The organism is Thalassolituus sp. ST750PaO-4 (genome assembly GCF_020320405.1).
Lineage (GTDB): Bacteria > Pseudomonadota > Gammaproteobacteria > Pseudomonadales > Oceanobacteraceae > Venatoribacter > Venatoribacter alkanivorans.
Genome location: NZ_JABVCB010000013.1, coordinates 187,120 through 244,790 on the forward strand (window position 1 = coordinate 187,120; position 57,671 = coordinate 244,790).

The window sequence follows — 57,671 nt, forward strand, 5'->3', positions numbered from 1 at the left end:
CTCCTCATCCAGCGTTGCTGTTCGTTCGCTTAACCCGTTAGGCCACACTCTCAGCGCCTTGTTTGAGAAATTTTTAGCCAATAACAGGCCTGTTTAATTAGTGTTAACAGGCCCTAAGAGATACCGCACAAATGTCAGCGGTAACAGGAGGTCAGAATGCGCGATTCAGGTCTGGCAGCTCAGGCGGCGTTTAACCGTCGTAATCTTGTTCGTGGTTCTGGCCCGCAGCAGCTGGTGGAAAACCGCACGGTCTTTGCCAGTCATGGCGCTGAACTGTCAATCTACGACACTTTTGCCTCTGCAGAAAAAGTCCGCCTCGATGCGGAAGAAATTCTTTACTGCGGCATGATCAGCGGCAAAAAAGTACTGCACGGTAAAAATCATTTTAATTCGGCTTTTTTACCCCATGAATCTTTTGTCATGGCGCCAGGTGAAACCGTTGCCATTGATTTCCCCGAGGCCACTCTCGATAACCCAACCAGCTGTTTAACCCTGGGTATCAGCCGTGAGCGGTTGCGTGATGTCTGTGATCAGCTCAACCAGAAGAACCCGTTACCGAAAGAGCTGGGTTGCTGGCGCCCGCATGATGATCATGTGCTGCATCTGTTTCATACCGAGGCAACGCAACAATTGCTGGAACGTATCGTCGGCAGTTTTGTGCATAACGATGATGACCGTGATCTGGTACTGAACCTGGGCGTTACTGAATTACTAACCCGTATGCTGCGCCAGCAGGGACGCAGCTTTTTACTGAATTGCGCGCGCCATGACCCGACCTTAAATGGTCTGACGGAAACGGTTCGTTATATTGATGATCATCTGGCGGAAACCGTCGATATTGAGCAACTGTGCCGTGTTGCCTGCATGTCACGCAGTAAGTTTTATCAGCAGTTCCGGCATGTGATGGGCACCGGGCCGATGGAATATATCCAGCAGCGCCGCCTTGAGCGGGCGCGGGAATTACTGCAGAGCGGCCGTTCTGTTACCGAAGTCTGCTATGACGTCGGCTATGTGAATGCCAGCCACTTTACCCGCCGTTTTCATCAGCAGTATGGTGTGTCGCCCAGAGATTATTTAAAACAACATCAGATTAAAATGATCTCCGCCTGAAATCTTTTATCTAGGGTCTGGCAGCCACTTTACGGAAAATCACCACCCTCGGACTGTCGCGCCAGACAATCTCAAGATCATAATGCCGGGCAATCCAGTCCGGCGTTTTTTCCTGCATAAACACCACATGAGTCGGGTCGCGAGTGTAATGCCAGCGCGAAAAATATTCTGCATCTGCCCAGCGGCTGGTCATTAAACAGAGATAACCACCTTCGCGCAGTAAACCACTCAGCCTGCTCAGTTCGGCGTGCGGATTATGAAAATGTTCAAAGCATTCGGTGGCGGTAATAACATCGTACTGACTGCGTAACTGGGCAGGAAAGAAAAACGGATCGTAGTCATCGCAGGCAATACCTGCAGCCGCCAGCAGTTTTGATAATGTTGGCCCCGGCCCGCAGCCGTAATCGAGTGCCTGCATGCCCGGTGTTAATAATGGCAGCAGAGGTGTCAGCAGGTGCTGCAGAAACTGCACATAACCGGCATCTTCAATGCTGTTTTCATGGGTGGCGTAATAGGCTTTTTCGTCCGCCGCACTCAGCCATTGCTGTGGGTCGGCAAAAGCCAGTGAGCATTGGCTGCAGCTGAAGTAACGGCGTTTATCTGCACCCTGAAGCTGCTGGTGCGGACCCTGATCAGAGCACAGGGGGCAGGGCTGGGTGCAGGGTTGATTCATGCGGATTCCTTCGGTTTGAGAGAGCGCTTTGGCAGGGAGGCGGGCGGCAATATAACACTGCGCCAAGAGTGCGGCGATGGCGAAGCGCTGTGATGACTAAGTGCATTAATGGCGAAGCGCAGGGAACAATATAAACCCCGGCCAGGGCATTCTGGCCGGGGGTGTGTTACCTCTCAGGCGCTGCGCAGTTGCTGGTTGCTGTGCAGTAACCGGCTCAGTGCGGCGATCAGGATACTGATTTCTTCCGGACTGATCGTCAGTGCCGGTAACAGGCGGATAACTTTCTGCCGTGTGACATTAATCAGCAGGCGCTCTTCCAAAAGCGCACGTCTGGTCAGATCCGGAATCGCTTCTTTCAGCTCAATACCCACCATCAGTCCGCGTCCGCGGATGGCGGCGACCTGAGGATGGCCGGCCAGCGCCTGGGTTAATCCTTCCAGCAGTTGCCTGCCCAGCTCTGCCGCCCGTTCGGCCAGCCGGTCACGCTGCATGATACTTATCACGGTATGACCGACGCGGCAGGCCAGCGGATTGCCACCAAAGGTTGAACCGTGCTGCCCCGGCGCAAACAGGTTTGCTGCCGCACCACGGGCGAGGCAGGCACCAATCGGCAGACCATTACCCAGACCTTTGGCAAGGGTGATCACATCCGGTTGGATATCGGCATGCTGATAACCGAAGTGGCGCCCTGTGCGGCCCATGCCGGTCTGCACCTCGTCGATCATCAGCAGCCAGTTATTGGCCCGGCACAGGCGCGCCAGCGCCTGTAAATAATGACTGTCTGCCAGTCGCACGCCGCCTTCGCCCTGCACGGTTTCCAGCAGTACTGCACAGATCTGAGGGTTGCCATCCAGTGCATTCAGGGCCGTGCTGTCATTCAGTGGCAGACGCAGAAAGCCCGGCACTAAAGGCTCAAAACCCTGCTGCGCTGCCGGATTTCCGCTGGCGGTCAGGGTGGCCAGGGTGCGGCCATGAAATGCACCGTCCATAACCACAATCTGCGGTGCTGTAATCTGTCGCTGGCGGGCATGCAGGCGTGCCAGCTTGATGGCGGTTTCGTTGGCTTCGGCACCGGAATTACAGAAAAACGCTTTCTCCATACCCGTCAGGCTGCACAGTGTGGCGGCGAGGGTTTCCTGCCAGGTTACGCCGTACAGGTTGGAGCTGTGCATCAGGGTGGCGGCCTGAGCGCTGATGGCTGCGGTAATTTCCGGGTGAGAGTGCCCCAGATTGGTTACCGCGACACCGGCCAGACTGTCGAGATACTGATTGCCCTGATCGTCCCACAGGCAGCTGCCTTCGCCGCGCACAAAATGAACCGGCAGGCGCTCATACACCGGCATTAAACAGGCTGAACTCATACTTTCTGATCCGTTTCGTCTTCATTGTAAGGTTGATAAATCACTTCCCGGCTGATCAGGCGGATGCCCTGACGCGAGGATTCAATAATGCGTTTTTCGTCGCTGGCGACCATCACTTCGGTGCGGAAACCGGCCTCCTGTGGAAAGCGGCTGCGAATCTGCTGTATCAGTTCATGCCCGGCATTGGCTGCCGATTCAAACTGGCCCAGCAGGCTCTGGTTCTGCCAGAGCAGGATCTTAAACTGGCTCATGGGTGTAATGTCTGTGTTGATCAAAGGCTTCGGCCTGGCCCAGCCAGGTATGAAAAATACGTACCCCCAGCATCTGCAGGCGCGGCCCGTGCTGGCGTGCCTGCTGGCGGATATCGGCCAGCGCAATGCCGGCCTGCTGCAGCTCACAGCAATGGCCAATCAGCCACTGCTCAATGCGGCGGTAATCGGTTTCCAGATGAAACTGCAGCGCCAGACCATAGTCGCCGAGGGCAAATGCCTGCTGTGGGCACAGCGCCGAAGAGGCCAGTAGCCGGGCTTCGGCAGGCAGCGAATATTGCTCACCGTGCCAGTGCAGCACCGGGCACTCCTTAAGCACAGCCAGTGCCGACTCCAGTCCCTCTGTACTGAGCTGAATATCGCCATAACCGATTTCTTTGTGCCCCATCGGCTGTACGGTGCCGCCCAGCGCTTTGACCATCAGCTGGGCGCCAAGACAGATGCCCAGCGTTGGCCGTTGCAGGGTCAGACGTTGCTGCAGCAACTCTGTCTCATGCGCCAGAAAGGGGTAATCCTGGCCGTCATTGGCGCTGATTGGCCCGCCGAGTACGACCAGCAGATGCGCCTGCAACAGGGCATCGTCATCAAGAAAATCAACGCCGGCATCGTAGTAGTCAATCAGATAGCCGCGCTCAATCAGCACGCTTTCCAGAATACCCAGCCCTTCAAAGGCCAGGTGGCGGATAACACAGGCTCGTTTCATCATGTCAGGCTCCTGTTTGTTCAGGCCAGTAGTAGCTGTCGGGAAGCGCCCGCGGACCAAAGATGGCCTGACCAACCCGGACGGTGGTCGCGCCTTCGTGGATCGCCAGTTCAAAATCGGACGACATTCCCATGGATAATTCATACAGCTGATCGCCATAGCTCAGCTGTTGCTGCATCTGCTGCAGCTGTTGGCGCAGCAAAACAAAGCAGCGGCGGATACGTTGCTGATCGGTGGTCAGCGCGGCCAGCGTCATCAGACCTTTTACCCGCAGGGTAGGAAAGGCGCTGAGCTGGCGCATAAAGGCTTCCAGCTGTGCCGGCTCCAGGCCGTATTTGCTGGCTTCGCCGGAGGTATTAACCTGCACCAGCACATCCAGACAGCGTTCTTCACGGCTCAGGCGCTTATCCAGTTCGGCGGCCAGACGCAGGCTGTCGAGAGCCTGAAATTCGCTGGCAAAGCGGGCAACGATACGGGCCTTATTGGTCTGCAGATGACCGATGACTGCCCAGCGCAGATCCGTCAGATCGGTGGTGCTCTGCGCTTTGCTCCAGGCTTCCTGCACCTTGTTTTCGCCCAGCAGAGTGCAGCCAGCGGCGTGGGCCATACGGATACGTGCCAGATCCACGGTCTTGCTGACCGGCAGCAGACGGACGCTGTCGGCCTGGCGTCCGCTGTGTTCACAGGCCTGCCGGATACGGGCGTTTACGGCCGCCAGATTGCGCTGCAGATCGTCACTGCTGAAAACCGGGCGGAAACCCTGGCTGGTGGTCACGGTATGGTTCAAGCCTTTGCTCCTGCTGTCTGATATTCTTGCCGGCGGTGGATAACTGACCGGGTAACCAGTATGCTTTCGGTTTTTGTCCTATGTCAAAAATAATTTTGTCCTATTTATGAATATTACCGGCAAGAGCATTGCAGATATCGTCGCCAGCATCCGGCAGTTGGTGCAGAGCGGACAGCTGGAAGAAGGCGCGTTATTGCCGCCTATCCGCGAGCTGGCAGAACAACTTGGGGTAAACCGCAATACCGTCGCGGCTGCCTATCAGCGGCTGGTCAGCGCTGGCCTGGCGGTCAGTCAGGGGCGGCGTGGCACGATGATCCGTACCCAGGCGGAAGGTGGGTTTCAGGAAGGCGCGATGCCGGATTCGCCGCTGACTGATCTGGCCAGTGGTAATCCGGCACTGCACTGGCTGCCCGATATCAGCCGTTATTTAGCGCAGCTGCCTGCCCGTACTCCGCGCTTATATGGTGAGCCGCTGCTGAATCCGGAGCTTGCTGCGCTGGCACAGAGCCGGCTGTTTGCCGATCAGGCGGAAGCGGATGCGCTGGTGCTCAGCCATGGTGCGGTGGACGCGGTTGAGCGTCTGTTACTGGCGCATCTGAAGCCCGGTGACAAAGTCATCGTCGAAGATCCCTGTTTTCTGGGAACCATCAACACCCTGAATCAGGCCGGGCTGGAAGCCGTTGCCGTCAGTGTTGATGCTGAAGGTCTGCAGACAGAGGCTTTGGCGGCGGCGCTGGCAACCGGCGTGCAGGCCCTGATCTGTACACCCCGTGGTCATAACCCGACCGGTTGCAGTCTGAGCCAGACCCGGGCGACAGAGATCCGCAGCTTGTTGGCGCAATACCCGGATGTATTGCTGATCGAGGATGACCATTTCGCCACCGTTGCCAGCTCGGCGTATTACAGCATCATGCCCGCAGGCCATCGTTATCACGCGCTGGTGCGTTCGGTCTCGAAAGGTTATAGCCCGGACCTGCGCTGTGCCTTTATCCACAGCGATGCCCAGACCCGTGAGCGTCTGTTGCTGCGTCTCACACCGGGCAGCAACTGGGTCAGCCATCTGCTGCAGGATCTGCTCAGCCTGCTGCTGGCCAGCGATGAGGTACAGCAACAGCTGACACAGGCGGCGGACTATTACCGTACGCAGCGCACTGCACTGGCAGCGGCGCTGAATGCGGCAGAATTACCCGGACTGCCAGTGCTCAGCGCACCGGCGGATGGTCTTAATTTCTGGCTGCCATTGCCGGGGCTGGATGCAGAACAAATCAGCCATCGTCTTGCCCGCTACGGCTGGCTGGTACGCGATGCGGCGGTGTTCAGTGTGCGTCAGCCACAGAGTGCGTTGCGCATAACCATCAGTGAGCTGGACGGCGAACAGCAACAGAAGCTGATTGCTGATCTGCGCAAATGCCTGTGACAAAAACGGTGCGGCTTTGCCAGCACCGGTTAAATCCGCGAGAATAACGATCTGATTTTTCTGGCCCGGAGGCCGGGTATTTTATGACCACCCGTATTGCTATCAATGGTTTCGGCCGTATCGGCCGCTGTGTACTGCGTGCTCTGTACGAAAATGGCTATCGCGGGCAGTTGCAGGTGGTGGCCATTAACGAGCTGGCCGATATTGAAACCATCAGCTACATGTTGCGCTACGACAGTACCCACGGGCGCTTTCCGGGGCAGGTTGAGGTGGTGGATGAACGTCATCTGAGTGTTAATGGCGACCGTATCTGTATCCGCCACGAAGCGGATGCCGCCGCCCTCGACTGGGCTGCGCTGAATATTGATCTGGTGCTGGAATGCAGCGGCCAGATAAAAACCCGCGAAGAGTGCGAGCAGCATCTGGCTGGTGGCGCGCATAAAGTGCTGATCTCTAACCCTGCCGACAGCGCGGTGGATAACACCATTATTTTTGGTCTTAATCAGCACACGCTGAGTGACGATCAGCACATCGTTTCCAACGGTTCCTGCTCAACCAATTGTCTGCTGCCGATTCTGACTTTGCTGGATGACGCCTTCGGCATCGAAGCCGGGGTAACCACCACCATTCACTCGGCGATGAACGATCAGCCGGTAATCGACGCCTACCATTCCGATTTACGCCGCACCCGCGCTGCAGGGCAAAGTATTATTCCGGTCGATACCGGATTGCCGCTGGGCATTGCGCGTTTAATGCCGAAACTCGCCGGTAAAATCGAAAGCCTGCATGTGCGTGTGCCAACCATTAATGTCTCGGCACTGGATATCAGTCTGCAATTACAGCAGCCAACCACAGCGGATGCGGTTAATGCACTGCTGGCAGAAGCCAGTAGCGGTGCATTAAAGGGGATTATCGGTATCACCCATGATGCGCATGCCTCAATCGATTTTAATCACGATCCGCGTTCAGGAATCGTCGATGCCACCCAGACACGTGTCAGCGGTGGGCAGCTGCTGAAGTTGTTGGTGTGGTTTGATAACGAATGGGGTTTTGCCAACCGTATGCTGGATACTGCTTGCGCCATGAGTGCAGAGAATCGTCGCTAATGTTTTTGCTTATGCCCTGGATATTCTTTCAGGGCCAGATGGACTGCTCCCAGTGCTGCCTCTGATAAATTATTGTGTTGCTGGTTTTATTTATCGGGTGCTGGGGCAAAAACATACTGATTGCGGCCGTTATGTTTCGCGTTATAAAGGGCTTCATCGGCCCGGATACAAACGGAATCGATGGTATCGCTGGCCAGAACCGGTGTAATCCCAAAACTGCATGTGACCGGCTGCTCCAGCTCTTCAACACCAAGGGCGCCTGAATTAAGCAGCTGCATTATTTTTTCTGTTCTTTTAATGGCCGTATCCATACTGCATTCCTGCAGTAAAATCATAAATTCTTCACCGCCAAAGCGGTATACCTTATCGACAGGACGGATATTGGCTTCAACCAGCTTCACAAAAGCCAGCAATACCTTGTCACCAATATCATGACCAAAGTTGTCGTTAATCTTTTTAAAGTGATCAATGTCGGCGGCGATCAGGAATAAGCTTTTATCGCTCTTCTCAAGCCTTAACGCCATTTTTTCAATATCCCTGAAATGATCCTGAAAAGATCTCCGGTTTAACGCATTGGTTAACGAATCACGATATGCCAGGTGCTTAAGCTGAAGTGTTTTCTCGCGTAAATACTGCTGCAATAAATACTGTTGCCTGGTGTTTTTATGGTGAGTGATCGATAGCAGTATGCCGGCACCATTACTGAAGCTATAACCAATGATCATCATTATCTGAGCATGTAAGTTAAGATCTTTTAGGGTCAGAATAATCAGGATGGCCACTGAAGAATGATACAGGCATATTATTGTTGACAGTTTTACGGTCAGAATTCCGGAAGCATACAGGCACAGCATGATAATAAGATCAAACAGGGCATACAGGGCGTAGTCGTCCAGAAAGGTAAACGAGCCCAGTTCCAGAAGTACAAAAAATAGCAATAACGTGCTGAATACCAGTACATCGTAAGAGGAATAACGCCGGATGCGGGGTATGGTTAATAAAAAAATAATACACGCCGCAATATGAACCAGCCTCTGTGCCAGCAGAAAAGAACCCCATGGCCCGGGTTTGACGACCATGGCATCAGAAAGCATAAAAACAGGCATTGAAATTATTACAAACGCACAAAGCCCGAAGACTAAGCGACGCTGTCTGGGAAGTTCCTCCTGGCGGAAAAGGCTTTCCATTTCCGGGTCCCGGAAAACAGCCAGGGCATGGTGGATATAGGGTGATCCGGACTCCATAGCAATTGCCTGAGCTGCCCCCCCATTTAATTTATGAACGGATGTTTACTTGGAGCCTAGTTCAACTTACTTATCCTTCCACCCTCTGCGGTTGTCGTAAAGGTCTCTGGGTATTGATCTGGCAGCAGTACCCGTGCCCGGCCAGCACCTGCGCGCACGCCGGGACGGTACACCCGGCGTACGCAGGCCTGGCGCTGTAATGTTTGTTATTAACAAAAGTGTTGATCAAAAAACGGGCTAAGCTGCAAATAAGACTGTCGTTTACCTACGCCGGAGTCATTGCATGCTTATCCGTACCCGCCTGACCGTTGCACTGTTGTCAGCTGTCATTATCCCTTTGCTGATCATTACCGTTCTGGTTGTTATGGAGTTGCGCAGCAGCGCCCTGAACAGCTTTGAAACCCGCAGCAGTGCTGAAATCCGTCATATTGATACCGCATTCAGTCTCTACCTTAATGGCCTGGCAGAAGATGCCGCTTTTCTGGCTTCGACCCAGGCGCTGAAAGCTCTGGATGAGTCGGTGTCGGATTATCGTGGTGCAGCAAAACCGACCTTTGCTCAGCGCAGTGGCAGTGTTGAGGCTGATGCCTATGCACTGATGGACGATTTCGGTAAAGCGCGGCCGGATCTGGCCTATGTTTTTCTGGGGCTCAGCAGTGGTGGTTATATTCAGTGGCCGGGCAGTGATCTGGGGAAGTATGACCCGCGTCAGCGCCCCTGGTATATCGCCGCTCAGGCTGACCCCGGCAAGTCGGTACGTGCCGCCGCCTATGAAGACGTAAACACCGGAGCCCCGCTGCTTGATTATCTGCATACATTCACCACCGACAGTGGTCTGCAGGGCGTGGTCGGGGTGGATGTTACCCTGAGTAAGCTGACCGATATGGTGAAACAAGTGCAGTTCGGCAAAGCCGGCTATCTGATTCTGGTGGAAGAAACCGGCACGGTGCTGGCCGATAGTGGCAATAAAGCAAATAACTTTAAAAATATAAAAGAACTGGATGAAGCCTATCAGCAGTTTTTTGCCCGCGAAGGCCTGTTTGAAACCGAGCTGAATGGCCAGAGTTGGTTTGCAACTGCCTACACATCACCGGCGTTGGGCTGGAAATTTATCGGCGTTATTCCGGCTGATGAAGTGTTTGCTGTTGCCACTAAAGTACGTAATACCATTCTGCTGATCAGTCTGGTGTTGCTGGGTATTTTTGCTGTGCTGGCTTACTGGATCAGCAACCTGATCGCCAAGCCAATTGGTGCGGTTACCCGGGGTCTGGAAGAGGTTGCCAGTGGCGAAGGGGATCTGACGCGCAGACTGAGAGTGCTCAGCTCAGATGAATCCGGACAGATGGCCAACGCCTTTAACCGCTTTATCACCATGATTCATTCACTGGTATCCGATATTAATGAAGGGGCCGCTGATGTAAAAAATCAGGCTCTGGCTGCACAGGCTATTTCCGATCAGCTGGCGGGTATTTCTGATCAGCAATCCAATTCGATAGAACAGGTATCGACAGCGTTTAATGAAATGGTGGCCACGTCCAATGAGGTGGCAAAAAATTGCAGTGAAACGGCGATTGCCGCCGACCAAAGTCAGCATCATGTTGAAGACGGGCGGCAATTTATTCAGAAAACAACCAGCGCGGTAACGGCTCTTGAAAAGGTCATTGAAGATTCCAACCAGGCAATGTCGACCCTGGCCGTGGAGTCGCGCAATATCACCACCATTCTCGATACCATCCGTGGTATCGCCGAACAGACCAATTTACTGGCACTGAATGCTGCCATTGAGGCGGCCCGCGCCGGTGAACAGGGGCGCGGCTTTGCGGTGGTGGCCGATGAAGTACGGACTCTTGCCGGGCGCACTGCGGAATCAACCGAAGAAATTGATCAGATGATTACCTCGCTGATTAACCGCACCAGTGAAGTGTCGGGCAAACTGGCCAGCAGCCTGGATCACTCACGCGAAACCGCAGAAACCACCGAGCAGACCCGTGCGGTATTTGAGTCCATCGAAGAATCCGTCGCCCGTATCCGTGATATGGCGACCCAGATTGCAGCCGCCGCTGAAGAACAGCATCTGGTGGCGGAAGAAATTAACCAGAATATTATCCGCATTAATACCGAAGCGACCAATGCCAACGACAGCTCACGGCAGCTGAAAGAGAACTCTGATTCCCTTGGTAATCTGTCGCATGATTTGTCAGCGCTGGTCAGCCGCTTCCGGGTTTAAATACAGGGTCACCGGGCTGGCTGATCGTCGGTGTTTTTAAACTGGGTGTTTTTAAACTGCAGATCGGCCAGGCGTTTGTACAGTGGCGAATGTTGCATCAGCTCCAGATGTGTTCCTATCGCCACCAGTTGGCCATGATCAAATACCGCGATACGGTCAACATTGGTGATGGTGGCCAGGCGGTGGGCGATAACAAAGGTGGTGCGGTTTTTCATTAAACCATCCAGCGCCTGCTGCACCAGATGCTCGCTCTGGGCATCGAGGGCGCTGGTGGCTTCATCCAGCAATAATATTTCCGGATCGCGCAAAATAGCACGGGCAATGGCCAGCCGTTGTTTCTGTCCGCCCGATAATTTCACCCCCTGCTCACCTAAAAATGACTGATATTTATCCGGTAATTGCTGAATAAATTCATCGGCATGGGCGGCTTTGGCAGCGGCCAGAATATCGTCTTCACTGGCATCGGGTTTGCCGTAACGCAGGTTATCCAGCACATTGGCGCTGAACAGCACAGGTTGCTGTGGCACCAGAGCAAACTGGCTGCGTAGTTGCTGTAAATCCCAGTCCCGTAACGATTTTCCATGCAGCAGAATATCGCCTTGTTGCGGGTCGCGGAAGCGCAGTAATAAATCAAATAATGTGGATTTTCCGGCACCGGATGGGCCAACCAGTGCGATACGCTCGCCGGGCTGAATATCCAGTGTTAAATGGCTGATGGCTTTATTGTCCGGACGGCTGGGGTAGTGATAATGCACATCGCGGAAGCTCACTAACGGCTGGCCTGCTTTTTCTTCAAACGGAATGACTGTGCTTTGCTGTGGTGACTGAATTTCAGCTTCGGTCGCCAGCAGCTCGCGGATGCGTTCAGCGGCACCGGCGGCACGCTGAACCTCACCATAGACTTCGGTCACGGCGGCCAGCGAACCGGCGACCATAATGGCGTAAAACACAAAGGCAGCCAGATCACCGCCGGACAGTTTTCCGGCAATCACATCACTGCCGCCGATATACAGCATACCGGCCACAGAACCCATCACCAGCACCATCACCAGAGCGATCAGCCAGGCGCGCTGGCGGATTCGTTTCAGGGCTACGTCAAAAGCACCTTCAGCGGCGAGGGCAAATTGTTGGGTAACAATATCTTCGCGGGTAAATGCCTGAACCACTTTAATATGCTGCAGACTTTCACCGGCCCAGGCGCCGACACTGGCAATTTTATCCTGGCTGTCACGGGACAGTTTTTTCACCTTGCGGCCAAAATAAATCATCGGAAAAACAACTAAGGGGACGGCAACCAGAACAATCAGGCTGAGTTTTAAATTGCTTAAAAACATCAGGGTAATACCACCGATAAAGGTCAGCGAATTACGCAGGGCAAAGGAAAATGAGGAACCTATCACCGTCTGCAGCAGTGTGGTGTCGGTGGTTACCCGGCTCTGAATTTCACCGGCCAGATTATCTTCAAAAAAACTGGGAGGCAGGCTGACCAGGTGCTGATACAGCTGCTTGCGTATGTCGGCCACGACCCGTTCACCGAGCCACGACACCATATAAAAGCGGAAATAAGCCCCGGTAGAAACCAGTACAACCAGTGCCGCGAACAACTGCAGTGCGTCGGCCAGTCCCTGAGTGGATTGTGCGGCAAAACCATTGTCGACCATTAAGCGCACGCCCTGACCTAGGCCCAGGGTAAGCCCGGCGGTGGCGACCAGGGCAATGATGGCGATGGTTAAACGGAATTTGTAAGGACGGATAAATTGCCAGAGCCAGCGCAGCATCGGAGAGGTCTTTGTATAAAAGGATGTGCTTCAGGCTAGCGATTAGTACCAGCCAGAGCAAGGTGAACATCCGCCGGTACACTGTGTTGTTATGATCGGATGGATAGGTACGGGTCTGTTACCGGGGGAGGGAAGCAGCAGGCTGAATAATCACGGCAGCCGCCGCGGTTATTCAGCCGGTATGGTCAGGCGTTACGCGCGGTGTCCTGAATGCGCTGCACCATGGCGCGCAGGCCATTGCCGCGGGTCGGACTCAGGTGTTTGACCAGATCAATCTTGCTGAAATAATCGTCGATATCGAAGGCGATAATGTCAGCTGGGGTTTTATGGTTGTATGCGGCCAGCACCACACCCAGTAAGCCGCGCACAATATGGGCGTCGGAGTCAGCTTCAAAGGTCAGTACGCCGTTATTTAATTCGCTGTCGATCCATACCTGGCTCTGGCAGCCGCGCAGCAGATAAGTATCATTTTTCTTGTCATCACTCATCGCCGGTAATTGTTTACCCAGATCGATGATGTATTTGTAGCGCTCTTCCCAGTCGTCAAAAAAGCCGAGGGTGTCGAGGATATCGTCGGTGCTGATGTCTGCGCCGAACGGGTTCTGTACTAAAGCCATAATCAGTCCTTACAGAGATTCAACAAAACGGCGGATGCGGTGAGCGGCTTCGATGCATTCATCAACACCAGCCACCAGTGCCATACGTACGCGGTTTTCACCGGGATTAATACCATCGACGGTGCGCGATAAATAGGAACCGGGCAGTACGGTCACATTCTGCTGGGCAAATAACTGCTGGGCGAAGGTTTCTTCATTAATCGGGGTTTTTGCCCATAAATAAAAACTGGCGTCGGTCTGCTCCACCGCCATCACCGGATTAAGAATTTCTATTACCGCGCGGAATTTCTGTGTGTACAGCGCACGGTTATCGGCAACGTGCTGTTCGTCATTCCAGGCGGCAATGGAGGCCAGCTGGGTCTGCAGCGGCATCGCGCAGCCGTGGTAAGTACGGTATAGCAGGAAAGGTTTTAACAGCGCGGCATCACCGGCAATAAAACCGGAACGCAGGCCTGGCAGGTTGGAGCGCTTGGACAGCGAATGAAACACCACGCAGTTTTTATAATCGTGACGGCCTAAGCGGGCACAGGCTTCGAGCAGGCCCATCGGCGCTTCTTTGCCATCGACATAAATTTCGGAATAGCACTCATCACTGGCCAGCACGAAGTTGTAACGGTCGGCCAGTTCAATCAGCTGTTTAAACTGTTCGAAGCTCAGTACGGCACCGGTCGGGTTGCCCGGCGTGCACAGGAACAATAACTGGCAGCGCTGCCAGACATCCGCCGGCACGGCGTTGTAATCCGGGTGGAAATCGTTATTGGCCAGACAAGGCAGGAAATGCGGTGTGGCACCGGCCAGATAGGCTGCGCCTTCGTAAATCTGATAGAACGGATTCGGGCTGACCACCAGGGCATCGGGCTGGCTGCGGTCAACCACCGCCTGGGTGAAGGCAAAAATCGCTTCGCGCGTACCGTTGACCGGAATCACCTGCGATACCGGGTCGATGTTATCCAGACTGAAGCGGCCTTTGAGCCAGCTGGCAATGGCTTCGCTCAGCTGTGGCAAGCCCTTGGTGGTCGGGTAGTTTTCCAGACGGCTGATATTGTCGATCATCGCCTGTTGTACAAAGGCCGGAGACGGATGCTGAGGCTCGCCGATGGACAGCGCGATATGTGGCAGCTGCTCATTCGACGTAACGGCGGCTTTCAGCTTAGCGAGTTTCTCAAAGGGATAGGGCTGTAGTTTGCTCAGATCGGGATTCATGCCTTCCACCGGAGTTCGGAATTTCAGATGCGCGGCATTATACAGGCATTTGCGCAGGATGCTGCTTTGGCGGCCTGCCGGAATTTGACGCTGGCCATCATGCCACCCATAGTTTCAGCACGGATATTGTTTCGGACGGAGAATAATGCGGCGGCGTATTTGTTTGATATTAGCCTGGCTGCTGATCTTATCTGCCACAGAATTGCAGGCGGAAATAGCGCAAGAGTTCCGGGCGCAGCAGGGCGTGATGAATCTGTCCGGCAGGCCGGTAACGCAGCCATTGGCATTGGCGGGAGAGTGGCGTTTTGCCTGGCAGCAGCTGAGTGATGGCACCGGCAGCCATGACTGGCCACTGTTCACCATGCCCTCAACCTGGGATGAAAATGGTCAGGCCGGATATGAGTATCCGGGGCAGGGCTACGCCACCTTCGTGCTGGATATTCAGGGCCTTGATCCGCAGGTTGACTGGGCGTTGTTTGTGCCGGAAATAGCCACCAGTTTCCGCCTGTTAGCCAATGGCCGCGATATTCTGCATGGCGGCCGCGTGGGTACTGCCCGTCAGGAGATGCAACCCTATCAGGGCAATCGCTGGGTCAGGCTGGGAGGTATCGCTGATGGCCGTCTGCAGCTGGTGCTGCAGGTTGCTAATTATCACCATCACAGTGCCGGGCCCTGGCAGCCACTGTTACTGGGCCCGGAAGATCAGATCACCCGAGGCTACGCCCAGCATGTGATTTATGAAGCCGTTATCCTGCTGCTGTTATTGCTGATTGGTCTGCTGTTGGTGATGGAATATACGGTAGACCGTAAAGACCGCACCGGACTGTGGCTGGGGCTGTTTACCCTGATGCTGGGCGTACGCCTTGGTACCACCTCATTTGCCCCGCTGTACTGGATGCTGAGTCTTAATCCGCCCTGGGAGCTGCATATCCGGGTGATTTATATCAGCATGCTGGTCAGCCCGGTGCTGTTGTTTGGCTGGCTGCACTCTGCTTTCGGTACCGATTTCAGCCGGAGTCTGCGTAATCTGTTCAGCCTGCCTTTTCTGTTAGCCGCGCTGCTCTGTCTGTTGTTACCGCCGCTGTGGTTTACCGCATTACTGGGAATCTTTGGTGGTTTGCTGCTGCTGGGCGTGGTGGTGGCGACATCGGTATTGCTGCGTATGGTGTATCTCGGCCGTCGTGGTGCCTGGCTGATTCTGCCGGGGACGATGCTGTTGGGTGTGGCGGTTATTCACGATGTGCTGCTGAATAATCAGCTGCTGAGCGGACAGTACTGGTCGCCGCTGGGGTTTCTGATTTTTATTGTGTCGATGATCTGTAACTTCCTGCTGAACCGGGTCTGGTCACGGCAGGAAATTGTACGCCTGAGCGAAGAACTGCGGCTGATAAACCGCGAGCTGGAACAGCGGGTGGCGGAGCGTACTCAGGCGCTGGCGGAGAAAGCCAACGCCCTGCTGGATGCCAACCAGCAGCTGCAGGTGCTGGCGGATGTGGATGGTCTGACCGGCCTGCTGAATCGCCGTGCTTTGCTGGAGCAATTGCAGCAACTGAAACAGTGGCAGGGCAGCGTCGCGGTTTTGTGGATCGATCTGGATCACTTTAAACGTATTAACGATGGTTTTGGTCATGCCGCCGGTGATGCCGTGCTGGCGGCCTTTGGTGCATTGTTGCGCCGCCTTGGACGTGACCGTGACCGGCTGGCACGGCTGGGCGGGGAAGAGTTTGCGGTGCTGCTGCTTGATTGCGGAGCCGAGGGCGCGGAAACCTTTGCCCGGCGTCTGCAGCAACAGTTGCGTGAGTTGCAGGTGCCGGACTGGCCGCAGATTCATAACCTGAGTGCAAGTACCGGTATCGCCGTCGGCCGTCTGGGAGAAACCGATGGCGAAGAGCTGCTGAACGCGGCTGACCAGGCGATGTATGAAGTAAAACACTCGACCCGTGACGGCTACAAAATTGCCGCCGACTACCGTCGCTGATCAGTGGCCTGCGGCTTTAATGGCAACCGGCAGGATGGGTTGCATCTCCTGTCCCAGGCAATGCCAGGCGCTGCCTGTTTTTTGTTTAGCCTGTTGTTTTGCCTGTGCTGCCAGCTGGGCAAGACTCTGCGGGTCCTGATTTTCAATCAGCGTTGAGGGCACCACGCCAATGGCTAAACCGAGCAGCGGAATACGGCTCAGCTGGCCGCTGCGGTCATGGGCGTTAAGATAGCCACGACTCCAGTCGTCGTTGCGGTGAAACTCAGAACATTGCTGATTAAACGCCTGCAGCAGTTGCTCACACAGCGGATAAAAATCCGCTTCCTGACTGATCAGTACAAAATCATCGCCACCAATATGGCCGACAAAATTAAGCGCTGAACTGTGCTGTTGCAGCAAGCGGCCGAGCCAGCGCAATACGGCATCGCCCTGACGGTAGCCGTACTGGTCGTTATAGGGCTTAAAATGGTTCAGATCGAGGTACAGCAGATAAAAGTGGCTCTGCTGGCGCAGCAGTTGTTCCACATGTTCGTCGATCGGTACATTGCCCGGCAGCAGGGTTAGCGGGTTGGCATAACGGGCTTTCTGAATCTGACTGTCGGTAATGTGTTTGAGCAGGTCTTTGCTGTTTACCACGCCCTGATAACGGCCTTCGCAGGTAACAATCAGGTGCTGGCGCAGGTCTTCGTCGTCGTCATCGGTGAGTACTTTACTGACCGCTTCCAGGGTCATGGCGCAATCGACGATCAGCGGATTCTGCTGCATAAAATGGCCGACGGTTTTACGCTCAAATAACGCACGGCCGTATGGCTGGGCGAATAATTCCAGTAGTTTGCGCCGGTGTAGCAATCCGACCGGGCGCTCCTCTTCCAGTACCGGCAGTGACATTAACAGCGGATTTTCACGGAACAGTTCATCAACTTCGCGCATCGGCAGCGAGGCGGCAATGGTTTCCAGCGGCTGGCACAGGTTGCCGATTGGCTGCTCGACGCCATTGGCATGCACCGGACTGGTGAGGCTCAGGCCGTGCTCCGGAGTCTGGAATTCGGCTTTGCTCTGTGGTTTGCCCAGCAGATAACCCTGACCGATATGAATGCCCATGCTGCGGATTAAATTCAGCTCGCCCTGAGTTTCGATGCCTTCGGCAATCACCTCGCACTGCAGCTGTTCGCACAGATGCACCACCGAGGTAACAAAGGCCTGTTTTACCGTGTCCTGATCAATGCGGTCGATAAAGTGGCGGTCGATTTTGACGTAGTCGGGGCGGATCTCTGACCAGAGTTTTAAGCCGGAATAGCCGCTGCCCAGATCATCAATAGCAATGCCATAACCCAGTTCTTTCAGATGGCCGATCAGCGTCAGGAACTGACCGGTATTCTCAATCGGAAAGCGCTCGGAAATTTCCAGCACAACATCGGTTGGCTGCAGACCATTGTGGGCCAGACGCTCGGTCAGCTCGCTGATCTCCTCACCATAGTTGAGCAGGCTTTGCGGGCAGATATTAATAAATAACAGGCCGTCGCTTTTCTGCCGCGAAAAATGGCGGATAGCCGAACGGATGCAGAGAATCTCCAGATCCGGAATACGGTCAAACTGATGCGCGGCCTGGAACATCAGATCCGGGCGCTGTAATAAATGACCCGAAGCTCCGCGGGTGAGTGCTTCATAGCCAAGAGCGCGGTTGCGGCTCAGGTCGACTATGGGTTGCAGCACGGTGTGAATGGCTTCCTTGCTGATCAGCTCGTCCAGACTGCGTTGCAGAAGATGGGGCGCCATATCAAAACCAAACAGAAAAAGTCAGCGTATAGTGCGGCGGTTGCATGACCTGCAGATGACAAAATGGTAAACAAAATCAGCGGTTGTGTAAGAGGATGTGAGCAGCGCTGGCCTGCTGAGAAAAAGCATAAAGATAATGCTGGTCAGCAGGCAGAAAATTGTCCTGCTGACCGCTTTCCGGATTCAGTGTCCGCTGAACAACTGGCTGGCCGCCTGCTGGTGGTTAGCCATCAGCTGGCGGATATCGCCGCCCAGCCATTGTTTATCGCGTACTTTCCAGTCACCGTTGATCATCACCGCGTCAGCCTGACTGGCGCCGCACAGCACCAGCGCTGCCAGTGGGTCATGAGCGCCGCTGAAACGCGGTTCATCGAGTTTAAAGAAGGCAATATCAGCACGCTTACCGGGCGCCAGTTCGCCAATATCATCGCGCCGTAACACCTGAGCCGAGCCTTTGGTGGCCAGATGTAACGCATCCAGATGGGTGAACTCATCGGCCTGATAGCGCAGGCGCTGAATTAATAATGCCTGCCGCACTTCCTGCATTAAATTGCTGTGGTCGTTGGAGGCGCTGCCATCCACACCGAGCCCGACGGGGCTGCCGGCGGCACGTAATTCATTTACCCGGCAGATTCCGGATGCCAGCACCATATTGGATGACGGGCAGTGGCAGATACCGGTGCCGGCATTGCCCAGTCGCTGCACTTCTTCATCGTTAAAATGAATGCCGTGCGCCAGCCAGGTACGGTTATTCAGCCAGCCGACCGAGTCCAGATAATCCAGCGGCCGCTGGCCAAACATCTTCAGGCAGAAAGCATTTTCATCTTCGGTCTCCGCCAGATGGGTATGCAGGCCGACATCGTATTGTGCTGCCAGCTCCGCACTGGCGCGCATGATGTCAGGGGTCACCGAAAACGGCGAGCAGGGTGCCAGAGCGACTTCCAGCAGCGCCTGATCATCACGCTGGTGCCAGCGTTCAATCAGGCGTTTGCTGTCGTCCAGAATCACCTGTTCGGTCTGCACCACCGAACGTGGCGGCAGGCCGCCATCATCCACGCTCAGGCTCATCGAACCACGGGTCAGGGTGGCGCGCATGCCCAGTTTTAAGCTGGTTTCGGCCTGAATATCGATGGCGTTTTCCAGCCCGGCCGGAAACAGATAATGATGGTCGGCAACCGTGGTGCAGCCAGACAGCAACAGCTCGACCATTGCCAGCTCCGTGGCCAGCGCATGCTGTGCCGGAGTCAGCCCGGCCCAGATCGGATAGAGGGTTTGCAGCCAGGGGAATAAGCGCTTGTTGAGTGCTGGTGGGCAGGCGCGGGTCAGGGTCTGGTAGAAATGATGATGGGTATTCACCAGGCCGGGCAAGACAACGTGCGTGCTGGCATCGAATACCTGACTGACAGGGCCGGAGGGTTGCTGCCCGGCGGCCAGCACTTCAAGGATACGGCCATCGGCGATCACCAGCCCGCCACTGGCGTCCAGCCGGTTGCTGGTAAATACGGCGCGGGGATGTTTAATCCAGAGAGTGTTCATGATTGTGCTCCGCAAAGTTTCGCTGCGGCGGTGGCAGACAGGAAGGACTGGGCGCCGGTCGCTAACGAATAAGAATAAACCGCACAGGCGTGCGGCGGATCGTTAGCAGTGACCAGGTGTTAATCTGCCGGCGTTGATGATAACAGGCTGTATCAGACGGGCAAGTAATGTGGCGAGGTTAGTGGCCACTTTGTGATGCGATTTATAAATAACAGGTCTATCGCAGTTCGCCTACAGACTGTTTTCTATTCTCATTCCTGTTGGGCTGGCTATCAGCTAGTGCTTTTCTACACTCATAGAACCTGTGCTCACGGAACGCTAAGCAAGGGAATATGCAGGGAGGGAATATGAGTGCATTTTACTGGCGCAGTGCTTCCGGCCGACGGTTGCTGATCCATCTGTTTCTGTCCAGCCTGCTGCTTGCTCTGTTGTCGTCTGCAGTGGCCCTGTACAGCGCTTACCGCACGGAATACCGTAACAACGAAGCTCTGCTGCAACAGATCAGCAGCGGCTACCTGAATGCCCTGGCGCAGAGTGTGTGGAGCTTTGATATTCCGCAGGTTGAATCTCAGCTGGCTGCTCTGGTGCAGTTCCCTTATATCCGCTATGCCATGCTGGATGCCGGTAATGGCGAATACTTCTCTGCCGGCCAGGCAGAAGAGGCAGAGTCTGGTGACAGGATTCTGCAGGAGCGGCAATTTGATCTGCACTACGACAATGGCGAGCGCAGTATTCTGGTCGGCAGTTTACGTTTGCAGCTGGATTTAGTGGCCATGCGGCAACAGGTTATGGCTACGGCTCCGGTCGTGCTGCTCAAGCATCTGATTATTATTCTGCTGTTAGCGGCTTTACTTCTGTTTGCGCTGGTCCGGCTGTTCAGTCGTTATGCCGGCTCTCAGCTGCGTTCCCTTTCTGACTGGGCGGAGCGTGGTGATATTCGTGCACCGGTACAGTTGCCGGATGATGGTGGAGAGAATGACGAGCTGAACCGTATTGGCCGTACCATCAATCACTTATGTCAGCAGATTCAGCAGGTAATGGCTGAGCGAGATTATTCCGACCATGAGTTGCAACAGCTCAACAACCGGCTGGAACAAAAAGTAGAAGAGCGCACGGGAGAGCTGAATAACGCCATCAATTCCCTTAATCGTTTAATTGATACCCTGCAGGAAGACCGGCATGAGCAGGTCGAAAATGAAAAAATGGCCCAGCTGGGCAGTCTGGTAGCTGGCGTTGCCCATGAGCTGAATACTCCACTGGGGATCTGTGTAACGGCCCGGAGTTATATCGAAGATTCAGTATTATTAATTCAGGAACGGATTAAAAATGGCACGCTGGATAAAAATACTTTCTCAGCACAGATTAATAATATTTCAGAAGGTTTGTTGCTGATCGACGAAAACCTGAACCGCTCGCACCGCCTGGTGCGTACCTTTAAATCGCTGGCAGTTGATGAAGAAAGTGATTTCCGCTCGCGCTTTTCACTGGAAGAATTTCTGCAGGAATTTGCCGGCAACAATGATGACTTTTTTGTTGAAGACAACACCTGTCGTATTGAATATAACCTCAGTCAGCCGGTTATTCTGAATACCTGCCGGCAGACGCTTGGGTTGGTAATGGGGGCACTGATTGGCAACTCGCTGGATCATGGCTATCCGGACGGTGGTGACAGTCATATTCAGATACATGCCAGTATAGATGTAACAGAAAACCTTCTGACGCTGATCTATGAAGACGATGGTATTGGTATCAGCAATGAGGTACGTCAGCGTATTTTTGATCCGTTTTTTACCACGGGCCGGCACCGGGGCAAAACCGGTCTGGGAATGCATCTGGCGTATAATCTGGTTACACGTATTCTGCACGGCAGTATCGAAGTCTGTGAACGCCGTCAGGGTGTGGAAAACCAGGGCGCAGAAATCCACCTGCGCATACCGCTGGATCTCGACCGATATGACCGGACGATGACTGAGCAGGGCTTAAAGCTGGTGATTAATAATCACTGAAACGTACTCACAGAATCCCGGAGCGGGTTCTGTGAGTACATGGGTTAAACCGCAGCAGTATCTTCAGTGCTGGTTTCTGTATTATCTGTTGTCGCCAGATAGGCCGCACGCCCTGGCGGTGTCAGCCCACAGCCACGCAGAATCATATCTTCAAGAAAATCACCAATACGCAGAATATCTTCTTCTTCATACTGACGCTTGTTGGTTACTTCGAGTACCTGGGTTTCAAAGTCAGCGTAATGCTGAGTTGATGACCAGATCATAAAAATAAGATGGGTCGGATCTACGGCACGGATTTTACCGGCATCAATCCAGCTCTGAATTACCTGAGTTTTCTCTCTGACCCATAAGCGCATTGCACCACTGATATAATCTTTCAGGTAAGGTGCGCCCTGGATAATTTCCATAGCGAAAATTTTAGATGCATTCGGATGGGTATAGGAAAGACGAATCTTGGTACGGATAAACAGGCTCAGAATATGAGCAGGATCACTGTCGGCATTAATATCAGACAGTACTTCGTTCCAGGTGGTCAGGATATTTTCCAGCAGGGCACGATACAGATTGCCCTTGTTCTTAAAGTAATAATGGATATTGGCTTTGGGAACGCCGGCACGGTCGGCAATGGCCTGCATGCTGGTACCCTTAAAACCATGTAATACAAACTCCTGCTCGGCTGCGGCAAGAATATTTTCATTGTTGCGCTCACGAATAGCGCCGGTCTTGTATTTTTGTGTGCTCATATCACTTCCCGCCAGTAAGAACAGAATCTGGCATAACATAGTCTGTGAGGGCCTAAGAGTATCATATCCGGCATGGGTAGTGATAAATCCGCTGACAGACAATAAGGGGAGCACCTGGCTCCCCTTATTACACCCGGATGATTACAGGTGTACTTTCAGCAGCAGGCTGACAGCGTTCTGATCGCGGTCTTTGTCTTCCATGCCTTTGGCACCGAATTTGTTGTTCCAGTAGCTGTACTCAACACCTACTTTTACCTTGTTGCTGACACCCAGAGCAGGGCCAACGTTATAGGTAAGCTGTGGGGTGAAGTTCAGCTCGGAATCATGCTGATCAGTACCTGTAGACCAGTCGAGGAAACCATCGATGTTCAGGTTGCCTGATGACCAGCCGTAAACAAAAGTCAGCTGATGGTCGTTATCACCATTAGTGAAAGTGTTATTACGCTGAGAGTAATAATACGTTGTGCTGAAGTAATTCATGCCAGGAATGTTCAGGTCAGCACCAATACCGTAGAGGTAGTTATCTTGGCTATATGCGCCACCTTCAGGCAGGAAGAACTTGCTGGTAGTGCTGGAGCCGAATTCATAGGTAAAAGCAGCATTAATAGCTTTTACAAAGCTGCCTTCTTCAAATTTTTTCAGCGTGAACGTTGGAGAAAACTCACCGTAAGTCTCGCTGTAGTCACCTTCACCAACCAGACGGTCAACGAAGAAGAACAGGCTGCCCCAGCTATGACCGGAAACGTGTTCCAAAGTCATGTTGGTTACAGCGTTTTTTTCACCATTGTTAGGGGTCATGGTGTAGTCTTCGCCGTACAGTAACGATACGCTGTTATCAGCCCAGAATTGTTCTGCCTGGGCTGCGCCGGTAGCAGCAGCGATAACGGCCATGGCCAGAAGTTGCTTTTTCATTTTTTCTCTCCAGATTTTACAAGGTGTTATTTCTAATAGGTTGCTTGAATTTGGTTTAATCAACGCACTCAATCTATCAATCAATTCCGTTTATTTCATCCGTTAAAAGATGAATTCCCTGTTATTTTTAACATTGACCATTTTGGTCTTTTTATCATTTCCGGAACGTTAACCGGGTAATGGTTTGGCATTATTCAGAAATAAATTTCGTCTGAATTAATGCCAGAGAATCGGGCCTGTCTGCGGTTCTGTAAACAGCAGATCAGGCCAGTATCTTCTAGGGCCTGTCGACACTAATTAAACAGACCTGTTATCGGCTAAAAATTTCTCAGGCAAGGCGCTGAGAGTGGGGATGTTCAGCACATCCCTGTGCTTCACCCCTTCGGGGTTGGCACGCCAGTCTGTTCCAGACAGATTGGTAACGGGTTAAGCGAGCGAACAGCAACGCAGGATGAGGGATTTTTAGCCATAACCCTTCGGGCTGAGGCCAGTTTTCCCCATTAATATCGTCGTTCGTCATTCATTTAGCCCGCTACCCATCTGCCCGGAGCAGAGGGGCGCGAAGCCCGCAGGGTCAGGAACATGGATGTTCCTGACAATATCACTCCTCTCTCCTTGTTCTGAGAAAAACTGGCTCTCAGCAGGCCGGATTTACTTAGTGTCAACAGGCCCTAGTTTTTAAGCCAGTGGCCGGTACGGCTGACCAATAGACTTTGGTGCACTCATTTTCGTTTTTATCGCATCGGATGAAAGCCAGACCAATACAATAATGGTGGCCGCATAAGGCAGCATCGCCATAATATTTGGTGGAACTTCAAAACGTGTTCCCTGCAACACCAGATGCAGAATACTGGCAAAACCAAACAGATAGGCACCCAGCAGAATACGTTCGGCTTTCCAGCTGGCAAAAACAACCAGTGACAATGCAATCCAGCCTCGTCCTGCAGACATGCCGTCACTCCACATCGGGGTGTAAACCAGTGACAGGTAAGCGCCGGCCAGACCGGTCATGGCGCCACCAAAAAGCACGGCCATAAAACGGATCTGCTGTACGTTAATACCGATGGCGTTTGCCGCTTCCGGATTTTCACCTACAGCGCGGATTTTTAACCCCAGACGGGTGCTGCGGAATACCCAGAAAACCAGCGCGAATAACGCCAGGGTTAAATACACCAGTGGGTCGTGCTGAAACAGTACTTTGCCAATCACCGGGATATCGCTCAGCAGCGGCACTGACCAGACCTGAATGCCCTCAAGGCCGATACCAATATAATTGGTACCCAGAAATGCACTCAGACCGCCACCAAAGATGGTCAACGCAAGACCGGTTGCAACCTGATTGGAAGCCAGTGTGATAGACAGGTAGCCAAACAGAAAGGCCATACCCATACCCGCGAATATGGCGCAGAAGGTTGCCAGAAAATAATTGCCGGTAACGGATGCCGCAATAAAGCCGACTACGGCGCCAACCAGTAACATGCCTTCCTGACCCAGATTAAGAACACCGGACTTTTCGCAGACCATCTCACCCAGTGCAATCAGAATCAGCGGAGTGCCGGTTTTGAACGTGGCAAATAAAATATTTGTAATTAAATCGATATCCATGACTCAGGCCCGGGCTGTACGAGGTTGAAAGACAATGCGATAGCTGATCAGAAGATCCGCAGCCAGCAGGAAAAACAGCAGCATGCCCTGGAATAATCCGGTCAGGGATTTAGGCAGGCTCATTTCGATCTGTACCATTTCTCCACCCATAAAGGTCAGAGCCAGCAGCATACTGGCCAGCAAAATACCAAAGGGCTGCATACGGCCAAGGAACACCACAATAATGGCGGCGTAACCATAGCCCGGTGATACGTGAGGAATTAACTGGCCAATCGGTCCGGTCACTTCGGCAACACCGGCGAGGCCTGCCAGAGCACCGCAGACTAATAAGGCAAACCAGGTCAGACGGTTGGTATTAAAACCGGCATAACGTGCTGCTTTGGCATCTTCACCCAGTACCTGAATCTGATAACCAACCCAGCTGCGCGCCATCACCGTCCAGATAACCACGGTAAAGAACAGAGCAAACAGAATGGAAATATTCAGGCGGTAATCGTCGCTGAACAGGGGTAACAGCGCGGCATCGGCAAACATGGCAGATTCCGGGAAATTGAATCCGGCCGGATCGCGCAGAGGCCCGTGTACGGCGTACAGCAGAGCGTTCAGGGCGATGTAGTTAAGCATAATGGTGGTCAGGATTTCGTTGGCGTTAAAGCGGGTTTTCAGCCACGCCGCCAGTGCTCCCCACAATAAACCACTGATGCTGCCGGCAATCAGAATCGGCACCAGCACCCAGCGGCTTTCAGCATCAAGAAACTGCAGCGCAGCCATACTGCCGCCCAGTGCCCCCATAATAAACTGGCCTTCGGCACCGATATTCCAGATTTTGGCGCGGTAACACAGTGTCAGACCCATGGCACAGAGTAACAATGGCGCTACTTTTATTCCCAGTTCGGTCCAGCCATAGGCATTGGTCAGTGGTGAAATGAAAAAGGTATACAGAGCGTGCAGCGGGTCATGACCCAGTACAGAAAACAGCAACGCACCGGCAAGCAGAGTCAGCACAATAGCGATAAGAGGGGATACATAACTCATCAGGCGGGAATCGGCCTGACGTTTTTCAAGCTTAAGCATGTGCGCTCTCCAACGAGGATGGATTGGCACTGTCGTGACCAAATTGACCGGCCATCCACTGACCCAGTGTTTCGATACCCACGTCCTGGGTTGGTTTTACCGGGCTCAGTTGCCCGTCACAGATGGCGCCGATGCGGTCAGAAATCTGATACAGCTCATCAATATCTTCGGATACCACAATAATAGCGGCGCCTTCGTCGCGCAGCTGGATCAATGCATGGCGGATCAAAATCGCAGCGCCAATATCCACACCCCAGGTTGGATGGGAACACACCAGCAATTTCGGCTGCTGTTCTATTTCACGGCCGATAATAAATTTCTGCAGATTACCGCCGGACAGGCTTTTCGCCTGAGCATATTCGTTGGCGCATTTAACGTTATATTTTTCAATAATATCGCGGGCGAATTCGCGTACTTTGCGGTAGTTAATCCAGCCGTTGGCTTTCAAATCACGATGACTGCTGCTGAGCAGCGTATTTTCGACCAGCGACATATTTGGGACGGCGCCACGTCCCAGACGTTCTTCGGGTACAAAAGCAAAACCCAGCCGACGGCGCTGATCGGGGCTCATGGCGCCGATATTCTGGCCGAGCAATTCGATGCTTTCAGGACTGGTGGTTTCTTCGCCGCTGAGCAGTGCGCAGAGTTCGTCCTGACCATTGCCGGCAACACCGGCGATGCCGAGAATTTCGCCGGCTTTTACCTTAAGGTTCAGGTTGTTAAGGGTAACGCCGAACGGATCTTCCGGGGTAAAGCTGAGGTTGTTCAGGCTGAGTGCGGTCTCTCCGCCCTCGGCTTTCTGATAATTCTGATTCAGCGGAGTATCTTCACCCACCATCATCCGCGCCAGATCTTCACTGCTGACTTCCTGTGGGTTGCAACGTCCGGTAACACGGCCGTTGCGCAATACGGTAGCGGCATTGCAGAGCTCGGTCACTTCGTCGAGCTTGTGGGAGATAAACAGAATGGAGCAGCCTTCAGCAGCGAGGGTCTTCAGGGTGCGGAACAGTTCGCGTACTTCCTGCGGGGTAAGAACCGAAGTGGGTTCATCGAGAATCAACAGCTTAATGTCCTGCAACAGACAACGGACAATTTCGACCCGCTGCTGTGCACCGACCGAGAGCGTATGTACATGGCGGTCAGGGTCCAGTGCCATTCCATAGTGCGTGGAAATCTCGCGGATGCGCTGACTCAGTGCTTCCATGTCCCGGCTTTCGTCTGCCGGCAGGCTCAGGGCAATATTTTCGGCAACGGTGAGGGTTTCAAACAGTGAGAAATGTTGGAATACCATACCAATACCCAGCTGGCGCGCATGAGCCGGGCCGTTCATCTGAATGGCTTCACCCTGCCAGACAATCTTACCGGCGTCGGGTTTGATTACGCCGTAGATAATCTTCATCAGGGTACTTTTGCCGGCGCCGTTCTCCCCAAGTAAGGCGTGGGTCTCGCCGGCATTCACCAACAATTCAATATCATCGTTGGCAAGGCAGCCCGGATACTCTTTGCGGATACCGCTCAGATGCAGGCGCATGGTTGATTCTTGTGCTGGCACTAAGATTCCTCAAATTTAAAAGCTGACCACTTGGACAAATCGTTAGCAATTAGCTTGCCACATGCTGCAGCTACGCATCTCAGCATGTTTTGTTATATGCTTGACCAGTTGGTCAGGAAATTGCAACGCATTCCCCGGACAGAATTCTCTACTGAAATTCAGCTCTGTCGGGCGGTGCCGCCGCGAATACGCTTTCAGGGCGTACAGGCCGCACGGATAAACAGAGCTGTCGGGCAGAAAACAGGTGTAAGCGTGATTCGATTTAACCTAAACGGTCGCTGGATTGAAGACAATAAAATTGATCCAAATTGTACCATTCTGAAATACCTGCGCACCACGATGATGCAACCTGATGCAAAAGAAGGTTGTGCAGCGGGAGATTGCGGAGCCTGCACATTGATGCTGGGTGAAATGACAGAGCGTGGTATTGAATACCGCACACTGAATGCCTGTATTGCGTTAATGGCTAATGTGCACGAACGCTATCTGTTAACCCCTTCCGGTATTGGTCGCGCCGGACAATTGCATCCGGCACAGCAGGCGATGGTTGATTGCCATGGTTCACAATGCGGATTCTGCACTCCGGGCTTTGTTATGTCGCTGGCGAATCTGTATCAGCAGACCGGGCAGTATGAACAGCAGAGTGCATTAAGCGATGAGCAGATTCACGCTGCTCTTTCCGGAAACCTGTGCCGTTGTACCGGCTATCGTCCGATTATCGAAGCCGCACATAAAATGGCGGCACTGCCAGCCTGTGATGTCAGCGAGGTATCAGCCCGCAATGGCGTGCAAACCTTTAACCCGCAAAGCGATGTACCGGCCGATGGTTCTCCGGCGGCGCTGCAGGATGTTGATGGCCGCCGTTTATTTATGCCATTAACTGAAGAACAACTGAAAGCGTTGCTGCGCGACTATCCGGATGCCTGCCTGTGGGCCGGTGGTACCGATGTAGGCCTGGAAATTACCCAGCGCTTTAAACAATTCGACACCATTATTTGCCTTAACCGTATCAGCACGCTTGCCCGGACACAGGTGCTGGACGAGCAGTTATGGTTGGGAGCCGGTGTTACCTACAGTCAGGCTGAGCATGAGCTGGCTGATCTTTTTCCTTCGTTTGCTCAGCTCTTGCATCGAATTGGCTCACGCCAGATCCGCAATATGGGCACTTTGGGGGGCAATATTGCTAATGCTTCACCGATTGGCGATACGCCCCCCGCTTTTTTAGCTTTAAATGCGACGCTGGAAATTGACGGAAACCATGGCCGCCGTGAGGTTGCCATTAATGATTTTTATCTGGGTTATAAACAGACCGTGCTGCAGCCCGGTGAATATTTACGTGCTATACGCATTAATAAATTGCAGAGCAGCGAATCGCTGACGCTGCATAAAATCAGTAAGCGTTACGACGATGATATTTCTGCGGTTATGTTTGCACTCTTTATGGATGTGCAGAACGGCATTATAAAAAATGCACGTCTGGCCTGCGGTGGTGTTGCGGCCACGCCATTACGGGCACAGAAAACCGAGCAGGCATTAATTGGCCAGCCGTTTTCTGAAAATACGTTTTTACAGGCTGCGAACTTCATCGGCCAGGATTATCAGCCGCTGTCGGATGTTCGTGCCAGCAAAGAATATCGCCTGCAGGTTACGCGTAATCTGTTGCTGAAAAGCTATCTGGAATTAACCGCCGGACAGGCAGGAGGTGCAGCATGAGCCAGGTTTCTTCAAAAGTAACGCCCTGGGAAGCACGTCGCCAGCGTCCGGCCAAAGGTAAAAGCGGCAGTAAGCTGGCGCATGAAAGCGCCGAAAAACACGTACTGGGTACGGCAACCTATATTGATGATATGCCGGAACTGGCCGGAACCTTATTTGCTGCTGTCGGAAAAAGTACCATTGCCCATGGCAAAATTCTGTCGCTCGATTTAACCGCCGTGCGCAATGCGCCGGGTGTGGTTGATGTGATTACACTGGATGATATTCCCGGTGAAAAAGATATTGGCCCGGTATTTAAAGGCGATCCGATATTTGCCGATGGTGTGGTGGAATTTCACGGTCAGGCATTATTTGCCGTGCTGGCGGAAAGCTTTGAGCAGGCCAAGCGCGCAGTGTTGCTGGCGCAGGTCAGCTATGAAGAACAGCAGGCACTGTTAACCATTAAAGAGGCGTTGCAGCAGAATGCCTTTGTCCGCCCTGCACACAGTATGCAGAAAGGTGATGCTGCGTCTGCTATTGCCGCAGCGCCGATACAGATGAGTGGCGAGCTGTATGTAAAAGGGCAGGAGCATTTTTATCTGGAAGGCCAGATCAGCTACGCCCTGCCAGCCGAAGACGGTGGTATTAAACTCTATTGCTCCAGCCAGCATCCGACGGAAGTTCAGAAACTGGTTTCTGAAGTGCTGGACCTGCCAATCAACCATGTGCAGGTTGAAGTGCGGCGCATGGGCGGTGGCTTTGGCGGTAAAGAAACTCAGGCGGCACAGTGGGGTTGTATCGCTTCGGTTTTTGCCCGGCGCCAGAACCGTCCGGTAAAAATGCGCCTCGACCGTCAGGACGATATGGTATTAACCGGCAAGCGCCATGACTTTTATAACCGCTATCAGCTGGGTATTGATGAGAGCGGTAGAATTCTCGGCGCGGATATTGAGCTGGCCGGTTTTTGCGGATACTCGCCGGATTTATCCGACGCCATTGTTGATCGTGCGATGTTCCATGTGGATAACGCTTACGATCTGAATAACGCCCGTGTAATCGGTCATCGCTGTAAAACCAATACCGTATCGAATACTGCTTACCGTGGTTTTGGCGGGCCGCAGGGAATGATCTTTGCCGAAGCCATGCTGGACGATATTGCCCGTAAAGTGGGTAAAGATCCGCTGGATGTGCGTAAGGCCAACTTTTACCGCGACGGCGGCAATACCCATTACGGCCAGCCGGTTGAGGATTTCTTTTTACCCGAACTGGTTGAACAGCTGGAACAGGATTGTGACTACCGTGAACGCCGTGCCGCCATTACCGAGTTTAATCGTACTAACCGCTGGAAAAAACGCGGGCTGGCATTAACGCCGGTGCGTTTTGGTATTTCATTTACCATTCAGTTTTTAAATCAGGCCGGTGCGCTGGTACATATCTATACCGATGGTTCAATTCATCTGAATCATGGTGGTACCGAGATGGGGCAGGGGCTATTTACCAAAGTGGCCCAGGTAGTCGCCCATGAGTTCGATCTTGATATCGATATGATTCAGGCCAGTGCGACGGCAACCGATAAAGTACCGAACACCTCGCCAACGGCGGCCTCATCCGGCTCGGATTTAAATGGTAAGGCCGCGCAGAATGCCTGCCAGATTCTTAAATCGCGACTGGTGCAGTTTGCGCAACAGCATTATCAGGTGAATGCCAGCGACGTACGCTTTATGAATAATCATGTGGTTATCGGTGCCGATGAGAACAGCGCGCAATGGATCTCCTTCGCCGATTTCGTCACCCTGGCTTACCAGCACCGTGTTTCGCTCTCGACTACCGGTTATTACGCCACACCAAAAATTCATTACAACCGCGACACTGCCAGTGGGCGTCCGTTCTTTTATTTTGCGTTTGGCGCCTGCTGCGCCGAAGTCGAAATTGATACCCTGACCGGTGAATATAAAGTGCTGCGTGCCGATATTCTGCACGACGTTGGCCGTTCGCTGAATCCGGCGATTGATATTGGCCAGATAGAAGGCGGTTTTATTCAGGGCATGGGCTGGTTAACCACGGAAGAGTTATTGTGGGACGATAAAGGCCGTCTGCAATCCAACTCCGCAGCGACCTATAAAATTCCGACATCGGTTGATATTCCAGCACACTTTAATGTGCAGCTGTTCGATCGCGCTAACGCTGAAGATACCATTTATAACTCCAAAGCCGTTGGCGAGCCGCCATTTATGCATGGCATTGCCGTCTGGTGTGCTCTGCGTGATGCGGTCGCCAGTGTGGCGGATTATAAAATCAGTCCACCGCTGGATACCCCGGCAACCCCTGAGCGGGTATTAAATGCGGTGATGTTCTGTCAGCGAGAGAGCAAAGCATGAAATTTGTGCGCTGGTACGATGCAATTGCCCGCTGCCAGCAACGCAGCGACTCTTATGTCATTGCCACGGTAATGGGCAGTGCTGGCTCTGTACCGCGCGATCCCGGCAGTAAGATGGTCATCACCGCTCAGGATCAGTTTGACACTCTGGGCGGTGGCCAGCTTGAATTTCAGTTAATTCAGAAAGCGCGGGCATGGTTGGCTGAAACTGCAGGGAAAGCCAGTACACAGCCCAGTAAAACAGGCCCGCTTGCCTTGCAGAAAATGGAAAAAATTCCGCTGGCAGCCAAAGCCGGGCAGTGCTGTGGCGGCAGTGTCAGTGTACTGCTGGAATTATTTCAGTTGCAGACTGCACCACTGGTAGTCTTTGGTGCCGGTCATGTGGCCAAAGCCCTGATGAATATTCTGGGCGGGCTGGAGCAGCCGGTTATCTGGGTGGATAACCGCGCGGAACAATTTCCGCCGGCAGATACACTGGCCGCCAATATTGATTGTGTTTGCCTGCCTGAACCGGTCGATATGATTGCAAAACTGCCTGCAGGCAGTGAGCTGGTGATTCTGACCCATAATCATCAGCTGGATTTTGAATTATTACAGGCGGCACTGGCGCGTACAGATTTTCACTTTATTGGCTGCATCGGTTCGCAAACCAAAACCGAGCGTTTTGCCCTGCGTTTGCAGCATGCCGGGTTAACGGCTGAGCAGCTGGCGCAGCTGACTATGCCCATCGGCCTGCCGCAAATCGGCGGAAAATTACCGATGGAAGTGGCGGTATCGGTCGCCGCCCAGCTGCTGGCGCGGAAAAGTACAGCTGCTACAGATACCGAAGATAAAGCGCGGCGCAAAGGCCTGAGCTGGAAACAATTGCAGGAAGGGCTGACCGGTGACGCAGTGGCGTCATCAGAACATCAGTCTGTAAGTTATTTTTAATAACCTGACGATCCGATCATCGTCAGAATTATCCGTCTGATAATGTTGAGAAGAATATGAAAAACGAAGTGCATCCTTACAGTGAGTGGATTGATCTGGCAAACCGTCGTCTGGGCGGTCAGGTGCTGAGCTGCAGTGATGATTTCTTTGCTGAAATGGAAAACCTGATCAAGCCAGAAGCCCCGGTGTTTATTGACGGTAAATACACCGATCGCGGTAAATGGATGGATGGTTGGGAAAGCCGCCGTAAGCGTGTTGCCGGTTACGACTGGGCCATCCTCAAGCTGGGTACTCAGGGTCGTATCAAGGGCTTTAACGTATGCACTACGCACTTTGCCGGTAACGCGCCGAAGCAGGTATCGATTGAAGCCTGTAACAGCAAAACAGCACCGGATAACAGCACTGAGTGGACCATGATCGTAGCGCAGCAGGACGTAAATCCGGACAGCAATAATTTTATTGATTGTGATTCCGCTGGTGTGTGGACTCATCTGCGTATCAATAGTTTCCCCGATGGTGGCATAGCCCGTTTACGTGTGTACGGCGAAGCGGTGATGGACAGTAACTGGTTCCTGCCGGGTGAGCCTGTGGATCTGGCCTTCGTTAAAAACGGTGCACGTCCGGTGGAATGCAGCGATATGTTTTTCAGTTCCATGAGCAACCTGATTATGCCCGACCGTGGCGTCAATATGGGTGATGGCTGGGAAACCAAGCGCCGTCGCGGTGGCCGTGAATGCGACTGGATTATTATTAAGCTGGCCGGTACCGGCAGTATTAAAAAGGTCGTGGTCGATACCGCGCACTTTAAAGGTAATTATCCGGATGGTTTCTCACTGCTGGGTATTTCCATGCCGGAAGGTGAGCATCCGCAGGAAACCTCTGAGTGGGTGCCGGTGATTGAACGTCAGAAACTGACAGCCGATGCCGAACATTTCTACAAAGACGAAGTGATCAGTGGCGAGCAGACCTTTACCCATATCAAACTGAATATGTACCCGGATGGCGGTATCAGCCGTCTGAGAGTGTTCGGTTTTTTGAACACAGATAAATAGTTGGTTTTCTGAATACAGATAAATAGTGGATTCCTGAAGGATGCCCGATGACACTCGATGAGCTGAATAACCTGACGGCGGCGGAGGCCACCGCCGCCTTTACCAGCTGCTGTGCGGCAGAACGCTGGGTGGAAAAAGTGGTTGCCGCGCGCCCCTATGCCTCGGTGGATGAGCTGCTGCAGAAGGCGGATGAATTCTGGTGGACGATGGAAGAGCCTGATTTTCTGCAGGCTTTTACCGCCCATCCGAAAATCGGTGATGTAAACTCACTGCGCGCTAAATACGCCAATACCAAAGCCATAGCCTCGCACGAACAGAGCGGAGCAACGGGTGCGCCCGAGGCCGTACTGGAGGCTTTGGCGGCTGGTAACAGTGCCTATGAAGAAAAATTTGGCTTTATTTTTATCGTATTTGCCACCGGCAAGAGTGCCGGGCAGATGCTGGCACTGCTGGAGCAGCGACTGCCGAACAGCCGTGAGCAGGAAATCCGTAATGCTGCTGAGAATCAGATGATGATTACCGATTTGCGCATTAAAAAAATTCTTGGTCTGGCGACTTAAGGAGCAGAACATGCAGAAGAGTGTAATTACAACGCATATCCTCGACACCCAGCGCGGCCGTCCGGCGGTTGGGGTTGAGGTGCGTTTATTTAAATCGGCAACCGCTTCGGTTGCCGACCCACAATGGCAAAGCATGGCCAGTGCCGCGACCAACGAAGATGGCCGTATTATTGACTGGCTGGGAACCCGTGAGCGTGAGTCCGGACTGTACAAACTGGAATTCGCGACCGGGGCCTATTATGCCGCACAGGGTCTGAGCACTTTGTATCCGCAGGTGGATATTCTGTTTGAAATCGATACGCCAACCGAGCACTACCACGTGCCGCTGTTGCTGTCGGCCAATGGTTTCTCGACTTATCGTGGTTCCTGAGGAATTCAGTGATGGAATTAATTCTGCAACCTGAGCCTTTAACCGCCGAAAGCTTTTCGCCTTTCGGTGAGCTGGTGAGCGTGCGTGGTAAGCCGGTTATGATTAATAACGGTACCACCGAGCGTTACCATAATCTGGCGCAGGTTACTGTGGGGGCGGAGCCACAAAGCGGGCAGGGTATTATCAGTATTTTCCGCGCCCAGCCACGTACCCTGCCGATGAGCATTGGCATGATGGAGCGTCATCCTCTGGGCAGTCAGGCATTTCTGCCGTCGTCGGATGAACCTTATCTGGTGCTGGTATGCCTGAGCCATATTGTTAATGGCGATGAGGTGCCAGACCCATCCAGCTTTAAGCTGTTTCTCGCCAGTGGTGAGGAAGGCGTGAATTACAAAGCCAATTGCTGGCATCATCCGTTGCTGGCATTAAACCGTGTGTGTGATTTCTGGATCGTCGACCGCGTTGGTCCGGGCAATAATCTGGAAGAATTTTTCTTTCCGGACGATTGGAATATCCGAATAAACTTGTGAGAAAGAACATGAATTATCAGGGCTACCGGGGACGCGTGCTGCATTTCCTCGACGAACAGACTCCCCAGTATTTTGCCGATGGTCTGCTGATCACCGACACCGATGCCGGCACCGTGATTGGTTGTGGCGATGCCGCCACCATGCTGGCTCAGTATCCGGATCTCCGCGTGACTCAGTACGATAATGCCCTGATTATGCCGGGTTTTATCGACACCCATATTCATTATCCGCAAGTGGATGTGATTGCCTCCTACGGCGAGCAGCTGCTCGACTGGCTGAATAATTACACTTTCCCGACGGAAGTGAATTTCGCCAACACAGACGTCGCCAATAATGCAGCGGAATTTTTCCTGCAGGAACTGCTGAAAAACGGTACGACTACGGCACTGGTGTTCGGTACTGTGCATAAGAGTGCGGTGGATGCCTTTTTCGAAATCAGTCAGCGTCTGAATACGCGTATGATCTGCGGCAAGGTGATGATGAACCGTCATGCACCGGAAGCGTTGTGTGATACGGTCGAAAGCTCGGTCGCTGATACGCAGGAGCTGATCGATCGCTGGCACAATAATGGCCGTCAGCTGTACGCCATTACCCCGCGCTTTGCCATTACCTCCACACCGGAACAACTGGCGGCGGCGGGACAACTGCTGGCCGATAATCCGGGCGTTTATATGCAGACCCATCTGGCGGAAAATCTGGATGAAATTGCCTTTGTAAAAGAGCTGTTCCCGGAGCGTAAAAGCTATCTGGATGTGTACGATCATTACGGCCTGCTCGGCGAACGCAGTGTATTTGCCCACTGTGTGCACCTCGATGCTGAGGATTATCAGCGTATGAGCGAAACCGGCAGCAAAATTTCGTTCTGCCCGACGTCGAACCTGTTTCTCGGCAGTGGTTTATTCCAGCTGGATGATCAGCCGTTCCCGGTGGATGTCAGCGTAGCAACCGATGTCGGTGGTGGTACCAGTTTTTCGATGCTGCAGACCATGAATGAAGCCTACAAAATTTGCCAGTTAAAAGGCAGTAAACTGGCGCCGCAACGCGCCTTTTATATGATGACGCTGGGCAACGCCAAAGCGCTGTCGGTGGACGATAAAATCGGTAACTTCGAAAGCGGTAAAGAAGCCGATTTTGTTGTGCTGGATCTGGCTGGTACCGATCTGATGAAGCGTCGTCAGTCAATCTGTAAAACCCTGGACGAAACCCTGTTCAGCCTGATGATCCTCGGCGATGACCGTGCGGTACGCGAAACCTTCGTCGCCGGCCGTTCGGTCTGGACCAAGCCGGAGGCGCGTTAATGGAAGGCTATATCTTTGACTGGCTGAATCTGTTTCTGCGCTGGTTTCATGTACTGGCCGGTATCGCCTGGATCGGTGCATCCTTTTATTTTGTCTGGCTCGATCTGAGTCTGGAAAAACCCAGCGACGAAAATGAAGCCCGTGGTATTAAAGGCCAGTTATCCGCCATTCATGGTGGTGGCTTTTACGAGGTGGTGAAATACAAACTCGGGCCGCAGGTGATGCCGGCTAATCTGCACTGGTTTAAGTGGGAAGCCTACACCACCTGGCTGACCGGTTTTTCGTTGCTGGCGGTGATGTATTACTGGGGTGCGCAGCAATATCTGATTGATCCGGCCAAGGTGGCATTTTCACCAGCGACGGCTATTGGCAGCAGTCTGCTGTTTCTGGCCGTGGGTTTTGCGGTTTATGAATTGCTGATTAAAAGTCCATTGCGCAACAGCAATAAAGGCTTTGCCTCTGTACTGTTTGTATTTCTGGTGTTTATGGCCTGGCTGGCCGATCAGCTGTTTGCTGACCGTGCTGCCTATATTCATGTCGGTGCTTTAATCGGCTCGATTATGGCCGGTAACGTGTTCTTTGGCATTATGCCGTCGCAGCGTGAACTGGTACGTGCGGTAACTGCCGGTGAAACCCCGGATGCGCGTTATGCTATGCTGGCCAAACTACGCTCAACCCATAACAACTACCTGACCCTGCCGCTGGTCTTTATCATGATCAGTAATCATTATCCGATGACCTATGGCCATGAATATGCCTGGCTGGTACTGGCTATGATTGCGGTAATTACCGGTCTGGTGCGTCATTTCCTGAATTTAAAAACCCAGGGTGCCGGAGTAAAACCGGGTTATTTAATCAGCGCCTTTATTCTTACTGTTGCTCTGGCTTTCTGGATGGCGCCCAAACCGGTTGCAACGGTAGGTAGCGTCATTAATGCCGACCAGGCGTTGCATATTACCCATCTGCGTTGCGCCGAATGTCACGCGGAATCTCCGACCAGTGATATGTTTAAAACGCCGCCGGCGGGTATTATCCTCGAGTCTGAAGCGCAACTTCTGCAGTACAAAGACCGTATGCTCAGCGCACTGCAAACCGGTTATATGCCACTGGCCAATATCACTGCCATGACTGAAGACGAGCGGGCGCAGTTAATTGTCTGGCTGCAGGCTAATTAGTGTTAACAGGCCCTGGCACAGTATTTTAATTGGAACGTTCTGGCTCGGGCGGGATGATGGTGTTCGCTGTATAGATAACCGCCTTCAGCGGTTTTTTATTGATACTGTTGAGCATATTTTTATAGGTCAGCTCACCAATACGGAAAAAGTCGATGCTGACCAATGAGTGCACCAGCTGTTCCTGCCGCAGCTGGTGGTATTCGGGCAGTACCTTGCCAACTCCGATAATGATCAGTGGCTTCTTTTTTCTCAGGTTTTCCTGAAAAGGCAGCAGGATGTTCTGGTATGCCTGGGGATCAATCAGAGGCCAGCTGCCAACAGACAGAAATACATCGGGTTTAATTTCAGTCAGGCTGATACGTATTTCAGCTAATGCGCGTTTGTTGCTGTCGCCGCTGTCCCAAAGACAACGTTCCGGCTCATACCAGCCACCCTCACCACGCAACGGCTGAGCGTCGATCAATGCCGGATTGCCGCTCAGTTCGCGTCTTATACCCAGAACCCGCAAAGCGAGATTGGTATCGTGTTCCGCGGTCATTAAACATACAGAACCGCCATTGGGGTAAATTGCTTTTGCCTGACGGGCGAGATCGCGCCCGAACTGTTGGTTGTCGGTGCCGACATAACTCAGGCTCAGATTTTGTTCTCGCTCAGCGAATGGCGAATCAAAAGTCATGACCGGAATTATTGCCTGAGATACGGCCTGCGCAATAACATCCGATTTGGTCACCGAGATTGCCATGGCGCTATAGCGCCGGCTATTGATTGCACTTTCGATGGCTTTAGCCTGAAGACGGGCGCTGGTTTCCTGCTCCGGGCCGAGCAATACACAATGATCGCTATTTTTCTGTGCCGCAGCCTCACAGCCACGCCAGACCTCAATAAAGTTCTGATCGCTGGTGCTTTTGGCAATCAGGGCGAATTCCCGGCCATCAGCGATGACGCTGTGTGATAGCAAACAGATAAACAGCAGGCATATCTTCCGCGTCGACATTAACGCTCTCCATTAGCACTCCCGTGTATCTGATAGCGTATTCCGCTACGGATTACCAGTCCGAACATAGTTTGTTAATGCTAATAAAACCATGTTTTTAAAAGGGATAATGTGGCGTATATCGTTCATTACTGTAACCTGATTTTACTGTCTTACTTCTCAATAATGATAAAATGGCAGAGCTATATAGGAACGTTAAGGATCGTTTATGACGCACAACCAGCAGGTGAGTGCCAATATCACCTGCCTGAAGGAAAAAATTGAAGCTGCGACCAGCCAGCATGATCTGGTCGCTACGATCCGCTCGCTGGAACATCATCCGGGCCCTCTGGATTACAAAGATAAACCCTGGCAGGTGATCGGCTTGCTGTTTATGGGATTGGGCGGGCTGGCGCTATACAGTGTTTTCAGCCGGAGTCTGCCCTATGAGTTTGATTATTTTCTCAGTGTTGTTCTGTACTACAGCCAGTATTGGTTACCGGTAGCAATCGTTGTTTTCTGGCAGCTCTGGCGTGAGGAAAAAGGAAAAGCAGGCTTTTTATCCAGATACTTTAAAACGCCGGCGCAACGCATGGCCGCCGCCGGCGGAATAACTCTGGTTGTGGTGCTGATGCCGTTCTGGGGGCTGGTTTACTGGGAGGGATTGCAAATACTGACGCTGCTTGTTTCCGGTGGCGGCTTTGCCTCTTCTGAAGTAGGGTTGCCGTTACTGCTGCTGGTTACCGGTGGCATTGTCTGCTGGCGTCTGTATCAGCGTAAGCATTGGCGCAGGCCGCTGTCAGAACGGATCAGTCTGCTTGATATTCTGTTTAATAACGGCCTGAAGGCTTTGCCTTTCAACGGAAAAGAGAAAGCCAAAGAGCTGGGTCAGCAGTTTAAGGAATTTATCCGCGGCAATGATCTGCGCGAAATTCAGCACCTGTATCAGGGACATTATGAGGGCGAGCTGCATCGTTTTGATTACCGCCTCTACCGTTTTCATTATGTTGTCCGTCGTAGCGAAACTTACACCGACTCCAAGGGGAATACCCGTACCCGGGTAGTAAGAAACAGCTATTACCGTCATGGCCTGCTGTTGCATTTCCCGTTTTCCAGAGGGCTGAGTCTTAACGCTGGCAGCGGCATATCTTTCAGTGGCGAAAAGTACACGACGGCGTCAAATGAATTTAACCGGGTATTCAGCGTCCGGGCTGATCAGGAAATGGTCGCAGCTCGTTTCTTATCACCCGCTGTGATTGAAGCAATGCTAGCGATGGCAACTGAGTGCTCACGTCCTGTGCTGGAAATAAACTCCGCTGGTGATCTTTGTTTTGCCTTTAATAATGACGATATTCTGGAGCATAAGCGTACTTATAATCTGGAAAAACCGCTCGAGTTCGCCAACGAAATTGCCAGGCACGATGAGCTGGAAAAACTCGATGCCCTGTTGCTTCAGATACACAACCTGATGCGCCTGACTGACAACAACTTTCAACTTTAACCGGGCGTCCGGTACGCCTTGATGGAGGCTTTATGAGCGATTTTTATTTTTTATTGTTACCCGTGATTTTGCTGGTCGCTGTGGTTGTTATCTATAACGGCATTATTGGAAAGTTTAATGCCGTTGACCGTGCCTGGGCTTCGGTTCTGACGCAGGAGCGGCAGAAGAATAAAATTATTCCCCATGTAGAAAAGCTGGTTGAAGAGGACAAGCTGCATGAAAGCAGTGTTCTGGCGGATGTCACCCGTCTGCGTAACAGCATTGAAGAGCTTGGTAAGCAATCATCTGCCGCACCCGATACCGTCAGGCTGGCTGAGGCTGAAAGACATACGGCCAGTCTGTTGCAGGGGCTTAAAGTGGCTGTCGAGGCTTATCCGGAGCTGAAGGCTTCTGATCTGTATACGAAACTGATGGCAGAAATATCGGAGCAGCAGGAGCAGATTGGTGCCGCGCTGCGCATCTTTAACCGTAATGTTGAAGAGTTTAATAACGCGATTCAGATGTTCCCCGGCTCACTGGTGAACTCTTTACTGAACCACAAGCAGCCGGTACAGAGTTTTACCGATGCTGAGGCACAGGATGGTTTTGACTATAAGCCTAACCTCTGACCTATATTAAACATAAAAAAACCGGCTAATAGCCGGTTTTTTTATGAATCAGTCTCTGCTGCTGACAATCAGACTCGCCGGATCAAAAAAACCGACTCCACTTTCCACACTGCCGGGTTGCGGGCTGCTGAGAATATGATTCTTCATCTTTCCGATGATATGCATCTCACAGGGTTTACAGTCGAACTTCAGGGTTAATACCTCGTCACCGTTAACCAGCTGCATATCTTTGACCTTGGTAATTACCCCGGTAACGCCTTTGGCCTGTTTCGGGCAAAGGTTAAAAGAAAAACGCAGGCAATGTTTGGTGATCATGACCGGCACATCGCCCGTTTCCTGATGCGCTTCGTAGGCCGGTTCAATCAGTTCAACGCCAAAGCGTTTATAAAAGGCACGGGCTTTTTCGTTGTAAACGTTATCGAGGAAGGTCAGCTGGCTGTCCGGATACACCGGCGCAGGTTCACTGACGGCCTTACGCTGTCCGCGTGGGTGGGCGGTAATACGGGCGGCGGTCAGTGCATCAATGGCATCACGGCGCAGGGTTTTTAATTGCGAGCCGGGAATAAACCAGGCATCGCCGTTAACCTGAATCCGGTCGGCGTGATAAATGGTGTTACCCAGTTTGCCAAAGGTATCCTGCAGTTGCTGCTGTGCTTTCTCTGCGTTGTTGGCAGGCTCGAACGGACCTTTTAATGTCAGCGTTACACTGCTGCCTTCTTCTCTGCCATTTTCAATACTGGAAAGTGTCGCGCTCAGAGCATCCTGTGTGGCCTGAATATCCCAGTTAACCAGCACGCGGCGCTCGGCGGATTTTTTCAGCAGTGCCTGCTGCCAGTTATGATCCAGATTACGGTTCAGCTTTGCCGGTAAACGCAGTTTTTTTAATTCTTCCGGCATTTCGTTGGGTGCTACGCGGTATTGCCAGACGTGCTGCATTTCACCCTGATCATTCTCAAGGTCAAAATCCGCAATCGGGTAAACATTATTCACACGGAAACCGACCACTTCGCGTTTGACCAGCACGTTGAGGCCATCGCCGTTGGTGAGTTCGGTATCGGTCTGTACGGTTAGCTCGCTCTTGCCAACACCAATTAATTCACCGACCGGCAGGCCAACGAATTTAGGCGAATCGAAGGCGCCGATATCAATTTTACGCTCACTGACAAAATAATCGGTGCTGCCACGGTGGAAGGTTTTATCCGGGTTCGGAGCAAAGAAATGTTCGGTATAACCGCTGGAAGCACGCGCCAGATCCGGGCGATCATTAAGAATATCATCCAGCAGCTGACGGTAATGGGCAGTGATGTTTTTTACATAGCTGACGTCTTTGTAGCGTCCTTCAATTTTGAAGGAACGGACGCCGGCATCCACCAGATCGCGCAGATTGGCGGTCTGATTATTATCTTTCATCGACAACAGGTGCTTGTCGTAGGCAACCACGCCACCGTTTTCGTCTTTTAAGGTGTAGGGCAGGCGGCAGGCCTGTGAGCAGTCGCCACGGTTGGCACTGCGCCCGGTCTGGGCGTGGGAAATATTGCACTGACCGGAAAATGCCACGCACAGCGCACCGTGAATAAAAAACTCCACGGCGGCATCAACGCTGTCGGAAATTTCTTTAATCTGAGCGAGGTTAAGTTCCCGTGCCAGAACAATCTGCGAGAAGCCGGCCTGTGATAAAAACTGTGCTTTTTCCAGCCGGCGGATATCGCACTGAGTGGAAGCGTGCAGTTCAATCGGCGGAATATCCATTTCCAGCACGCCCATGTCCTGCACGATTAACGCATCGACACCGGCGTCGTACAGCTGGTGAATCAGCTGGCGCGCAGGTTCGACTTCGTCGTCGTGCAGAATGGTGTTCAGGGTGACGAATACTTTGGCGTGGAATAAACGCGCAAATTCCACCAGATTGGCAATATCAGCCACCGAGTTGCTGGCGTTATGGCGTGCGCCGAAGCCGGGGCCACCGATATACACCGCATCGGCACCGTGCAGAATCGCTTCTTTGGCAATGGCCGCATCGCGGGCGGGACTTAACAGTTCGAGCTGGTGTTTTTTCAGCATGGCAGTACCGGGAATTCACCAATTTTTCAGAGCCGGAAATAAAATTGCCGGAGCTTTGCCTGATAATGCAAAAGTCCGGCAATGGTGTGGCGGCAGCCTTATCGGCCGCGCCGATTACAGCAGGCTGTTTACTGCTTCAACAACGGCTTCGGTGGTAATACCGAATTCTTTAAACAGCAGCGGCGCCGGTGCAGATTCACCAAAGGTGTCCATACCGATGATCTTGCCGTTCAGGCCAACGAATTTGTACCAGTAATCTTTGTGCAGTGCTTCTACCGCAACGCGGGCAGACACAGACGCAGGCAGTACCGATTCGATGTACACAGCGCCCTGCTTGCAGAACACTTCAGCACACGGCATAGAGACAACGCGTACGTTCTTACCGGCCAGTTGTTCGGCGGCAGCGGTCGCCAGTTCCACTTCGGAACCGGTGGCGATGATGATGGCGTCCGGTGTACCGGCACAATCTTTAAGGATGTAACCACCGCGGGCAACGGCAGCAACCTGTTCGGCAGAACGTGGCTGATGCTGCAGGTTCTGACGGGAGAAGATCAGTGCGCTTGGGCCGTCTTTACGCTCAATCGCCGATTTCCAGGCGGTGGCTGCTTCGACGGTGTCGCATGGACGCCAGGTTTCCAGATTCGGAGTGTTACGCAGGTTAGCAACCTGTTCTACCGGCTGGTGCGTCGGGCCGTCTTCGCCCAGACCGATGGAGTCGTGGGTGTAAACGAAGATGGAGCGCTGCTTCATCAGCGCGGCCATACGCACGGCGTTACGGGCGTATTCCATAAACATCAGGAAGGTGGCGCCGTAAGGTACAAAACCTTTGTGCAGGGCGATACCGTTCATCATCGCGCTCATGGCGAATTCACGTACGCCGTAGAATACGTAGTTACCGGAGGCGTCGGTTTCGCTTACGCCCTGGCAACCTTTCCACAGGGTCAGGTTGGAACCGGCGAGGTCAGCAGAACCGCCGAGGAATTCAGGCAGCAGCGGGCCAAAGGCGTTCAGGGTGTTTTGTGAGGCTTTACGTGAAGCAACCACTTCACCTTTGGCCTGACATTCTTCGATATAAGCCTGCGCCTGAGCAGAGAAATCGGCAGGCAGATCACCGGCTACGCGGCGTTTGAATTCGGCAGCCAGTTCCGGGTAGGCGGCAGCGTAAGCGGCGAATTTTTCGTCCCAGCTTTGTTCCGCGGCCTGACCTTTCTCTTTCGCGCTCCAGCCGGCGTAGACGTTTTCCGGGATTTCGAAGGCGCCGTGTTTCCAGCCCAGACGCTCGCGGGTCAGGGCGATTTCGTCGTCACCCAGTGGGGCGCCGTGGCATTCTTCTTTGCCTTCTTTATTCGGTGAACCGAAACCAATGATGGTTTTGCAGCAGATCAGGGTTGGCTGCTCAGTGTTGGCGCGGGCGGTTTCGATGGCCTGTTTGATCTCTTCCGGATCGTGGCCGTTAACGCGTGGGATCACCTGCCAGCCGTAAGACTCAAAACGCTTAACGGTATCGTCGGTGAACCAGCCTTCCACTTCACCATCGATGGAAATACCGTTGTCATCATAGAACGCGATCAGCTTGCCCAGACCCAGAGTACCGGCCAGAGAGCAGGCTTCATGGGAGATACCTTCCATCATGCAGCCGTCACCCATGAAGACATAGGTGTGATGGTCAACCACATTGTGTTTGTCACGGTTGAACTGGGCGGCCAGTACTTTTTCAGCCAGCGCCATACCCACACCATTGGCAATACCCTGACCCAGTGGGCCGGTGGTGGTTTCAATGCCCGGTGCATAACCGTATTCCGGGTGGCCCGGAGTTTTGGAGTGCAGCTGACGGAAGTTCTTCAGATCGTCGATAGACAGATCGTAGCCGCTCAGGTGCAGCAGGGAGTAGATCAGCATGGAGCCGTGGCCGTTGGACAGGATAAAACGGTCGCGATCGGCCCACTCAGGGTTGTTCGGGTTGTGCTTGAGGTAGTCGTTCCACAGTACTTCGGCGATATCGGCCATGCCCATCGGGGCGCCCGGGTGACCGGATTTGGCTTTCTGTACGGCGTCCATGCTCAGTGCGCGGATGGCGTTCGCCAGTTCGGTACGAGATGTCATGTAACGACTCCTGAATCTGAATTCTGTATTGCTGCCGTTACTTAAGCGGATATGCGCCGCAACGGATTCAGCGGGTTAAAAAAGGGGCGCTATTGTCGCGCAGATCCCGGTGTTCAGCAATGGCGAAGGGGGCCGGAACGGCGGATTATGACAACTTCGTGGCGGGCTTTTCTGTCGTACCGGCCTCTGAGCCGCACTCAGGGGCTGGCAAGCGGCAGAACCAGTGCTCAGAAGCGGGGGTTAGCGGTGTAAACAGGGGTAGATTGCGGCTATATCCTGCAACTCTGCCGCCCGAATCTGGCTGAGTTGAACCCGGAAAATCCGGGGGAGTTCTGACACACTGTGCGCCTCACTACGGCGACCGCAGTAACCGCTGCGACAGCAACAGCCGCCGTCGCGCAGGCCAGAGTATTGAAAATAACACTTAAAATAGTACTTAAAATAACAACAGCCGGTGGTTGTAACCGCCAGCAGACTGCCGCAGCAGGCAGGCACAGGAGACTCAGATGAAAGACTTCAAAAATAAAGTAGCGGCGATTACCGGCGCAGGTTCGGGCATTGGTCGTGCGCTGGCCATTAATCTGGCGCAGCAGGGTTGTCATCTGGCGTTAAGCGATGTCAGTGCCAAAGGTCTGGAAGAAACTGCACAGATGCTGCAGGGCTATGGGGTGAAAGTAACCACCGATATTCTTGATGTGTCAGATCGTGAAGCCGTCTACGCCTGGGCCGATAAAACCGCCCGCGAGCACGGCAAAGTAAATATGATTTTCAATAACGCCGGTGTGGCGTTGTCGGGTACTGTGGGTGCTCTGAGTCTGGAAGATTACCAGTGGATTATGGACATTAACTTTAACGGCGTGCTGTATGGCACCAAAGCATTCCTGCCCCATCTGGAAGCGGCCGGCGAAGGCCATATTATTAACACCTCCAGTATCTTTGGTCTGGCGTCACAGCCATTAATGAGCGGCTATAACGCCAGTAAATTTGCGGTGCGCGGACTGACCGAATCCCTGCGCCAGGATCTGGAAATCTCCCGCTCTCCCGTCAGCTGCAGCTGTGTACACCCGGGTGGTATTAAAACCAATATCGCCAAATCTGCGCGTATGGATGCCAGCTGTGCACAGGTAACAGGTACATCTGAAGAAGAAGCGACCAAAGAATTTGAAAAGCTGTTTATCACCACGCCGGATAAAGCCGCCAAAACTATTCTCAATGGTGTGCGTAAAAACAGCCGCCGTATTCTGATTGGCCCGGATGCGCGTATGTTTGACCTGCTGGTGCGTATGCTGCCGGCCACTTATCAGTGGATTTTCACCAAGGCTGTACAGCTGCAGTCGAAAAAAGCCGCGCAACGGGCGAAAAACGCCTGATAACGGTGCGGTGCTCTGAGCATTAAGAAAAACGGGAGGCTTGCCTCCCGTTTTTATTGTTTCGCTCTTTTTATTGTTCCTTTTATTGTTCCGCTCTTTTTCTTCTTCCGCGCAGCGTAGCCGATCTCTCCTTCCTTTTTTCTCAGGCCCGTTCACAAAACCGCTCAGCCTTTCTTGTTGATGTCTGGCCCGTGCTGATAATATTCCTCTCACTTTCAGGAGTGAGCTTTACAGCAGGCCGCTTCATCTTCGCCATATGGCACGTTTAACAAGGAGGTTGTTAATGGAAACACCTGTACTTTATCCCGCTGGTCCGCAGCAGGTTCCGGCGGATCTGACCAGACCCCGCGGTTCCTATCAGCGTCAGGCCTGGCTGGCGATGGCTGGCCTGATGTTGTTTATGCTGGGGTATATCGCACTGGGTATTTGTTTTGCGGTGATCACCTTTAATGGTGTTGTGCATCTGCAGGACTGGGGTTTTGACCTGCTGCGGCTGACGATTACGGTCTGCGCCGGTTTGCTTACCTTATTTATCGGTAAATCACTGTTTGCAGTGCGTAAGTCCGGAGACCCGCAGGGGATCGAAATTACCGAAAAAGACCAGCCGCAATTATTTTCTTTTATTTATCGTCTGGCGGATGAAATCGGCGCTCCACGTCCGCACCGGGTATTTCTGACACCAGAGGTTAATGCCGCGGTTTTTTATGATCTGTCGTTACTGAACCTGATTTTCCCGTCGAAAAAGAATCTGATCATCGGCCTGGGGCTGGTGAATGTATTAACGCTGGGTGAATTAAAAGCAGTGCTGGCCCATGAGTTTGGCCATTTTGCCCAGCGTTCGATGCTGGTAGGGCGCTGGGTGTATATTGCACAGCAGATTATTGGCCATATGCTGGCCACCCGTGACTGGCTGGATAATCTGGTACGTGGGCTGGGTCGTACCGATCTGCGTATTGCCTGGCTGGGCTGGCTGTTGTCGCTGATTATCTGGTCGATCCGTGCTGTTGTCGACACCATGTTCCGTCTGGTGATTATGGCCGAGCGCGCACTCAGCCGCGAAATGGAATTTAACGCCGATCTGGTGGCTGTCTCCGTAACCGGCAGCGATGCCTTAATTAATGCTTTGCATAAATTGCAGGCTGCAGACCACGCCTGGCAGACGGCGCTGAATGTTGCTCAGACTGAGGCCGGTTCCGGTAAGCGCTTAAGCGATTTATTCAACGCCCAGAAAATTACCATGGAAGCCATGCGCAAAGTGCTCGACGATCCGCAGTATGGTGTACCTGCGCCCGTGGATCAGCCGGAAAACGCTGCCAGCCACCGGGTGTTTACCGAGTCGATGGCACGTCCGCCACAAATGTGGGCAACACACCCGGCTAACCGTGACCGCGAAGATAATGCCAAGGCACGCTACATTGCTGCAGAAATTGATCCGCGCAGCGCCTGGGAAATTTTTGCCGAGCCGGATGTTCTGCGTGCGCAAATCAGCAGCAGTTTTTATAACGCAGAAAAACAGGATGAGCTGGAAGCCGTGACGGAAGACGATGCGGTCATGAGGCACTTTTCGCACAGCTCGTTAGATCCGCAATATCGTGGCAATTACCTTAACCGCGATGTGATGCGTAATTTTTCTTCACTGGCTGAGTTGCTGGAAAGTGGCAGCATTCAGGCCACGGCAGTTCAGTCTCTGAGCAAGGTTTACCCACTGGAATTAAAAGAACAGCTGGCCGCGGCGCGCAGTCTGGAAAGTGAAATCAGCACATTAAAAGCCCTGCAGGATGGAGATCTGAAACCTTCCGGCGGCGTGATCCGCCATCGTGGAGAGGAAGTGCAGAAAGCCGATATTCCACAGGTTCTGGATCAGCTGTCACAGGAGCGTGCGGAACTGACGAAGGTGTTAAAGGAACACGATGCCAGTTGTCACCGCGCGCATCTGCAGGCCGCTGCCGAACTTGGCCGTGGCTGGGAATCTTATCTGCATGGCCTGCTCAGCCTGCTGCATTCCTGCGAGCATCTGGCGGCGGTGGTGCGTAATGAACAGGCGTTGTTGGGCAATACCTGGGCGGTGATTACTGCCGATGGTCAGATCGGCTTTTTTGAAAAACGCCGCATGCTCAATGTTGCCCGTGCGGTACAGGATTGTATGACCGAAGTGTCTGCCGCACTGTTTAATATGCAGCTGACCGATAAACTGGCCGAAGCACTGGGCGTGGAAAACTGGCAGGAACAGAATCCGCAACTGGGCTTACCCGATGTCGATAAAAAGAACTGGAACGAGTGGTGTCCGGCGGCTTATGAGCGCATGGGCGGCATTGCCGGTTTGCTGGAACATATGAGTGGTTTATTGCTGGAAGATGTCATTGTGACCGAGCGCTATCTGGCGCAGTCGGTGCAGCAACCGGAAGCGGTGGATAACACTCTGCAGGCTCCCAAAGCCGGTGGTCTGGCCGGTTATTATCCGGTGCTGTTGCCCGGTGCTGAACATCAGCTGCAGCGTAAACTGGATTTATGGAACCGCTTCCAGCTGGCCCATGGCGTGATGCCATCGCTGGCGCGTTTGCTGGTGGCCGGAGCCATTGTTGGCGGGACTATTTATGGTGGTCTGCTGACCGCGTGAGCGGGTTTGATTCTGGCCAGACATTCTCTGGCCAGAATAAATGATTAAACCGCTTCAGCGCACCAGTTCATACACGCACATATTCACTGCTGAGGCTAAATTCAGCGATTCAATAGCGCCACTGCCGTTAATGGTAAACGGCTGAGCCTGCATGGCTTCTAGCTGTTCACGCGGCACGCCGCGGGCTTCGTTGCCGAATACATAGCAATCAAACTCTTTAAAGCTGCTGTCGCTTAACGCCTTGCCCTGCATATCGAGACAGGCAATGCGGGTATAGCGTTCGGCCACTACTTCGAGCGCCACATACTGCTCCAGCGCGACGTGGAAAATAGCCCCCATACTGGAGCGCACAACTTTAGGATTGTAGGGGTCAACACTGTTGGCGCTGAGGAGACAACGGAAACCACCAAACCAGGCGAGGGTGCGCAAAATCGTCCCTAAATTGCCCGGGTCCTGAATTTCATATAAATAAACAGCGCGTTCGTTTTTGACCGGCTGCAGATTGCTTGCCTGAACCGGAGCAAAAGGCACGGCGGCAATAATGCCCTGCGGACTTTTGGTATCGGACATCTGGCTCATGGCTTTATGACCAACGACCGTGGTGCGCAGATTCAGGCTGATATGCTCCGCCACCCAGTCCTGATATTGCTCGGTAATAAACAGCTGCGACTGTGCCAGGTGTGGCTGGGTCGCCGCTGCTTTCTGCAGCTCCAGAATCAGGTGCTCACCTTCCACTAAAAAGTGGTGCAGTTCTTCACGGTATTTTCTGTGCTGCAGTTTTTTAACGTCATCAACTTTCATGGCTTCAGCCCTGTTTTCCGGCCTGGGCGATCATATCCAGTGCTACGGCTTCGGCGACTTTAATACCATCGACACCGGCGGATAAAATACCACCGGCGTAACCTGCACCTTCGCCGGCCGGATACAAGCCTCTGGTATTCACACTCTGCAGGGAATCGCGGTCGCGGGCGATACGGACCGGCGATGAGGTGCGGGTTTCGATACCGGTTAAAATCGCATCGTCGCGGTCAAAGCCACGGATCTGTTTGCCGAATTCCGGCAGAGCTTCGCGGATGGCTTCAATCACATAGGAAGGCAGTGACGGATACAGGCTGCCGAGTTTAACGCCGGGTTTGTATGACGGCTCAACTTCACCGAATTCGCTGGAATCTTTTCCGCGAATAAAATCACCAACCAGCTGGCCCGGTGCGCAATAATCGCTGCCACCAAGTTCGTAGGCTTTTTCTTCGAGTTTTTCCTGCAGTTCAACCCCGGCTAACGGACCGCCGGGGAAATCCTGCTCCGGATTAATACCGACCACAATACCGGAGTTAGCATTGCGCTCGTTACGGGAATACTGGCTCATACCATTGGTAACCACACGGCCTGGCTCGGACGTGGCAGCAACCACGGTACCGCCGGGGCACATGCAGAACGAATACACCGCACGGCCATTTTTCGCGTGATAGACCAGCTTATAATCGGCGGCACCCAGCTCCGGGTGACCGGCGTATTTACCTAAGCGGGCATGGTCGATTAACGATTGCGGATGCTCAATACGGAAGCCTACAGCAAAAGGTTTGGCTTCGACGTAGACGCCTTTTTTATGCAGCATACGGAAGGTATCGCGCGAGCTGTGACCCAGCGCCAGCACAACATGATGGCTGTGAATTACTTCGCCATCGGCCAGTACAACGCCTTCGGTCTGGCCATCTTCATTGCGCAGAATCTCTGTGACCTTGCTTTCAAAGCGCACTTCGCCACCGAGCTTTTTAATTTCTTCGCGCATGGTCGATACCACCCCGGTTAAACGGAAGGTACCGATATGCGGCTTGCTGACGTACATGATTTCTTCCGGCGCACCGGCACGGACAAACTCGTGCATGACTTTGCGGCCGTAAAATTTCGGATCTTTGATCTGGCTGTAGAGTTTGCCGTCGGAAAACAGACCGGCACCGCCTTCACCAAACTGCACGTTGGATTCCGGCGTCAGTGTTTTCTTACGCCACAGTGCCCAGGTGTCTTTGGTGCGCTGACGTACTTCTTTACCGCGTTCCAGCACGATCGGCTTAAAGCCCATCTGCGCCAGTGTTAACGCGGCAAACAGACCACAGGGACCGAAACCAATAATTACCGGGCGCTCGCTCAGACCTTCCGGGGCATGGCCGACGGGGTAGTAGTTGGTATCCGGCGCCGGGCGGATATGCACGTCTTTTTCAAAGCGCGCCAGCAGCTGGTCTTCGTTGCGTGCTTCCAGATCAATGATGTAAACAAATTTGATCTCGGTGTTTTTCTTCCGCGCATCGTAGCTGCGTTTAAACACCGTGAAGTTCAGCAGGTCGGCATCCTGAATGTTCAGACGCTCAAGAATGGCCGCGCGCAGCGCTTCCTGCGGGTGATCGAGGGGCAGGGCAAGTTCGGTAATACGGATCATAAGACTTCCTGGCCGGTGACTCCGGCAGAGGTTGGGAAACGGGGGTAAACAGAACGCTATTCTAACCGATGAACGGGGGTTGGCCTATTGCTATAGGCGAGAAGGCTCTTTTGGGCGCCGAGAGAGGCCCGTGTTGCTCTTTGCTGGCCGGAGTTCCAGCCGTTACCTGGGCGTCTCAGCGAATACAGGGAACCGTGTGGCCGCAAGCGAAAGTAAGGTGTACCTGAGACTGTTGGCTTTCCGACGGACTTTGCTGTTGCCCATTCCTTCATAGATAATATTGAGTATTGCGCTGATTGACCTTTATAAAGCGGACAGAAATTGGTCTTGCCCAGGCAGGCGCTAAGGTGGGGGCGGTTGGTTCTAGGGGGGGGCTGTCAGTACTTTTAATAATGGTAGGATTTGATCTGAAATTTCGAGGTGGCCACGATGACTAACTGTATGGAATTGAGTGATATAAAGTTTCGAGGCTTATTGAGTAGCGTTGTTTCAGTTGTTGATAACGATAAATTTATATCAAGAAATATCTATCATTATTGTAATAAGTGTTATCTTGTTCTTGGTGGCGCAACCTCTGATGGTGATTACTTTATTCGTTCGTATTTGTGGACATCTTCTGATAGTGCTGCTATGCGTGCTATCCATCAGGACTGTAGTGATTGCTATCCTGGATTTATTGGTGATTTGGATAGCATTTTTCCGGGTGTTGTTTCATCAACTTATACAGGTTTGATTGATTATTTTAAAAGAAATTTAAATGAACATGTTCTGGAGTCTGCATCCTATCGTGTAGATGATGGAATATTTATTCATAAGAAAATTGAGACTAAAAAGTACGTATTATTTTTTCTGAGCCTGATATGGTGGAGGCCGATCATCCGTACGCTATGTTGTTTAAACTTCGTAAGTGAATTGCTGTTCTGTTTCTCTTTAATCGCTAACCTGATTATGGCCATAAATAAAGGCGCGACGTACGCAGCGGGAAGCGCAGTGATAGTAAGGTGTGGCTTCTACTGCGATTTGTTGCTTGCGGGGTTTGGGTATGACGGAACTCCGTCCGAAAGGTGAAATTACAAGACAGTTGATGCTCAAATATTGAGCAATCAGAAGAATGTGTTAGGGTGGGTGTCCTATTAATGCTCAGGGTGCTCCTATAAATATGCAGCTACTACCAAAAGATATACATTATGCGGCTAAACATATTGGTGAAGCCAGCTTGAGTGAAAGGACGTTAGATATGAGTATAAATAATATTAAGGTTTTTCAAGATTCAGGTAAGGTTGATGTTCGGTTGGTTGAGCGTTTTGAAAGGCAATTTGGTGTAGTATTTCCGGAGCAATATAAGAAATTTATATGTGAACATAATGCAGCTTACCTCGACAATGAGTATTTTAACTTTTTTTCGCCAGAGCAGGGTGTTATAGATACAACTAGTATTTGGTTTTTGGGATTTGGCTCTGCTGAAGGGTTGGTGATTGAAAGTGAGGATATAATTAATAATCAGAATTATGATGTTTACGGATATGATAATTTAATTACCTTTGGGCGGAATGGAGGTGGCGATTATATCTGCTTCGATTATAAGGGGAGTGAGAAGCAGGGGCAGCCGAAGGTTATCTTTATGCGGCACGACGATTATGATGACACAAATAAAATGAGAACTTTTGAGGTGTCAGACAACTTTGATAATTTTTGTAATCTATTATATGAATGGGAAGACGAATAGATAGGAACTAATAGGTGTCCCGTCCACACTGTCCAGATACCAGGCTTTCCTGATTTTAAACTAATGGAAAAACTAATAGGACACCCGTCTTGGGGATTAATAAGATGAAACGGCTACCGCCTGGCAATCAATTAAAATAATGAACTATTTAAAGCTACCCGATTAACTAAATCAGAGGGTTTTAGTGTTTTTATGAATGTCAGAAATAAGAAAATTCAGGTCGTATCTGGTTTTTAGGAGAGTAGTGTTTTTATTAACAAAGCATTATTGTATGCGGTTTAGTCCGGGTGTCTTTTAGATGTTGGTAATTTTCTGCTGATCAGAAAACAATGTTTTAAAGAGAATTGTGCAAAAGTCTAGCGGGATATAACATTGAAGTTGTTGGGTTGTTATAAGGATATATGGTGAATACAATAGGTTATTTGGGTGGAAGTTTGCTGGTTAAACTAGGTTCTGCTGAATATGTCCAATCATTTTTTGAATGTGTAGAAGAGTTGGATTTTGATGAGCCTGTTCGCTCTAAAATAGGGGATAGGTTATATAGAAAGTACTTGAAATTAGATGATCTTGAATGTGCGTGTGAAGCAATGGGTTTGGTAAAAAATGTATTTGAAAGAACTAAGCTGTCAGAGGTTTTAAATTCTTCATATGTGTCTGAGCTTAAGGCTGAAGGGCGAGGTGATGAAATACTATATTCAATATATGCTAATTTTTTTTCTGGTTTTGAGGATGTTGTTGAGTCTTCGAGGTACTTTTATGAGGATTGGGGTCAATATAAGAGGGTTTTTATAGGGAGGGTTTTTATAGGGAGGGTTGATGTGCCTCACTATGATATGTATAAACGGATTCCTGATTCTGTTTTGGAACAAGTTTCTGATAAGCCTGTATGGCTTAGGGCTGTGGTTGGAGATGATGTTCCTGAATTTAATTAGTTCAGGCATGATCTGACGCTCATGGTTGAAAGGTGAAGGTTTCCCGTCTTAATAATTGTGCAATGGGGTGTAGGGGTTAATAATAATCCCATTTTAAGAGGGCTGCTAATGTCAGGAAATGAATACTAATTTGATAATCGTCCAAGTACCGCCTTGTCGCATTTCCTTGATATTATTTAGCGGGCTGAGAAAATGCTAAGGTTGAATTATTTTGATTGTAAATAGTGGCTGTCAGTTGCCGTTGTATGCTTTTAATAATGGTAGGGACTATTCTCAAGTATCGAGGTGATCATGATGACTAATAATATGAATTTAAGGATGACGATTTTCGCTAATTACTGAGCTCGATCGTTATTTTGGTTAATGAAATAAAGTTGATATTAGGAGATATTTACCATCCTTACGAAGGGTGTTATCTTGTTCTTGGGGTGTTAATTAAGATTATTTTATTTAATCGGTTTTTTTGGGGGGAGTTATACAGAAGGCTCATTCTATGCATGCTGTCAATAATAATGGCAATATTTGTTGTTCTGAAGTTATTAATGGTTTAGATGATGTTGTTTCAGGTGTAACTTCATCTGCATGTGCTGGATTTATTGATCATTTTAAAGCTGGTTTAAAAGAGTGTGTTCCGAAATCTGCATTATGCAATATTAATTTATAAGAAAATCGAGAGTGAGAGTATAGATTCTTCTTTTTCTTAACTTGACGCTGTGGGAGACGATTGTTCGTATGCTGTTCTGATTTTGGTAAGTAAGGAAAACCAGTGGAACACCCATTGTGGGAAATGTAATGACAAATATAGCATCCTCTTTAAAATAGTAAGTAAGGCATTTATTCTAAAATATCCCACTCGGTAATGAATCTCGCCTGAAATGGAAACGACAGTTGCAATCGGTATCGATAGTGCTTCTTATTAAGACGGTGTTCTGATTTTTGAGGCGGTCGAGTGAATATTAGGCAAGCAGAACACGTTGACGTTGAGTCGATGTTGAAGATGACTTTCAGGTTTCCTTAGCCTTTGAGGCTATGCAGGCTTTGAATTGACGTTATCTTGATCTGTATCCTGCGGGACGTAAATGGATTGTGACGCAGCCCGCTTTTCGGTAAAAACTGCGCGAATGATGATTAAAAAAACCGTATTATCCGCGCTCCCATACACCTTAAAAAGGACTTGTTTGTTTATGAATATTAAAGCGGCTTTTCTGGCGGTTGCTGCCTTGTTTCTTGCCGGTTGCGCTTCGACCTTCCAGTACAGTGCAGGCTCTGAGGAATATCGTAATAAACCGCTGGTGATTTCAGCGGTTAAGGTTGAGGTACGACTGGATTCGGCCAAGCAACCAAAGGGCTATCTGACAGAAACTGAAATTGCCGAAACCGTACGTGCCGACATGATTCGTCTGCTGCAGGAAAATAACGCGATTACTTACATCGAAAATGCGGCAGATGGTCTGAGCACAACGGTTAAACTGAACTACTTCCGTAAGTTCAGCTACGGCGACGCAATTGCTAAACCGGAATTCAGCGGCAGTATCTATGTCGATCATGGCTCCAAACGTCTGGGTTCCCGCTCTTTTGCCAAGGCTACAACGAAATTTGGCGGCTTTACCGATGCCCTGGTAAATGCTGAAGTTGGTGTCGGTAAGTGGGATCATGAAGATGAGCCGCGCGATCTGGAAGTGATTGCCAGTGTTCTGGTGAGCGATCTGGAAGGCTTCTGATCCGTTCCTTCCCCGGACCTGTTAATTCCCAATAAACAGGCCCTCATTAAATGCCGTTTGTATCAGCATTTATCTGTTTGCCAACCGGTACCTGTCAGGGCATCGGCTGGTGACTTACCCACTCCAGCACAAACTGAGTAAACGCCTTAAGCCGTGCCGGCATTACATCGCGGTCGCGGTAATAGAGGTAGACCGGTCGTTGCTGCCCCTGCCAATCGGGTAATACCGCCTGTAAACCTTCGGCCGATGTGTTGCTGGCCAGATAGTAGGTTGGAATCAGGGCGATGCCGAGTCCGGCTTTGGCGGCGTTGGCGGCAACATCAATATCGTTAACGCGCAGGCGTGATTGCGGTGCCAGACGAAAATACTCCTGGTTGCGTTTGTTCTGCAGCAACCATTCATTGATCGGGTAGGCAGCCAACAGCGGATGCTGATGCAGTTGTTGCGGATGGCTGACCGGTTCCGCGTTTGCCAGGTACTGTGCGGATGCGCAGAGCGTCATACGGGTAGACCATACCGGTCGGGCAATCCAGCTGCTGTCGCGTGGCTCTCCGACCCTGAAAGCTGCATCAATATGTTGTTCGATCAGGTTTTCATATTGATTGGACAGAACCAGATCGAGCTGAATCCCCGGATACTGCTGCATAAAGGCAAAGAAGCACTGGCCAAGCCAGCTTTGCGTCATGCTGACCGGCGCGGTGATACGCAGGCGCCCACACAGACGGGTGTGCTGATCGTCCAGCTGATTACGGATCTCGCGCAGCTCGGCCAGCAGTGGTGTGCAACGCTGGTAATAGTGTTCGCCCAGCTCGGTCAGCGAAAAATAATGCGCACTGCGTTCCAGTAACCGGCCTCCCAGTGTTTGCTCTAACCCTTTCAGGCGACGGCTCAGGGTTGCCTGTGGAATGCCGGTGGCCGTGGCAGCAGCAGCGATACCGCCATGCTGTACCACCTGCTGAAATAACCAGAGATCATCCAGAGAGAATCTTGATTTCATTTATGGAATTTAAGTTGCCAGATGTCGCTATTTATTAACATATATGAAATCAATAGGCTAACCCCTGTATCGGCGATCCATACCGGGTCGCAGTTTTTATCCGGAGTCTTGTTGTGAATTCAAATGCCAGCATCTGGTTACTGATTGTTTTCAGCACCCTGTTCTGGGGCAGTAATTTTAATGCTGCTCATGAAATAGCCGGCGTTGTGCCGCCCCTGACGGCCGCCGCCGAACGCTTCTTTATTGCACTGGTTATTTTCTGGTTGTTTCGCTGGTGGTCGGGGAAGGCAGAATCGCAGTTACAGTGGCGTGATACGCTGGTACTTGCGCCGCTCGGTATTCTTGGTGTGTTCGGTTTTAACTATGCGTTTTTTATCGCCCTGCACAGCACAACACCGCTTAACGCCGCGCTGATTATGGCGTTGTCGCCGCTGGTGTCTGTGCTGTTATCTGTGGTGCTGCTGAATGCCCGCATGAAAGCGGTGCAGATAGCCGGAATGATATTGGCTTTTATCGGCGTCAGTCTGGTTATTACCGGTGGTGATTTCAGCCAGCTGAATGTTGCCAGTGGTGATTTATGGATGTTGCTGGCCTGTCTGGTCTGGAGTCTGTACAGCGTGGGCTCGAAAAAATACGCACCGCATATTCCACCGCTGCAATTTGCCCGCTGGACGGTCAGTACTGGTGCCGTGGCGTTGATTTTACTGGCGCTGGTGGTTGAACAGCCGCAGCTGACGATTCCGCAGCTGACGCTGAAATCACACGGCATTTTGTTCTACATGGGGCTTTGCGGTTCGGTGCTGGCCTATGTGTTCTGGCTGAAAGGCGTACAGCAGTTAGGGCCGGATAAATCAGCCATTGCCTTTAACCTTGTGCCGGTTTTTACCTTGCTGGTCAGTCTGATGCTGGGCGTTATGCCTAATGCGTTACAGGTTGGGGGGTTGGTGCTGGTGTTGTTTGCGGTACT

The 57,671-nt window shown here is 52.1% G+C and carries 47 protein-coding genes (1 of these 47 running past the window's edge); 25 read left to right on the plus strand and 22 right to left on the minus strand.

Features of this window, described 5'->3' with window-relative positions:
- Positions 1-156 precede the first annotated feature (156 nt).
- A complete protein-coding gene (locus HUF18_RS16345) occupies positions 157-1,110 on the plus strand; it encodes a helix-turn-helix domain-containing protein (RefSeq protein WP_225692948.1) in 954 nt (317 codons plus the stop codon).
- Positions 1,111-1,120: 10 nt separating this feature from the next.
- On the opposite strand, the gene HUF18_RS16350 is transcribed toward HUF18_RS16345, so the two are convergent.
- The 5 genes from HUF18_RS16350 to HUF18_RS16370 form a co-directional block, all read right to left on the minus strand.
- A complete protein-coding gene (locus HUF18_RS16350) occupies positions 1,121-1,783 on the minus strand; it encodes a class I SAM-dependent methyltransferase (protein WP_225692949.1) in 663 nt (220 codons plus the stop codon).
- Positions 1,784-1,956: 173 nt separating this feature from the next.
- Positions 1,957-3,144, minus strand: coding sequence for an aspartate aminotransferase family protein (locus tag HUF18_RS16355; RefSeq protein ID WP_225692950.1), 1,188 nt, complete (start codon positions 3,142-3,144; stop codon positions 1,957-1,959).
- A complete protein-coding gene (locus HUF18_RS16360) occupies positions 3,141-3,395 on the minus strand; it encodes a hypothetical protein (RefSeq protein ID WP_225692951.1) in 255 nt (84 codons plus the stop codon). The genes HUF18_RS16355 and HUF18_RS16360 overlap by 4 nt, the downstream gene beginning before the upstream one ends.
- Entirely contained in the window at positions 3,382-4,119 is a 738-nt protein-coding gene (locus tag HUF18_RS16365; protein ID WP_225692952.1) for a glutamine amidotransferase, read from the minus strand. Before HUF18_RS16365 ends, HUF18_RS16360 begins: the two co-directional genes overlap by 14 nt.
- 1 nt (position 4,120) lies before the next feature.
- On the minus strand, positions 4,121-4,903 hold the full coding sequence (locus HUF18_RS16370; protein WP_225692953.1) for a YggS family pyridoxal phosphate-dependent enzyme: 783 nt from the start codon (positions 4,901-4,903) through the stop codon (positions 4,121-4,123).
- 106 nt (positions 4,904-5,009) lie between these two features.
- Between HUF18_RS16370 and HUF18_RS16375 the strand changes: the two genes are divergently transcribed.
- Positions 5,010-6,320: an aminotransferase class I/II-fold pyridoxal phosphate-dependent enzyme gene (locus HUF18_RS16375; RefSeq protein WP_225692954.1), complete on the plus strand. Its 1,311-nt coding sequence runs from the start codon at positions 5,010-5,012 to the stop codon at positions 6,318-6,320.
- Positions 6,321-6,403: 83 nt separating this feature from the next.
- Entirely contained in the window at positions 6,404-7,426 is a 1,023-nt protein-coding gene (locus tag HUF18_RS16380) for a type I glyceraldehyde-3-phosphate dehydrogenase (protein WP_145466541.1), read from the plus strand.
- 86 nt (positions 7,427-7,512) lie between these two features.
- Here HUF18_RS16380 and HUF18_RS16385 read toward each other — a convergent pair whose 3' ends face one another.
- Entirely contained in the window at positions 7,513-8,520 is a 1,008-nt protein-coding gene (locus tag HUF18_RS16385) for a GGDEF domain-containing protein (RefSeq protein ID WP_186435774.1), read from the minus strand.
- A 433-nt stretch (positions 8,521-8,953) separates the two neighbouring features.
- Here HUF18_RS16385 and HUF18_RS16390 point away from each other — a divergent pair, with 433 nt between their 5' ends.
- Positions 8,954-10,897, plus strand: a complete 1,944-nt coding sequence (locus tag HUF18_RS16390; protein WP_145466539.1) for a methyl-accepting chemotaxis protein — start codon at positions 8,954-8,956, stop codon at positions 10,895-10,897.
- Between the two features lie 8 nt (positions 10,898-10,905).
- Here HUF18_RS16390 and HUF18_RS16395 read toward each other — a convergent pair whose 3' ends face one another.
- From HUF18_RS16395 to dapC, 3 genes are all read right to left on the minus strand, one after another.
- A complete protein-coding gene (locus tag HUF18_RS16395) occupies positions 10,906-12,675 on the minus strand; it encodes an ABC transporter transmembrane domain-containing protein (protein WP_225692955.1) in 1,770 nt (589 codons plus the stop codon).
- A 185-nt stretch (positions 12,676-12,860) separates the two neighbouring features.
- Positions 12,861-13,292, minus strand: a complete 432-nt coding sequence (locus HUF18_RS16400; RefSeq protein ID WP_186435773.1) for a SufE family protein — start codon at positions 13,290-13,292, stop codon at positions 12,861-12,863.
- Positions 13,293-13,301: 9 nt separating this feature from the next.
- Positions 13,302-14,495 (minus strand): succinyldiaminopimelate transaminase, encoded by a 1,194-nt coding sequence (dapC, locus tag HUF18_RS16405; protein WP_225692956.1) that lies wholly within the window; start codon positions 14,493-14,495, stop codon positions 13,302-13,304.
- Between the two features lie 163 nt (positions 14,496-14,658).
- Between dapC and HUF18_RS16410 the strand changes: the two genes are divergently transcribed.
- Positions 14,659-16,473, plus strand: coding sequence for a sensor domain-containing diguanylate cyclase (locus HUF18_RS16410; protein ID WP_225692957.1), 1,815 nt, complete (start codon positions 14,659-14,661; stop codon positions 16,471-16,473).
- Here the strand turns inward: HUF18_RS16410 and HUF18_RS16415 are convergent, their stop codons facing one another.
- Together HUF18_RS16415 and HUF18_RS16420 are read right to left on the minus strand one after the other, a co-directional pair.
- Positions 16,474-18,249, minus strand: a complete 1,776-nt coding sequence (locus HUF18_RS16415; protein ID WP_225692958.1) for a GGDEF domain-containing protein — start codon at positions 18,247-18,249, stop codon at positions 16,474-16,476.
- A gap of 183 nt (positions 18,250-18,432) precedes the next feature.
- Positions 18,433-19,785: an 8-oxoguanine deaminase gene (locus HUF18_RS16420; RefSeq protein WP_225692959.1), complete on the minus strand. Its 1,353-nt coding sequence runs from the start codon at positions 19,783-19,785 to the stop codon at positions 18,433-18,435.
- Positions 19,786-20,132: 347 nt separating this feature from the next.
- Between HUF18_RS16420 and HUF18_RS16425 the strand changes: the two genes are divergently transcribed.
- A complete protein-coding gene (locus HUF18_RS16425; RefSeq protein WP_225692960.1) occupies positions 20,133-21,791 on the plus strand; it encodes a sensor histidine kinase in 1,659 nt (552 codons plus the stop codon).
- 44 nt (positions 21,792-21,835) lie between these two features.
- On the opposite strand, the gene HUF18_RS16430 is transcribed toward HUF18_RS16425, so the two are convergent.
- The 5 genes from HUF18_RS16430 to HUF18_RS16450 form a co-directional block, all read right to left on the minus strand.
- A complete protein-coding gene (locus tag HUF18_RS16430) occupies positions 21,836-22,534 on the minus strand; it encodes a TetR/AcrR family transcriptional regulator (protein WP_145466531.1) in 699 nt (232 codons plus the stop codon).
- Positions 22,535-22,675: 141 nt separating this feature from the next.
- Positions 22,676-23,446, minus strand: a complete 771-nt coding sequence (locus tag HUF18_RS16435; RefSeq protein ID WP_225692961.1) for a hypothetical protein — start codon at positions 23,444-23,446, stop codon at positions 22,676-22,678.
- A 678-nt stretch (positions 23,447-24,124) separates the two neighbouring features.
- Complete coding sequence (locus HUF18_RS16440; protein WP_145466529.1) at positions 24,125-25,051, minus strand: ABC transporter permease; 927 nt, start codon at positions 25,049-25,051, stop codon at positions 24,125-24,127.
- Positions 25,052-25,054: 3 nt separating this feature from the next.
- Entirely contained in the window at positions 25,055-26,125 is a 1,071-nt protein-coding gene (locus HUF18_RS16445; protein ID WP_145466528.1) for an ABC transporter permease, read from the minus strand.
- Complete coding sequence (locus tag HUF18_RS16450) at positions 26,118-27,656, minus strand: ABC transporter ATP-binding protein (RefSeq protein WP_225693562.1); 1,539 nt, start codon at positions 27,654-27,656, stop codon at positions 26,118-26,120. Before HUF18_RS16450 ends, HUF18_RS16445 begins: the two co-directional genes overlap by 8 nt.
- Before the next feature lie 273 nt (positions 27,657-27,929).
- Here HUF18_RS16450 and xdhA point away from each other — a divergent pair, with 273 nt between their 5' ends.
- The 9 genes from xdhA to HUF18_RS16495 are packed head-to-tail and all read left to right on the plus strand — an operon-like array spanning position 27,930 to position 37,661.
- On the plus strand, positions 27,930-29,390 hold the full coding sequence (gene xdhA / locus HUF18_RS16455; protein WP_225692962.1) for a xanthine dehydrogenase small subunit: 1,461 nt from the start codon (positions 27,930-27,932) through the stop codon (positions 29,388-29,390).
- Positions 29,387-31,747 carry a xanthine dehydrogenase molybdopterin binding subunit gene (gene xdhB, locus HUF18_RS16460; protein ID WP_225692963.1) on the plus strand — a complete coding sequence of 787 codons (2,361 nt, stop codon included), beginning with the start codon at positions 29,387-29,389 and terminating at the stop codon, positions 31,745-31,747. Before xdhA ends, xdhB begins: the two co-directional genes overlap by 4 nt.
- Positions 31,744-32,676 carry a xanthine dehydrogenase accessory protein XdhC gene (gene xdhC / locus HUF18_RS16465; protein WP_225692964.1) on the plus strand — a complete coding sequence of 311 codons (933 nt, stop codon included), beginning with the start codon at positions 31,744-31,746 and terminating at the stop codon, positions 32,674-32,676. The genes xdhB and xdhC overlap by 4 nt, the downstream gene beginning before the upstream one ends.
- Positions 32,677-32,732: 56 nt before the next feature.
- Positions 32,733-33,728, plus strand: coding sequence for an allantoicase (gene alc, locus HUF18_RS16470; RefSeq protein WP_225692965.1), 996 nt, complete (start codon positions 32,733-32,735; stop codon positions 33,726-33,728).
- Between the two features lie 47 nt (positions 33,729-33,775).
- Entirely contained in the window at positions 33,776-34,288 is a 513-nt protein-coding gene (gene uraD, locus HUF18_RS16475) for a 2-oxo-4-hydroxy-4-carboxy-5-ureidoimidazoline decarboxylase (protein ID WP_225692966.1), read from the plus strand.
- Positions 34,289-34,298: 10 nt separating this feature from the next.
- Complete coding sequence (gene uraH / locus HUF18_RS16480; RefSeq protein WP_225692967.1) at positions 34,299-34,658, plus strand: hydroxyisourate hydrolase; 360 nt, start codon at positions 34,299-34,301, stop codon at positions 34,656-34,658.
- Between the two features lie 11 nt (positions 34,659-34,669).
- Positions 34,670-35,188, plus strand: coding sequence for an ureidoglycolate lyase (locus HUF18_RS16485; protein ID WP_225692968.1), 519 nt, complete (start codon positions 34,670-34,672; stop codon positions 35,186-35,188).
- On the plus strand, positions 35,185-36,486 hold the full coding sequence (guaD, locus tag HUF18_RS16490) for a guanine deaminase (protein WP_225692969.1): 1,302 nt from the start codon (positions 35,185-35,187) through the stop codon (positions 36,484-36,486). The genes HUF18_RS16485 and guaD overlap by 4 nt, the downstream gene beginning before the upstream one ends.
- Positions 36,486-37,661: a urate hydroxylase PuuD gene (locus HUF18_RS16495; protein ID WP_225692970.1), complete on the plus strand. Its 1,176-nt coding sequence runs from the start codon at positions 36,486-36,488 to the stop codon at positions 37,659-37,661. Before guaD ends, HUF18_RS16495 begins: the two co-directional genes overlap by 1 nt.
- A 25-nt stretch (positions 37,662-37,686) precedes the next feature.
- Here the strand turns inward: HUF18_RS16495 and HUF18_RS16500 are convergent, their stop codons facing one another.
- Positions 37,687-38,655: a substrate-binding domain-containing protein gene (locus tag HUF18_RS16500; RefSeq protein ID WP_225692971.1), complete on the minus strand. Its 969-nt coding sequence runs from the start codon at positions 38,653-38,655 to the stop codon at positions 37,687-37,689.
- Positions 38,656-38,863: 208 nt separating this feature from the next.
- On the opposite strand from HUF18_RS16500, the gene HUF18_RS16505 reads away from it, so the two are divergent.
- Both HUF18_RS16505 and HUF18_RS16510 read left to right on the plus strand, forming a co-directional pair.
- Complete coding sequence (locus tag HUF18_RS16505) at positions 38,864-40,135, plus strand: DUF3137 domain-containing protein (protein WP_225692972.1); 1,272 nt, start codon at positions 38,864-38,866, stop codon at positions 40,133-40,135.
- A gap of 32 nt (positions 40,136-40,167) precedes the next feature.
- Positions 40,168-40,743 (plus strand): LemA family protein, encoded by a 576-nt coding sequence (locus tag HUF18_RS16510; protein ID WP_225692973.1) that lies wholly within the window; start codon positions 40,168-40,170, stop codon positions 40,741-40,743.
- A 48-nt stretch (positions 40,744-40,791) separates the two neighbouring features.
- On the opposite strand, the gene HUF18_RS16515 is transcribed toward HUF18_RS16510, so the two are convergent.
- Positions 40,792-42,804: a peptidase U32 family protein gene (locus tag HUF18_RS16515; RefSeq protein ID WP_225692974.1), complete on the minus strand. Its 2,013-nt coding sequence runs from the start codon at positions 42,802-42,804 to the stop codon at positions 40,792-40,794.
- Positions 42,805-42,918: 114 nt separating this feature from the next.
- The gene (gene tkt / locus HUF18_RS16520) at positions 42,919-44,907 is read right to left on the minus strand and encodes a transketolase (RefSeq protein WP_225692975.1); all 1,989 of its coding nucleotides are present in this window, start codon (positions 44,905-44,907) and stop codon (positions 42,919-42,921) included.
- 506 nt (positions 44,908-45,413) lie between these two features.
- Between tkt and HUF18_RS16525 the strand changes: the two genes are divergently transcribed.
- Positions 45,414-46,277: an SDR family NAD(P)-dependent oxidoreductase gene (locus HUF18_RS16525; RefSeq protein WP_145466513.1), complete on the plus strand. Its 864-nt coding sequence runs from the start codon at positions 45,414-45,416 to the stop codon at positions 46,275-46,277.
- 283 nt (positions 46,278-46,560) lie between these two features.
- Positions 46,561-48,894 carry a M48 family metallopeptidase gene (locus HUF18_RS16530; protein ID WP_225692976.1) on the plus strand — a complete coding sequence of 778 codons (2,334 nt, stop codon included), beginning with the start codon at positions 46,561-46,563 and terminating at the stop codon, positions 48,892-48,894.
- A gap of 54 nt (positions 48,895-48,948) precedes the next feature.
- Here the strand turns inward: HUF18_RS16530 and HUF18_RS16535 are convergent, their stop codons facing one another.
- Both HUF18_RS16535 and HUF18_RS16540 read right to left on the minus strand, forming a co-directional pair.
- The gene (locus tag HUF18_RS16535; protein ID WP_225692977.1) at positions 48,949-49,695 is read right to left on the minus strand and encodes a TrmH family RNA methyltransferase; all 747 of its coding nucleotides are present in this window, start codon (positions 49,693-49,695) and stop codon (positions 48,949-48,951) included.
- Between the two features lie 4 nt (positions 49,696-49,699).
- Positions 49,700-51,328, minus strand: a complete 1,629-nt coding sequence (locus HUF18_RS16540; RefSeq protein WP_225692978.1) for an NAD(P)/FAD-dependent oxidoreductase — start codon at positions 51,326-51,328, stop codon at positions 49,700-49,702.
- A 429-nt stretch (positions 51,329-51,757) separates the two neighbouring features.
- On the opposite strand from HUF18_RS16540, the gene HUF18_RS19875 reads away from it, so the two are divergent.
- From HUF18_RS19875 to HUF18_RS16565, 5 genes are all read left to right on the plus strand, one after another.
- A complete protein-coding gene (locus HUF18_RS19875) occupies positions 51,758-52,396 on the plus strand; it encodes a hypothetical protein (RefSeq protein WP_255606164.1) in 639 nt (212 codons plus the stop codon).
- 91 nt (positions 52,397-52,487) lie between these two features.
- A complete protein-coding gene (locus tag HUF18_RS16550) occupies positions 52,488-53,054 on the plus strand; it encodes an SMI1/KNR4 family protein (protein ID WP_225692979.1) in 567 nt (188 codons plus the stop codon).
- A gap of 404 nt (positions 53,055-53,458) precedes the next feature.
- Complete coding sequence (locus HUF18_RS16555; protein ID WP_225692980.1) at positions 53,459-53,986, plus strand: hypothetical protein; 528 nt, start codon at positions 53,459-53,461, stop codon at positions 53,984-53,986.
- Positions 53,987-54,479: 493 nt separating this feature from the next.
- Complete coding sequence (locus HUF18_RS16560) at positions 54,480-54,650, plus strand: hypothetical protein (RefSeq protein WP_225692981.1); 171 nt, start codon at positions 54,480-54,482, stop codon at positions 54,648-54,650.
- Positions 54,651-55,170: 520 nt separating this feature from the next.
- Positions 55,171-55,707, plus strand: a complete 537-nt coding sequence (locus tag HUF18_RS16565; protein ID WP_225692982.1) for a hypothetical protein — start codon at positions 55,171-55,173, stop codon at positions 55,705-55,707.
- A gap of 94 nt (positions 55,708-55,801) precedes the next feature.
- Here the strand turns inward: HUF18_RS16565 and HUF18_RS16570 are convergent, their stop codons facing one another.
- A complete protein-coding gene (locus tag HUF18_RS16570) occupies positions 55,802-56,704 on the minus strand; it encodes a LysR family transcriptional regulator (RefSeq protein WP_145466508.1) in 903 nt (300 codons plus the stop codon).
- Positions 56,705-56,817: 113 nt separating this feature from the next.
- Here HUF18_RS16570 and HUF18_RS16575 point away from each other — a divergent pair, with 113 nt between their 5' ends.
- On the plus strand, positions 56,818-57,671 hold the 5' portion of the coding sequence (locus HUF18_RS16575) for a DMT family transporter (protein WP_225692983.1). 64 nt of this gene lie beyond the right edge of the window; the window shows 854 of its 918 coding nt (coding positions 1-854); its start codon is at positions 56,818-56,820; its stop codon lies off the right edge, out of view.

Coding starts and splice junctions, on each gene's coding strand:
- HUF18_RS19875 (WP_255606164.1), top strand. CDS start 51,758: ATGACTAACTGTATGGAATTGAGTGATATAAAGTTTCGAGGCTTATTG.
- HUF18_RS16445 (WP_145466528.1), bottom strand. CDS start 26,125: ATGCTTAAGCTTGAAAAACGTCAGGCCGATTCCCGCCTGATGAGTTAT.
- HUF18_RS16355 (WP_225692950.1), bottom strand. CDS start 3,144: ATGAGTTCAGCCTGTTTAATGCCGGTGTATGAGCGCCTGCCGGTTCAT.
- HUF18_RS16400 (WP_186435773.1), bottom strand. CDS start 13,292: ATGGCTTTAGTACAGAACCCGTTCGGCGCAGACATCAGCACCGACGAT.
- HUF18_RS16510 (WP_225692973.1), top strand. CDS start 40,168: ATGAGCGATTTTTATTTTTTATTGTTACCCGTGATTTTGCTGGTCGCT.
- HUF18_RS16360 (WP_225692951.1), bottom strand. CDS start 3,395: ATGAGCCAGTTTAAGATCCTGCTCTGGCAGAACCAGAGCCTGCTGGGC.
- HUF18_RS16395 (WP_225692955.1), bottom strand. CDS start 12,675: ATGCTGCGCTGGCTCTGGCAATTTATCCGTCCTTACAAATTCCGTTTA.
- HUF18_RS16525 (WP_145466513.1), top strand. CDS start 45,414: ATGAAAGACTTCAAAAATAAAGTAGCGGCGATTACCGGCGCAGGTTCG.
- HUF18_RS16435 (WP_225692961.1), bottom strand. CDS start 23,446: ATGAAAAAGCAACTTCTGGCCATGGCCGTTATCGCTGCTGCTACCGGC.
- HUF18_RS16565 (WP_225692982.1), top strand. CDS start 55,171: ATGAATATTAAAGCGGCTTTTCTGGCGGTTGCTGCCTTGTTTCTTGCC.
- HUF18_RS16345 (WP_225692948.1), top strand. CDS start 157: ATGCGCGATTCAGGTCTGGCAGCTCAGGCGGCGTTTAACCGTCGTAAT.
- HUF18_RS16385 (WP_186435774.1), bottom strand. CDS start 8,520: ATGCTTTCTGATGCCATGGTCGTCAAACCCGGGCCATGGGGTTCTTTT.
- HUF18_RS16495 (WP_225692970.1), top strand. CDS start 36,486: ATGGAAGGCTATATCTTTGACTGGCTGAATCTGTTTCTGCGCTGGTTT.
- HUF18_RS16540 (WP_225692978.1), bottom strand. CDS start 51,328: ATGATCCGTATTACCGAACTTGCCCTGCCCCTCGATCACCCGCAGGAA.
- HUF18_RS16560 (WP_225692981.1), top strand. CDS start 54,480: ATGCATGCTGTCAATAATAATGGCAATATTTGTTGTTCTGAAGTTATT.
- uraH (WP_225692967.1), top strand. CDS start 34,299: ATGCAGAAGAGTGTAATTACAACGCATATCCTCGACACCCAGCGCGGC.
- HUF18_RS16570 (WP_145466508.1), bottom strand. CDS start 56,704: ATGAAATCAAGATTCTCTCTGGATGATCTCTGGTTATTTCAGCAGGTG.
- dapC (WP_225692956.1), bottom strand. CDS start 14,495: ATGAATCCCGATCTGAGCAAACTACAGCCCTATCCCTTTGAGAAACTC.
- HUF18_RS16375 (WP_225692954.1), top strand. CDS start 5,010: ATGAATATTACCGGCAAGAGCATTGCAGATATCGTCGCCAGCATCCGG.
- xdhC (WP_225692964.1), top strand. CDS start 31,744: ATGAAATTTGTGCGCTGGTACGATGCAATTGCCCGCTGCCAGCAACGC.
- HUF18_RS16365 (WP_225692952.1), bottom strand. CDS start 4,119: ATGATGAAACGAGCCTGTGTTATCCGCCACCTGGCCTTTGAAGGGCTG.
- HUF18_RS16390 (WP_145466539.1), top strand. CDS start 8,954: ATGCTTATCCGTACCCGCCTGACCGTTGCACTGTTGTCAGCTGTCATT.
- HUF18_RS16505 (WP_225692972.1), top strand. CDS start 38,864: ATGACGCACAACCAGCAGGTGAGTGCCAATATCACCTGCCTGAAGGAA.
- HUF18_RS16530 (WP_225692976.1), top strand. CDS start 46,561: ATGGAAACACCTGTACTTTATCCCGCTGGTCCGCAGCAGGTTCCGGCG.
- HUF18_RS16430 (WP_145466531.1), bottom strand. CDS start 22,534: ATGAGCACACAAAAATACAAGACCGGCGCTATTCGTGAGCGCAACAAT.
- uraD (WP_225692966.1), top strand. CDS start 33,776: ATGACACTCGATGAGCTGAATAACCTGACGGCGGCGGAGGCCACCGCC.
- HUF18_RS16535 (WP_225692977.1), bottom strand. CDS start 49,695: ATGAAAGTTGATGACGTTAAAAAACTGCAGCACAGAAAATACCGTGAA.
- HUF18_RS16420 (WP_225692959.1), bottom strand. CDS start 19,785: ATGAACACTCTCTGGATTAAACATCCCCGCGCCGTATTTACCAGCAAC.
- HUF18_RS16425 (WP_225692960.1), top strand. CDS start 20,133: ATGAGTGCATTTTACTGGCGCAGTGCTTCCGGCCGACGGTTGCTGATC.
- HUF18_RS16550 (WP_225692979.1), top strand. CDS start 52,488: ATGCAGCTACTACCAAAAGATATACATTATGCGGCTAAACATATTGGT.
- HUF18_RS16500 (WP_225692971.1), bottom strand. CDS start 38,655: ATGTCGACGCGGAAGATATGCCTGCTGTTTATCTGTTTGCTATCACAC.
- HUF18_RS16415 (WP_225692958.1), bottom strand. CDS start 18,249: ATGGCGCCCCATCTTCTGCAACGCAGTCTGGACGAGCTGATCAGCAAG.
- HUF18_RS16515 (WP_225692974.1), bottom strand. CDS start 42,804: ATGCTGAAAAAACACCAGCTCGAACTGTTAAGTCCCGCCCGCGATGCG.
- HUF18_RS16440 (WP_145466529.1), bottom strand. CDS start 25,051: ATGGATATCGATTTAATTACAAATATTTTATTTGCCACGTTCAAAACC.
- xdhB (WP_225692963.1), top strand. CDS start 29,387: ATGAGCCAGGTTTCTTCAAAAGTAACGCCCTGGGAAGCACGTCGCCAG.
- HUF18_RS16485 (WP_225692968.1), top strand. CDS start 34,670: ATGGAATTAATTCTGCAACCTGAGCCTTTAACCGCCGAAAGCTTTTCG.
- HUF18_RS16380 (WP_145466541.1), top strand. CDS start 6,404: ATGACCACCCGTATTGCTATCAATGGTTTCGGCCGTATCGGCCGCTGT.
- HUF18_RS16350 (WP_225692949.1), bottom strand. CDS start 1,783: ATGAATCAACCCTGCACCCAGCCCTGCCCCCTGTGCTCTGATCAGGGT.
- HUF18_RS16450 (WP_225693562.1), bottom strand. CDS start 27,656: ATGCGCCTGCATCTGAGCGGTATCCGCAAAGAGTATCCGGGCTGCCTT.
- alc (WP_225692965.1), top strand. CDS start 32,733: ATGAAAAACGAAGTGCATCCTTACAGTGAGTGGATTGATCTGGCAAAC.
- tkt (WP_225692975.1), bottom strand. CDS start 44,907: ATGACATCTCGTACCGAACTGGCGAACGCCATCCGCGCACTGAGCATG.